The 56512-nt window shown below is 66.5% G+C and carries 53 protein-coding genes (2 of these 53 running past the window's edge); 32 read left to right on the top strand and 21 right to left on the bottom strand.

All coding sequences use genetic code 11. The features are described 5' to 3' along the window. The 3 genes from thiL to mdoH all read left to right on the top strand — a co-directional run. A protein-coding gene (thiL, locus tag ABLE91_RS16145) for a thiamine-phosphate kinase (RefSeq protein WP_348932267.1) crosses the window boundary here: on the top strand, window positions 1-436 show its final stretch. 560 nt of this gene lie to the left of the window's left edge; the window shows 436 of its 996 coding nt (coding positions 561-996); the start codon falls outside the window, past its left edge; the stop codon is at window positions 434-436. Between the two features lie 209 nt (window positions 437-645). Then, a complete protein-coding gene (locus tag ABLE91_RS16140; RefSeq protein WP_348932265.1) occupies window positions 646-2196 on the top strand; it encodes an OpgD/OpgG family glucan biosynthesis protein in 1551 nt (516 codons plus the stop codon). Further along, entirely contained in the window at window positions 2184-4328 is a 2145-nt protein-coding gene (mdoH, locus tag ABLE91_RS16135; RefSeq protein ID WP_348932263.1) for a glucans biosynthesis glucosyltransferase MdoH, read from the top strand. The genes ABLE91_RS16140 and mdoH overlap by 13 nt, the downstream gene beginning before the upstream one ends. Window positions 4329-4569: 241 nt before the next feature. Here mdoH and ABLE91_RS16130 read toward each other — a convergent pair whose 3' ends face one another. The 6 genes from ABLE91_RS16130 to ABLE91_RS16105 form a co-directional block, all read right to left on the bottom strand. Next, the gene (locus ABLE91_RS16130; protein ID WP_348932262.1) at window positions 4570-5118 is read right to left on the bottom strand and encodes a hypothetical protein; all 549 of its coding nucleotides are present in this window, start codon (window positions 5116-5118) and stop codon (window positions 4570-4572) included. A 325-nt stretch (window positions 5119-5443) separates the two neighbouring features. Next, the gene (locus ABLE91_RS16125; RefSeq protein ID WP_348932260.1) at window positions 5444-5752 is read right to left on the bottom strand and encodes an SCP2 sterol-binding domain-containing protein; all 309 of its coding nucleotides are present in this window, start codon (window positions 5750-5752) and stop codon (window positions 5444-5446) included. Between the two features lie 29 nt (window positions 5753-5781). Continuing rightward, a complete protein-coding gene (locus ABLE91_RS16120; RefSeq protein WP_348932258.1) occupies window positions 5782-7572 on the bottom strand; it encodes an acyl-CoA dehydrogenase C-terminal domain-containing protein in 1791 nt (596 codons plus the stop codon). A gap of 173 nt (window positions 7573-7745) precedes the next feature. Further along, on the bottom strand, window positions 7746-10064 hold the full coding sequence (locus ABLE91_RS16115) for a 3-hydroxyacyl-CoA dehydrogenase/enoyl-CoA hydratase family protein (protein WP_348932257.1): 2319 nt from the start codon (window positions 10062-10064) through the stop codon (window positions 7746-7748). 8 nt (window positions 10065-10072) lie between these two features. Then, window positions 10073-11209 (bottom strand): thiolase family protein, encoded by a 1137-nt coding sequence (locus ABLE91_RS16110; protein WP_348932255.1) that lies wholly within the window; start codon window positions 11207-11209, stop codon window positions 10073-10075. A 99-nt stretch (window positions 11210-11308) separates the two neighbouring features. Beyond that, the gene (locus ABLE91_RS16105; RefSeq protein ID WP_348932252.1) at window positions 11309-11740 is read right to left on the bottom strand and encodes a MerR family transcriptional regulator; all 432 of its coding nucleotides are present in this window, start codon (window positions 11738-11740) and stop codon (window positions 11309-11311) included. A 476-nt stretch (window positions 11741-12216) separates the two neighbouring features. Here ABLE91_RS16105 and ABLE91_RS16100 point away from each other — a divergent pair, with 476 nt between their 5' ends. The 4 genes from ABLE91_RS16100 to ABLE91_RS16085 all read left to right on the top strand — a co-directional run bounded on the left by ABLE91_RS16100 (window position 12217) and on the right by ABLE91_RS16085 (window position 18326). Continuing rightward, on the top strand, window positions 12217-13503 hold the full coding sequence (locus tag ABLE91_RS16100; RefSeq protein WP_348932251.1) for an OmpP1/FadL family transporter: 1287 nt from the start codon (window positions 12217-12219) through the stop codon (window positions 13501-13503). A gap of 102 nt (window positions 13504-13605) precedes the next feature. Beyond that, window positions 13606-15261, top strand: coding sequence for a long-chain-fatty-acid--CoA ligase (locus ABLE91_RS16095; RefSeq protein WP_348932249.1), 1656 nt, complete (start codon window positions 13606-13608; stop codon window positions 15259-15261). Between the two features lie 462 nt (window positions 15262-15723). Continuing rightward, window positions 15724-17094 (top strand): glutamate--cysteine ligase, encoded by a 1371-nt coding sequence (locus tag ABLE91_RS16090; RefSeq protein WP_348932247.1) that lies wholly within the window; start codon window positions 15724-15726, stop codon window positions 17092-17094. Window positions 17095-17402: 308 nt separating this feature from the next. Then, window positions 17403-18326, top strand: a complete 924-nt coding sequence (locus ABLE91_RS16085; protein ID WP_348932245.1) for a DMT family transporter — start codon at window positions 17403-17405, stop codon at window positions 18324-18326. Here the strand turns inward: ABLE91_RS16085 and ABLE91_RS16080 are convergent, their stop codons facing one another. After that, a complete protein-coding gene (locus tag ABLE91_RS16080; protein WP_348932244.1) occupies window positions 18327-19208 on the bottom strand; it encodes a LysR substrate-binding domain-containing protein in 882 nt (293 codons plus the stop codon). Between the two features lie 165 nt (window positions 19209-19373). On the opposite strand from ABLE91_RS16080, the gene ABLE91_RS16075 reads away from it, so the two are divergent. After that, window positions 19374-19679, top strand: coding sequence for a DUF1127 domain-containing protein (locus ABLE91_RS16075; protein ID WP_348932242.1), 306 nt, complete (start codon window positions 19374-19376; stop codon window positions 19677-19679). 112 nt (window positions 19680-19791) lie between these two features. Here the strand turns inward: ABLE91_RS16075 and ABLE91_RS16070 are convergent, their stop codons facing one another. From ABLE91_RS16070 to ABLE91_RS16060, 3 genes are all read right to left on the bottom strand, one after another. Beyond that, window positions 19792-20730, bottom strand: coding sequence for a DUF937 domain-containing protein (locus tag ABLE91_RS16070; protein ID WP_348932240.1), 939 nt, complete (start codon window positions 20728-20730; stop codon window positions 19792-19794). Between the two features lie 241 nt (window positions 20731-20971). Continuing rightward, window positions 20972-22810, bottom strand: coding sequence for a monovalent cation:proton antiporter-2 (CPA2) family protein (locus tag ABLE91_RS16065; protein WP_348932237.1), 1839 nt, complete (start codon window positions 22808-22810; stop codon window positions 20972-20974). 110 nt (window positions 22811-22920) lie between these two features. Then, complete coding sequence (locus ABLE91_RS16060; protein WP_510181958.1) at window positions 22921-23463, bottom strand: invasion associated locus B family protein; 543 nt, start codon at window positions 23461-23463, stop codon at window positions 22921-22923. Window positions 23464-23885: 422 nt separating this feature from the next. On the opposite strand from ABLE91_RS16060, the gene coxB reads away from it, so the two are divergent. From coxB to ABLE91_RS16015, 9 genes are all read left to right on the top strand, one after another. Further along, a complete protein-coding gene (coxB, locus tag ABLE91_RS16055; RefSeq protein WP_348932234.1) occupies window positions 23886-24758 on the top strand; it encodes a cytochrome c oxidase subunit II in 873 nt (290 codons plus the stop codon). A 96-nt stretch (window positions 24759-24854) separates the two neighbouring features. Further along, the gene (ctaD, locus tag ABLE91_RS16050) at window positions 24855-26480 is read left to right on the top strand and encodes a cytochrome c oxidase subunit I (protein ID WP_348932231.1); all 1626 of its coding nucleotides are present in this window, start codon (window positions 24855-24857) and stop codon (window positions 26478-26480) included. A gap of 188 nt (window positions 26481-26668) precedes the next feature. Further along, a complete protein-coding gene (gene cyoE, locus ABLE91_RS16045) occupies window positions 26669-27583 on the top strand; it encodes a heme o synthase (RefSeq protein ID WP_348932990.1) in 915 nt (304 codons plus the stop codon). A gap of 3 nt (window positions 27584-27586) precedes the next feature. Further along, window positions 27587-27772, top strand: a complete 186-nt coding sequence (locus ABLE91_RS16040) for a cytochrome c oxidase system small membrane protein (RefSeq protein WP_348932230.1) — start codon at window positions 27587-27589, stop codon at window positions 27770-27772. Window positions 27773-27804: 32 nt separating this feature from the next. Then, window positions 27805-28413 carry a cytochrome c oxidase assembly protein gene (locus ABLE91_RS16035; RefSeq protein WP_510181968.1) on the top strand — a complete coding sequence of 203 codons (609 nt, stop codon included), beginning with the start codon at window positions 27805-27807 and terminating at the stop codon, window positions 28411-28413. Window positions 28414-28518: 105 nt separating this feature from the next. Then, window positions 28519-29355, top strand: a complete 837-nt coding sequence (locus ABLE91_RS16030) for a cytochrome c oxidase subunit 3 (protein ID WP_348932227.1) — start codon at window positions 28519-28521, stop codon at window positions 29353-29355. Between the two features lie 69 nt (window positions 29356-29424). Further along, window positions 29425-29814, top strand: coding sequence for a DUF983 domain-containing protein (locus ABLE91_RS16025; protein WP_348932225.1), 390 nt, complete (start codon window positions 29425-29427; stop codon window positions 29812-29814). Further along, entirely contained in the window at window positions 29811-30581 is a 771-nt protein-coding gene (locus ABLE91_RS16020) for an SURF1 family protein (protein WP_348932223.1), read from the top strand. Before ABLE91_RS16025 ends, ABLE91_RS16020 begins: the two co-directional genes overlap by 4 nt. A 28-nt stretch (window positions 30582-30609) precedes the next feature. Continuing rightward, complete coding sequence (locus tag ABLE91_RS16015; protein WP_348932222.1) at window positions 30610-31854, top strand: NAD(P)/FAD-dependent oxidoreductase; 1245 nt, start codon at window positions 30610-30612, stop codon at window positions 31852-31854. A 225-nt stretch (window positions 31855-32079) separates the two neighbouring features. Here ABLE91_RS16015 and ABLE91_RS16010 read toward each other — a convergent pair whose 3' ends face one another. Continuing rightward, window positions 32080-32592, bottom strand: a complete 513-nt coding sequence (locus ABLE91_RS16010; protein ID WP_348932220.1) for a hypothetical protein — start codon at window positions 32590-32592, stop codon at window positions 32080-32082. Window positions 32593-32604: 12 nt separating this feature from the next. Then, window positions 32605-33603: a P1 family peptidase gene (locus ABLE91_RS16005; RefSeq protein ID WP_348932219.1), complete on the bottom strand. Its 999-nt coding sequence runs from the start codon at window positions 33601-33603 to the stop codon at window positions 32605-32607. Window positions 33604-33746: 143 nt separating this feature from the next. Here ABLE91_RS16005 and ABLE91_RS16000 point away from each other — a divergent pair, with 143 nt between their 5' ends. Further along, a complete protein-coding gene (locus ABLE91_RS16000; RefSeq protein WP_348932217.1) occupies window positions 33747-34478 on the top strand; it encodes a cytochrome c biogenesis CcdA family protein in 732 nt (243 codons plus the stop codon). Window positions 34479-34627: 149 nt separating this feature from the next. Here the strand turns inward: ABLE91_RS16000 and ABLE91_RS15995 are convergent, their stop codons facing one another. From ABLE91_RS15995 to ABLE91_RS15965, 7 genes are all read right to left on the bottom strand, one after another. Then, the gene (locus tag ABLE91_RS15995; protein ID WP_348932216.1) at window positions 34628-35248 is read right to left on the bottom strand and encodes a glutathione S-transferase family protein; all 621 of its coding nucleotides are present in this window, start codon (window positions 35246-35248) and stop codon (window positions 34628-34630) included. A gap of 66 nt (window positions 35249-35314) precedes the next feature. Continuing rightward, window positions 35315-36421 carry a branched-chain amino acid ABC transporter substrate-binding protein gene (locus tag ABLE91_RS15990; protein ID WP_348932214.1) on the bottom strand — a complete coding sequence of 369 codons (1107 nt, stop codon included), beginning with the start codon at window positions 36419-36421 and terminating at the stop codon, window positions 35315-35317. 110 nt (window positions 36422-36531) lie between these two features. Beyond that, window positions 36532-36993 (bottom strand): DUF6867 family protein, encoded by a 462-nt coding sequence (locus ABLE91_RS15985; protein WP_348932987.1) that lies wholly within the window; start codon window positions 36991-36993, stop codon window positions 36532-36534. 2 nt (window positions 36994-36995) lie between these two features. After that, window positions 36996-37706, bottom strand: coding sequence for an ABC transporter ATP-binding protein (locus ABLE91_RS15980; protein WP_510181957.1), 711 nt, complete (start codon window positions 37704-37706; stop codon window positions 36996-36998). Window positions 37707-37714: 8 nt separating this feature from the next. Beyond that, window positions 37715-38626, bottom strand: coding sequence for an ABC transporter ATP-binding protein (locus tag ABLE91_RS15975; protein ID WP_348932210.1), 912 nt, complete (start codon window positions 38624-38626; stop codon window positions 37715-37717). Beyond that, complete coding sequence (gene livM, locus ABLE91_RS15970) at window positions 38623-40053, bottom strand: high-affinity branched-chain amino acid ABC transporter permease LivM (protein WP_348932208.1); 1431 nt, start codon at window positions 40051-40053, stop codon at window positions 38623-38625. The genes ABLE91_RS15975 and livM overlap by 4 nt, the downstream gene beginning before the upstream one ends. Beyond that, window positions 40053-40970 carry an ABC transporter permease subunit gene (locus tag ABLE91_RS15965; RefSeq protein WP_348932206.1) on the bottom strand — a complete coding sequence of 306 codons (918 nt, stop codon included), beginning with the start codon at window positions 40968-40970 and terminating at the stop codon, window positions 40053-40055. Before ABLE91_RS15965 ends, livM begins: the two co-directional genes overlap by 1 nt. Window positions 40971-41165: 195 nt before the next feature. Here ABLE91_RS15965 and ABLE91_RS15960 point away from each other — a divergent pair, with 195 nt between their 5' ends. From ABLE91_RS15960 to ABLE91_RS15945, 4 genes are all read left to right on the top strand, one after another. Continuing rightward, a complete protein-coding gene (locus tag ABLE91_RS15960; protein WP_348932203.1) occupies window positions 41166-41621 on the top strand; it encodes an SRPBCC family protein in 456 nt (151 codons plus the stop codon). Window positions 41622-41954: 333 nt separating this feature from the next. Continuing rightward, a complete protein-coding gene (locus ABLE91_RS15955) occupies window positions 41955-42449 on the top strand; it encodes a (2Fe-2S)-binding protein (RefSeq protein WP_348932202.1) in 495 nt (164 codons plus the stop codon). Window positions 42450-42500: 51 nt separating this feature from the next. Beyond that, a complete protein-coding gene (locus ABLE91_RS15950; RefSeq protein WP_348932200.1) occupies window positions 42501-44876 on the top strand; it encodes a xanthine dehydrogenase family protein molybdopterin-binding subunit in 2376 nt (791 codons plus the stop codon). 13 nt (window positions 44877-44889) lie between these two features. Then, window positions 44890-45690, top strand: a complete 801-nt coding sequence (locus tag ABLE91_RS15945) for an FAD binding domain-containing protein (RefSeq protein ID WP_348932198.1) — start codon at window positions 44890-44892, stop codon at window positions 45688-45690. 294 nt (window positions 45691-45984) lie between these two features. Here ABLE91_RS15945 and ABLE91_RS15940 read toward each other — a convergent pair whose 3' ends face one another. Continuing rightward, entirely contained in the window at window positions 45985-46467 is a 483-nt protein-coding gene (locus tag ABLE91_RS15940) for an Lrp/AsnC family transcriptional regulator (RefSeq protein WP_348932197.1), read from the bottom strand. Between the two features lie 240 nt (window positions 46468-46707). Here ABLE91_RS15940 and trxB point away from each other — a divergent pair, with 240 nt between their 5' ends. The 4 genes from trxB to ABLE91_RS15920 all read left to right on the top strand — a co-directional run bounded on the left by trxB (window position 46708) and on the right by ABLE91_RS15920 (window position 50008). Then, window positions 46708-47667, top strand: a complete 960-nt coding sequence (gene trxB / locus ABLE91_RS15935; protein WP_348932195.1) for a thioredoxin-disulfide reductase — start codon at window positions 46708-46710, stop codon at window positions 47665-47667. 84 nt (window positions 47668-47751) lie between these two features. After that, window positions 47752-48642, top strand: a complete 891-nt coding sequence (locus ABLE91_RS15930; RefSeq protein ID WP_132033909.1) for a LysR family transcriptional regulator — start codon at window positions 47752-47754, stop codon at window positions 48640-48642. Window positions 48643-48994: 352 nt separating this feature from the next. After that, window positions 48995-49285 (top strand): hypothetical protein, encoded by a 291-nt coding sequence (locus tag ABLE91_RS15925; RefSeq protein WP_348932194.1) that lies wholly within the window; start codon window positions 48995-48997, stop codon window positions 49283-49285. Window positions 49286-49324: 39 nt separating this feature from the next. Further along, on the top strand, window positions 49325-50008 hold the full coding sequence (locus tag ABLE91_RS15920) for a M15 family metallopeptidase (protein WP_348932193.1): 684 nt from the start codon (window positions 49325-49327) through the stop codon (window positions 50006-50008). Window positions 50009-50026: 18 nt separating this feature from the next. Here the strand turns inward: ABLE91_RS15920 and ydiK are convergent, their stop codons facing one another. Then, window positions 50027-51100 (bottom strand): AI-2E family transporter YdiK, encoded by a 1074-nt coding sequence (gene ydiK / locus ABLE91_RS15915; protein WP_348932192.1) that lies wholly within the window; start codon window positions 51098-51100, stop codon window positions 50027-50029. Between the two features lie 344 nt (window positions 51101-51444). Between ydiK and ABLE91_RS15910 the strand changes: the two genes are divergently transcribed. The 6 genes from ABLE91_RS15910 to ABLE91_RS15885 form a co-directional block, all read left to right on the top strand. Then, a complete protein-coding gene (locus ABLE91_RS15910) occupies window positions 51445-52305 on the top strand; it encodes a DUF2189 domain-containing protein (RefSeq protein WP_348932190.1) in 861 nt (286 codons plus the stop codon). A gap of 77 nt (window positions 52306-52382) precedes the next feature. Next, window positions 52383-53174: a cytochrome c oxidase subunit II gene (locus ABLE91_RS15905; RefSeq protein ID WP_348932189.1), complete on the top strand. Its 792-nt coding sequence runs from the start codon at window positions 52383-52385 to the stop codon at window positions 53172-53174. 65 nt (window positions 53175-53239) lie between these two features. Further along, a complete protein-coding gene (locus ABLE91_RS15900; RefSeq protein WP_348932188.1) occupies window positions 53240-55033 on the top strand; it encodes a cytochrome c oxidase subunit I in 1794 nt (597 codons plus the stop codon). Then, window positions 55030-55734 carry a cytochrome c oxidase subunit 3 gene (locus ABLE91_RS15895; RefSeq protein ID WP_348932186.1) on the top strand — a complete coding sequence of 235 codons (705 nt, stop codon included), beginning with the start codon at window positions 55030-55032 and terminating at the stop codon, window positions 55732-55734. Before ABLE91_RS15900 ends, ABLE91_RS15895 begins: the two co-directional genes overlap by 4 nt. A gap of 10 nt (window positions 55735-55744) precedes the next feature. Next, window positions 55745-56467 (top strand): heme-copper oxidase subunit III family protein, encoded by a 723-nt coding sequence (locus tag ABLE91_RS15890; protein WP_348932185.1) that lies wholly within the window; start codon window positions 55745-55747, stop codon window positions 56465-56467. A 5-nt stretch (window positions 56468-56472) separates the two neighbouring features. Then, window positions 56473-56512, top strand: the start of a protein-coding gene (locus ABLE91_RS15885; protein ID WP_348932183.1) for a cytochrome C oxidase subunit IV family protein. Its footprint extends 317 nt past the window's final position; 40 of the gene's 357 nt are visible here — the first part of the coding sequence; it begins with the start codon at window positions 56473-56475; the stop codon falls past the right edge of the window.

Raw genomic sequence — 56512 nt, 5'->3', positions numbered from 1 at the left:
GGCGTTGCAGCGCGAGCATCTGGCGGATCGCTATCTCAATCCCCAGCCGCGCCTCGCCCTCGCCCCGGTGCTGCGCGCTTATGCCAGCGCCGCCATGGATGTCTCGGACGGGCTCGTGGGCGACATCGCAAAGATGCTGGATGCTTCCGGCTGCGGCGGCTGGATCAAGGCGGATGATGTGCCCCTGTCCCATGCGGCCGCCGCGGCGGCCGTGGCGGAGCCCGGCTTGCTGGCCGTCGCGCTCACCGGCGGCGACGATTATGAGATCGCCTGCACCGTGCCTCTGGAAAAGGTGCCGTCCTTCCTGACGGACGCTGCGGTGGCCGGCATTCCCGCGAGGGTGATCGGCGAGACGCGTCCGGGGACCGGCCTGGATGTGCTGGATGCCTCGGGCGGCACCCTCGATTTCGGCTCCGGCAGCTACAGCCATTTTTGAGCCGCCGCGGCGGCCTCGCCGGATGTGATCCGGGGATTTTCCCGCACAGCGAGAGATGCCCGGGTGAGACCAGGGCCTGCGGCGTTCGGAGCATCTCTCCGCGGGGAACCGATCCGCCACCCCACCGTTAAGCTGTGGCGCTGCGTCAGGCCCGTCGGTTGATGTATCCAATGGGCGGCGCGCCCATTCCTCCAGTGCGAGAGAGATGCATGCGCCGTCGTGAGTTCGTCCAGGCTGCCGCTTTCCTGCCCGCGCTTGGCTTTCCCTTCCTGAGCCAGTTCGTGGAGGCGGCACAGGCACAGGAGAAGTCCGCCCCGCCTGTGGCGCCGGCGACGGCGTTTGATTCCTTCACCGTGCGGCAGATGGCGCGGGAGCGGGCGCAGAAACCCTACAAGGCGCCCGACCAGAAGCTTCCCTCCCAGCTCGACAAGCTGAGCTACGACGATTACCGCAACATCCGCTTCAACTCGGAAAAAGCCGTCTGGCGCGGCGAGAAGCTGCCGTTCGAATTGCAGCTTCTCCATCGCGGCTTCCTGTTCCGCGACAAGGTGGACGTCTCCCTCGTCTCGGACGGGCAGGCGCGCCTGCTCGCCTATTCCCCCGACATGTTCCGCTTCGAGCATGGGGTCGCCGCGCCGGACCCGAAAGATACCGGCCTCGGCTTCTCCGGCTTCCGCCTCCACGCCCCCATGAACAGGCCGGACTATTACGACGAGGTCGCCGCCTTCCAGGGCGCGAGCTACTTCCGGGCGGTGGCGAAGGGGCAGGTCTACGGCTCCTCGGCGCGGGGCTTGTCCGTCAAGACCGGCGACCCGGCGGGCGAGGAATTTCCGCTCTTCGTCGCTTACTGGATCGAGAAGCCGGGCCCCGGCGTCGATTCCATCGTGCTGCACGCGCTGCTGGACAGCCAGAGCGCAGCGGCCGCGTTCCGCTTCACCGTCCGCCCCGGCGAGAGCACCGACATGGCGGTGGAGATGTCGCTCTATCCCCGCGTCGACATGGAGCAGGCCGGCATCGGCACGCTCACCTCCATGTTCTTCTTCGGCCCCAACGACCGTGACGGCGTGGACGATTTCCGCCCCATGGTGTGCGACGCGGACGCGCTCTCCATCGTCAACGGGCGCGGCGAGCGGCTGTGGCGGCCGCTGCAGAACCCGCGGCACCTGGAATTCTCGGTGTTCGTGGATACCAACACCCGCGGCTTCGGCCTGATGCAGCGCCAGCGCTCCTTCTTCGACTACCAGGATCTGGAGGCGCGCTACGAGAAGCGCCCGAGCATCTGGGTGGAGCCCATCGGCGATTGGGGGCAGGGGGCGGTGCACCTCATCGAGATCCCCACCCGTGAGGAGATCCACGACAATATCGTCGCCTTCTGGCGCCCGAAGGACCCGCTGCGGAAAGGCGGGGAATATTCCTACACCTACCGCCTCCACTGGGCCTGGGACCAGCCGGACGGCCAGAAGCTCGCCCGCTTCGGCACCACCCGTTCCGGCAGTGCCGGCCAGAGCCGCCTGTTCGTGGTGGATGTGGTGGGCGATGCGCTGAAGAACGGCGATGCCGCAAAGCTCAGGGCCGAGGTCTCCACCAGCGCCGGCGCAGTGCGCGACGTGGTGCTCCAGCCCAATCCCGAAATCCAGGGCGCGCGCCTCTCCTTCGTGCTCGACCCGCCGCAGGGCGAGGCGCCGGCCGAGATGCGCGCGCAGGTGATGCGCGACGATCAGGTGGTCTCGGAGGTTTGGGTCTATCGATGGAAGCCGTAGCCCGCACCCAGTCCCGCGCCGCCATCGCCCCCGCGCTGCCGGCGGAAGCCCCGCTCGCCATGCCGGTTCAGTCGCTGAGTTCGGCGCCCGAAGGGAGAGGCCGGCCCGCCACCTCGCCGCGCGGCGTCCTTGGCCGGCGCCTGTTCGTCGTCGGCGGGGCGGGGCTGATGGCCGTGGCGGCGGCGCGGGAGATGTATCTCGTGCTTTCGGTGGGCGGGCTGTCCTGGCCGGAAGGCGTGGTGCTGGTCCTGTTCGTCATGCTCTCGGCCTGGATCGCGTTTTCCTTCACCAGCGCGGTGGGCGGCGCCTTCTCCTTGCTGCGCCATGGGGGCGGACCTTTGGGCATCGACCCGGCCGACCCGCTCCCCACCTTGTCGAGCCGCACCGCACTCCTCATGCCCACCTATAACGAGCCGCCGGAGCGGGTTCTGGCGGGCCTCCAGGCCATCATCGAATCCCTTGAGACCACCGGGCGCATTGGCGATTTCGACGTCTTCATCCTCTCCGACACCACGGATGCCGACATCTGGGTGCGGGAGGAGGCGGGCTACCTCGCCTTGCGCGAGCGGGTCGGCGGTGAGGGCCGCATCTTCTACCGGCGGCGGGCGAAGAATATCGACCGCAAGGCGGGCAATATCGGCGAATGGGTGACGCGCTTCGGCGGCGCCTATGACAGCATGCTTGTGCTGGACGCGGACAGCCTCATGACCGGCGACAGCATCGTGCGCCTCGCCGCCGCCATGGAGCGCCACCCCGGCGTGGGGCTGATCCAGACCCTGCCGGCCATCATCGGCGGGCGCACTTTGTTTGCCCGCGTCCAGCAGTTCGCAGGACGGCTCTATGGCCCGCTTCTGGCCCATGGGCTCGCCTGGTGGCACGGTTCGGAAGGCAATTATTGGGGCCACAACGCCATCATCCGCACCCGCGCCTTCACGGAGCAGGCGGGCCTGCCGCATCTGAAGGGCCGCTCGCCCTTCGGCGGGCACATCCTGAGCCACGATTTCATCGAGGCCGCTCTCATCCGGCGCGGCGGCTGGGCGGTCCACATGGTTCCCTGGCTGGAGGGCAGCTACGAGGAAGGCCCGCCCTCGCTCACCGACCTTGCGGTGCGCGACCGGCGCTGGTGCCAGGGCAACCTCCAGCATGCGGCGGTGCTGCCGGCCAAGGGGCTCACTTTCGTGAGCCGCCTGCACCTGCTCACAGGCATCGGCTGCTACATCACCGCGCCGCTTTGGTTGGCCATGCTGTTCGTGGGCCTGCTCATCTCCGTGCAGGGGCGCTATGTGCCGCCGGACTATTTCCCGGAGGGCTTCGCGCTGTTCCCGAGCTGGCCGGCGCAGGACCCGGTGCGCGCCGCCTGGGTGTTCGCCGCCACCATGGGCGTGCTGCTGGCGCCGAAATTGATCTCCTATGTGCTCATGCTGTTCGACGGGCGGCGCCGGCGGGGTTTTGGCGCGGTGGCGGCCTTCTTCAGCATGCTGGTGGAGACGCTGATCTCCGGCCTGCTCGCGCCGGTGATGATGCTGGTCCAGTCGGGCGGCGTGGTGGGCATTCTTGCAGGGCGCGATGCCGGCTGGCAGCCGCAACGCCGCGACGATGGCTCGGTTCCGTTCATGGATCTTGTCAGCCGCTATGGCGGTCAGACGCTGCTGGGGGTCTTCCTCGGCGTCGTGGCCTATCTCATCGCGGCGCCGCTCTTCTGGTGGATGAGCCCGGTCATCCTCGGGCTTGTCCTCTCCGTGCCTCTGGCCGCGCTGACGGCGACGCGGAGTTGGGGCGCCGCCTTCCGCAAGGTCGGCCTGCTGGTCATTCCCGAGGAGCGGCACCCGCCCGAGGTGATGGTGCGTGCGGGTGAGCTGGTCCGGGAACTGGCCGGGGCGGCGCCCGCGCCTTCCGACGCCGTCGCGCGCCTCGCTTGCGAGCCGGGCCTTTTGGCCGCCCATCGCGCCTTCCTGCCGCTCGATGGGAACCGGCCACATGGGGATCACAGCCCCGAGCGGCTGGTGGCCCGCGCCAAGATCGAGGACGCGGCGGATCTTCAGAGCGCGCTGAAGGGGCTCACCCTGAAGGAGAAGGCCGCCGCGCTGGGGGATGCCGAGGCCTTGGAAAGGCTGATGAAGCTGGCGGGGTAGGTCACTGGTTTTCCAGTGAGGACGTCAGCGCTTCTTTAAGTGCCGTCATGCCCGGGTTTGTCCCGGGCATCCACGTCTCTCCTTTAAGTCCGCACCCGGCGGAACCCCGTGGATGGCCGGGACAAGCCCGGCCATGACATTTGCTCTTTAGGGGTGAGGGGGGACAGGCATTCTCCAAAGAAAAACCCCGCCCGGCAGAACCGGACGGGGCTTTTAGCGTCACAAGATGATGGTTGGACGATCACCAGCCCGGACGGCAGTGCAGGCCGCCATAGGGACCGCGCCAGCAATAGCCGCCGCCCCAGCCCCAACGCGGGCCCCAGCCCGGGCCGTACCACCAGTCGATGAACAGGCTGGCATTGGTGCCGCTCTGCGGCTTGTCGTTGCTGAGCACCTTGTAGTTGTAGACGAGCGTGTCGCCGGTCAGGACCGGGTTGGTCAGCTCGACCACCGCCGTCACGGGCTTGCCGTCAACCGTCACCGCGAGGGTGGCGTTCGGCGGATCGCGCTCGAAGTCGCCCTTGCCCTCGGTCCAGAACTTCACGAAGCCCGGGGTCGGGGCATCGCCGGTCATGCGCTCGGGGCGGTCCGAGAACATCAGGGTCTGAGGAGCAATGCCCTTCAGCGTGATGGTCTTGTCGTCCACGGTCACAGAATCGGCCACCTGAACGAACAGCCAGTTCGCCGGCTTCATTTCCTCGGCGTTCGCCGGCTTCGCCGGCGCCTGGGCATTGGCGACGCCGACAGCGCCGACCAAGGCGATGAGCGCGCCGTAAATCACTGATTTCATGGCTCTCTCTCCATGCGGGGGTCTCGTTCCTTACCGCGGCCTGAACATATCACCGACTTTGCCTATTTCCACCCCGGAACGGCAATTCAAACCAATTAGAACTCATTAAATTTAGGAAATATAGGTAGCCTTATAGAAAGCGATGGAGGTGCCGGGAAAGGAAGACTTCCTGATCTTAGTCGTCAAGCTTAACTGGAATACGAAATATTCGCCCGCTGAAGTAAAGTGAGCATCGGGCCAATTTGTAACGCAAAACCGGAACGCCGCCGCGCGCATACTTTCTCGCGCGGCGGAAGATGTGAGAGGCCGTGTGCGCGCAGCATGGTCACTCGTCGAGAAGGCCCGCCAGCTTCAGGGCGACACCTTGAGACCCTTCGACGCGCAGACGCCCGGTGGAGAAGGCGAGCATGGGGCCGATGCGTCCGGTGATGAGCTTGTCCAGCGTGTCCGTGGACAGCTTCAGCACCGCCTCGGCCTCGCCGTCGCTGGCGGAGATGTCGGCCTTCGGGCCGGTGGCGTCGAGCAGGATCGACTCGCTCGTGTCCGTGAGGTCGAAGCGCACGCGATGGCCGAGGGCCGAGAGCGCGTCCGCGCGCTCGGTCATGGCGTCGATGAGGGAGGAAAGATCGGCCACGCGGGCTCCTTTCAGGGGATGGGGAGGGATCAGAACATCGCTTCGTCGAGGGCCATCATCGCCGACTTGCCGGCCTTGATGGAGCCCCACAGCGCCGCGACCTCGGGCAGCAGCTTGTCCATGTAGAAGCGGGCGGTGACGATCTTGGCCTCGTAGAAGGCCGCGTCCGCGCCGGCCTCGCCGCGCTTCTCCACCGCCACCTTGGCCATGCGCGCCCACATATAGCCGAGCGCCACGAGGCCGAAGAGGCGGAGATACTCGGTGGCGGCGGCGCCCGCCTCGTCGGGGTCCCTCAGGCCCTTCTCGGCGATGAAGCCGGTGGCGAGCTGGAGTGCGCCGAACGCCTTGCCGAGCGGCCCCACCAAAGGCCCGATCTCCTCGTGGTCGAGATGGGCGTCGATGAATTCCAGCACGGGATGGAAGAAGGCCCGGAGGTAGCGCCCCGTATGGGCCGGCAGCTTGCGGCCCACGAGGTCGAGGGCCTGCACGCCGTTGGTGCCTTCATAGATCATGGCGATGCGCGCATCGCGCACATACTGCTCCATGCCGTGGTCGCGGATATAGCCGTGGCCGCCATAGACTTGCATGCCGAGCGAGGCGTTCGTGAAGCCGAGATCGGTGAACAGCGCCTTCACGATGGGGGTCATGAGGGCGGTGAAGTCCTCCGCCTTCTGGCGCTCCTCCTCATTCTCGGACCGCTCCATGAGGTCGAGATTGCGGGCCACCCAGCCGGCCAGCGCCCGGCAGCCTTCATTGTAGGCGCGCATGGTCATGAGGGTGCGCCGCACGTCCGGGTGGACGATGATGGGATCGGCGGGCAGCTCGGGATGCTTGGCGCCGGTGAGCGCACGGCCCTGGAGGCGTTCCTTGGCGTAGGCGACGGCGCTCTGATAGGCGGCCTCGCCCACGCCGAGACCCTGGGTGCCCACGGACAGGCGCTCGGAATTCATCATGGAGAACATGGCGCGCATGCCCTTATGGGGCTCGCCGACAAGCCACCCCTTCGCACCGTCGAACGACATCTGGCACGTGGAGGAGCCGTGGATGCCCATCTTGTGCTCGATGCCGGTGCACATGACGCCGTTGCGCATGCCCGGCGTGCCATCCTCCTTGGGCAGGAATTTCGGCACCAGGAACAGACTGATGCCCTTGATGCCCTTGGGCGCGTCGGGAAGGCGCGCCAGCACCAGGTGGATGATGTTCTCGGTGAGGTCCTGCTCGCCGGCGGAGATGAAGATCTTGTTGCCGGTGATGGCGTAGGAGCCGTCGCCATCGGGCTCGGCCTTGGTGCGCAGGAGGCCGAGATCGGTGCCGCAATGGGGCTCGGTGAGGCACATGGTGCCGGACCAGGTGCCCTCCACCATCTTCGGCAGGAAGCGTTCCTTCAGCTCCTGCGAGGCGTGGTGGGTGAGGGCCACGTAAGCACCGTGGGTGAGGCCGGGATAAAGGCCGAAGCCGAGATTGGCCGAGCACATCATCTCTTCGATGAGCTTGGTCACGCTCGCCGGCAGGCCCTGGCCGCCCCATTCCGGGTCGCAGGCGATGCCGTTCCAGCCGCCGTCCACATAGGTCTGGTAGGCGTCCTTGAAGCCCTTGGGCGTGCGCACCACGCCGTTCTCATAGGTGCAGCCTTCAAGATCGCCGGACTGGTTGATGGGGGCGAGCACTTCCGTGACCAGCTTGCCGGCTTCTTCCAGCACGGCGTCGATGAGGTCGGGCGTGACCTCTTCCAGGCCCTTCATCTCTTTCAGGGCGTCCGAGCCGTGCAGCTCGTGCAGCACGAACCGCATGTCGCGCAGCGGGGGCTGATAGACCTGCATGGTGGTGTCTCCCGTGTTCTTTTTCCGTTTGTGCAGCGATCTCCCTCCCCCCTTGCGGGGGAGGGTTGGGGAGGGGGGTATGGCGCCGCCAGGGCTGCTCGCGTCGGAGCAAAGTGGAGAGACACCCCCCTCCCTAGCCCTCCCCCGCAAGGGGGGAGGGGACTTTTCTCGGACTAATTCCTCAACGGCCGGCCGGTCTCCAGCGTGTGCTCGATGCGGGCCAGCGTCCCGTTGGTCTTGATGAGGCGCATGAAGCTTTCCAGCTCCAGCGCCAGCACCTGCGTCTCGCTCACCGGCGCGATATGGTCGGCTTTGCCGCCGGAGAGCACAGTGGCCAGCGCATCCGCCACGACGAGGTCGTGCTTGGTCGCGATGCCCCGGCGGTGGAAGCCCTCCGCCGCCATCACGAAGGCGACCTTCCCAGAGGGGCCGGGCAAGGTCAGCTCCAGCGGCACCGGCGGCTTGTAGTCCTCCGCCATCTTCAGCGCGCGGGCCTTGGCATCGGCCAAGAGGCGGTCGCGGTTCATGGTGATGCCGTCGCTCTCGCGCAGGAACAGAAGCTCCTTCGCCTCGGCGGCGGACTTGGAGACGGTGGCGACGCTCACCGTCTCGAACACCTTGGTGGGCGCCGGCATGGGGCCCTTGGGCAGGGACTTGTCCGCCTGCCAGCGGCCCAGCATCTCGGTGCAGCCGCCCCAGCCCGGGACGAGGCCGACGCCGCATTCCACGAGGCCGATATAGCTCTCCGCATGGGCCTGCACGGCGCTGGAATGCAGCAGCATCTCGCACCCGCCGCCGAGCGCCATGCCGGCCGGGGCCGAGACCACGGGGAAGGGGGCGTATTTCAGGTCCTGGTAGGTCTTCTGGCCGGAGGACACCAGCTTCTCCACTTCGCCGAAGGCGGCGATGTTGCAGGCGAAGAGGGCAAGACCCAGATTCGCGCCCACGGAGAAGTTGGAGCCCTCATTATAGATGACGAGGGCCTTGTGCTTGTCCTTCACCAGCTTGATGGCCCGGCCGAGCAAGGTGATGATGCCCTCGTCCAGCGAATTGCCCTTGCTGGTGAATTCCAGGCACAGCACGCCGTCGCCGATATCCCACAGCGCCGCCGAGCCGTTCTTCATTACCGGCTCGGTCTTCAGCTTGATGTCGGCCAGCAGCAGCACGCCCTCGGGCCGGACGATGTCGTGATAGGCGCCGTCCGTGCCGAGATATTGCCGCGTGCCGTTCTCCACCCGGTAGAAGGGCATCGTCTCGGCCTTTGCCAGCAGGTCCGGGATGGCCTCGCCGTCTGCCTTCAGGCGGGCGATGAGGTTGGCCGCGCCGATCCTGTCGATCAGCTCGAACGGGCCCCATTTCCAATTGTAGCCGAGCCGCATGGCCTCATCGACGGCGACGATGTCGTCCGCCGCCTCGGGCACGAGGCGCGCGGCATAAGCCAGCGTGCGGCCCATGACGCCCCAGGCATAGCGGCCCATCTCGCTCTGGTCCGCCAGGAGGGTGGAGACATCCTTGCCCGCCTCTTCGGGAAGCGATGCCTTCTCTTCCTTGCGGTACTGGCCGGTGGCGAGGTCGATGGCCTCCTTCACCTTGCCGCCGCCCTCGCGGTTCAGCCGGTAGAAGCCGCCCTTGCCCTTGCGGCCCGTGAGGCCGGTGCTGATCATTGTCTCGATCAGCGGCACGTCCTTCAGCAACGCATGGAACGGGTCGGAGGCGGGCAGAGCCCGCTTCAGGCTACCCTGGACGTGGGGCATGAGGTCGAGGCCGACCAGATCGAGGAGGCCGAACACGCCGGTCTTGGGGAAGCCGAAGGGCCGGCCCATGACCACGTCCGCTTCTTCCACCGTGAGGCCCAGATCGAACGCCTGCGTCACCGCCGCCTGCATCCAATAGGTGCCGAGGCGATTGGCGATGAAACCGGGCGTGTCCTTGCAGGTCACCACCGTCTTGCCGAGCTTCACGTCCGCGAAGCGCGAGACCCGGGCGACGGTTTCGGGATTCGTCTCCGGCCCCGACACCACCTCAAGCAGACGCATGTAGCGCGGCGGGTTGAAGAAATGGGTGATGAGGAAGTCGTGCCGGAAACCGTCCGACAAGCCCTTGGTCAGGTCCGCCAGGGGAATGGTGGAGGTGTTGGAGGAGACCGGCGTGCCGGGGCGGCGGGCGCTGTCGATCTTGGTATAGAGCGCCTGCTTGATGTCGAGGCGCTCCACCACGGCCTCGATGATCCAGTCGCATTCGGCGAGCTTTGCGAGGTCGTCCTCGATATTGCCGGGCGTGACCCGCTTCGCATTGCTCTTGGACATGAAGGCGGCGGGCTCCGCCTTCAAAAGCTTCTCGATGGCACCCTTGGCGATGGCGCTGCGGTCGCTCGCGCCCTCCGGCACGATGTCCAGCAGCAGCGCTTCGACGCCCGCATTGGCCACATGCGCCGCGATGCCGGCGCCCATGACGCCGGCGCCGATGACGGCGACCTTCTTGATTTCCGTCATGGTGCGCCTCACACCCGCTCGAGGACGGTGGCGATGCCCTGGCCGCCGCCGATGCACTGGGTGGCGAGTGCATAACGCCCGCCCTCGCGCTTCAGCAGCGAAGCGGCCTTGCCGACGATGCGCGCGCCGGTGGCGCCGAGCGGATGGCCGATGGCGATGGCGCCGCCATCGATGTTCAGCGTCTCGTTGGCGATGCCAAGCTCATGGGCGCAGGCGAGCGCCTGGGAGGCGAACGCTTCGTTCAGCTCCACCACGCTCACGTCGCCGATCTTGATGTCCGAGCGGGCGAGCGCCTTCTTCGTCGCCGCCACGGGGCCGATGCCCATGATCTCCGGCGCGCAGCCTGCCACCGCCACGCCGCGCAGGCGGGCGAGGGGCTCAAGGCCGTTCTTCTCCGCATAGGCCTCGGTGCAGACCAGCACGGCGGAGGCGCCGTCGGTCAAAGGCGAGGAGGTGCCGGCGGTCACCGAGCCGTTCTGGTCGAAGGCGGGCTTCAAATTGGCGAGGTCGTCGGCGGTGGTCTCGGCGCGGATGCAGCCGTCCTTGTCGATGGTCTTGCCGTTCGCCTTGATGGGAACGATCTCGGCGTCGAAGCGGCCTTCCGCCTGGGCCTTCGCCGCCTTCTTCTGGCTGGCGAGGGCGAAGGCGTCCTGGTCGGCGCGGGTGATCTGCCACTTGCGGGCGACATTCTCCGCCGTGTCGCCCATGCCCATATAGGCGGCATGGTTCTTGGCGTAGAGGTCGGGGTTCGGCATGGGGTTGAAGCCGGTCATGGGCACGCGGCTCATGCTCTCCACGCCCGCGCACACGAACACTTCACCCGCGCCGAGCTGGATCTGGCCGGCGGCCATGTGGATGGCCTGCATGGAGGAGCCGCAGAAGCGGTTGACCGTAACCCCCGCCACCGACTGGGGCAGGTCCGCGATCATGCCGATGAGGCGCGCCACGTTGAAGCCCTGCTCGGCCTCTGGGAAGGCGCAGCCGACGATCAGGTCCTCGATGTCCTCCGGCTTCACGCCGGTGCGCGCGATCAGCTCGCGCACCACCTGGGCTGCGAGGTCGTCGGGACGGACACGCGCCAGTTCACCGCGCTTGGCGGGGGCGAAAGGCGAGCGGGCATATCCCGCAATGACCACGTTCTGCATGGGCTCTCCTGCCATTTTGCTTGTTGTCGTTGGGCTTTTTGCCCGCTGTGTCGATCTTGCGCCGTTTCCTGCTGCGAAATGACGACGGTAGGATGATGGTCAGCCGGCGACCTTCTTGGTCGATCCCTTGTTCTCCAGGGCGGCCACCGTCTGGGCCTCGATCTCCTTCAGCTCGATGATCGATTCCTCGAGCGCGACACGCTGCTCCTCAAGCATGGCGAGGCGCGCGCGGACCTTGCCGACGAGCAGGCGGATCTGCTCCGTCTGGGAGGGATCGATATCGTAGAGGTCGAGATATTCCTTGATCTCGCGCAGGCTGAATCCCAGCCTTTTTCCACGCAGGATCAGGACCATGCGGGCGCGGTCGCGCTTGGTGTAGATGCGGATGTTGCCGGCGCGGCGTGGCGCGATGAGGCCCTTGTCTTCATAAAAGCGGATGGTGCGCGCAGTGACCGAAAGGTCGCGGGCCAGTTCCGTGACGGTGAAGAAGGTGTCCGTGAGCGCGCCGGGGACGCTTCGCTTGGCAGCCACGATGGTGACCTCACCTATACGTCATCTATCGGCACCAAAGATACATCCTTTGACGGGCGGCGCAAGCGGGCATGCGGGGCGACTCACCCAACCCGTTTCGAAAGTATTGCTGCGCCGCAAAAAATGGACGTGAAGTCTTCGACGTCAGTGCGGCGGTATGATTCGGCGGCCGACAGGTGAAGTCCGGCGACGCAAAACGCCCGGGCTATGCTTAATTCCGGCTTGAGCCTTTATTTGCCTGCGCCGCGCCGTGGCTTGGCAGCCACACTCCTTGTTCAACCATCAATCCACAGGGGAATGCCCGTTGACCGAGCGGGGAGATCGGGCATGCTGACGTATAGGAGATGGGATGTACCTTTAAGAGCGTCGTCAGGACGCCACGGAAAATCCGGTTTCTAGAGGAAACGCCAATCATAGGGGCTGATATGATCCAGGCCGGCAGACCGTCCCGCGTTACGCGGTTCCTTGTGCCTTCCATGCTTCTCGCCACCGCGGCGGTGCCCATGACCCTCGTGGAGGCATGGGCCGGCGGCTTCGGGCTGCGCGAGCAGAGCGCCTATTACCAGGGCTCGTCTTTTGCCGGTAACGCGGCCGGCGGCGCAGGCCTTGCCTCCATGTACTGGAACCCGGCGGCTCTCAGCTTCGTGCCGGGCATGCAGGTGGAAGGCAACGTCACCTATATCGCGCCTCACGCCTCCATCGACGTGCTCTCCGCCCGCAGCCCGCTCGGCACCAATCTCGGCGCCCTGGGCGTCGACAACATCGTCGACAGCGGCGTCCTGCCCACGGGCTATGCCAGCTATGCCTGGGACCGGATCGCGGTCGGGCTTTCCCTCAATTCGCCTTACGGCCTCGTCACCGACGCGACCTGCAACTGGTCCGGCCGCTATTACGGCTGCTACAATCGCATCTTCGACCTCAATCTCGGCGCCCAGATCGCTTACCGGGTCACGGACTGGCTCACCATCGGCGGCGGCGTGAACGCCAACTATATCGATGCGAAGCTGACGAATGCGCAGCTCCTGGGTGGCGCGCCCACCTTCCCGCAAGGCAATGCGGTGGTCGACGGGAGCGACATCGGCTACGGCTTCTCGCTCGGCGCGCTGCTGAACCTCTGGCCCGGTACCACGGTCGGCGTCGGCTATCGCTCCGCCACCAGCCAGACGCTCGAAGGCCTCACCAACCTCACCACCGTAGCCGGCGTTCCGGTGGCGACGCTCGGCACCTCGGCGGGGCTGACGCTGCCCGACCAGATCACGGCCTCCTTCCGCTCTCAGATCAATCCGCAATGGGCGGTGATGGGCTCGGTGGAATGGACCAACTGGTCCCAGGTCCAGGAACTCGTCATCCAGCCCTTCGGGGCAGCCCCGTCCGTGCTCAATCTGCAATGGCAGGACGGCTGGTTCTTCTCCGGCGGCGTGGAGTATCAGTGGACGTCTCAGCTCGCGGTGCGTGCGGGTCTTGCCTATGAGATGACCCCCGTCACGGACGCCTACCGCTCGCCGCGCCTGCCCGACACCGACCGCATCTGGGCGTCCGCCGGCCTCACCTATGCCTGGACGCCGAACCTCTCCATCGACCTCGCCTACACGCACATCTTCGGCCAGAACGGCACCATCACGCAGTTCCCGACCGAACTCGGCAACGCAACCCGCGGCTCGCTCGTCGCCGACGTGAGCGATGCCTATGTGGATATCATCTCGGTCGGCGTAAGATACCGCTTCGACGCGCCCCTTCCGAAAACCGTCCTCGTGACGAAGTAGGCGGCGCGCGGACGCGGTGGTTGCCTGATACAAGGCGGTCGCCGCGGCCGGAGGAAGATGGCCCGGTCAACGGGCTACATTTGCCGGAGCGGGAGGCCGAACATGCTCGCCGTGGACGAAACGGGCATCCAGACAGGGTCCGTGCAGGACTTGCTCGACGGGAGCGTCCGCAAGCATGGCACCCAGGTGTCCATGAACTTTATGGGCCGCAAGTGGTCCTATGCGGAGCTCGGCACTCTGGTGGATGCCGCCGCGGCGGGCCTCCAGCGCCTCGGCGTCGGCAAGGGCACCATGGTCGGGCTCTGTCTGCCCAATATGCCCTATTCGGTGATTCTCTACTTCGCCATCCTGAAGGCTGGCGGCACCGTGGTGAATTACAGCCCGCTCTATGTGGAGCGCGAGCTGGAGAACCAGATCAAGAATTCCGGAACCACCATCATGGTGGTGCCCGATCTGAAGCTGATCCATTCGCGCGTCGCCGCCATCGCTGACGCGGCGGGCCTGAAGAAGATCATCGTCTGCTCCATGCGCGGCGTGCTTCCCTTCTTGATGGGTCTCGGCTTCCAGCTCTTCAAGCGCAAGGAAATCGCCGTCTTCGACCGCAATGACGGACGCCACCTGACCTTTGACGACCTCACGCACGAGGGAGGCCGCCCGCGCCCGGTGGAGGTGGACCCCGACGTGGACATCGCGGTGCTGCAATATACCGGCGGCACCACCGGCATCCCCAAGGGCGCACAGCTCACCCACGCCAACATCACCGCCAATGCGGCCCAGGTGCGCGACCATGTCTGCAATCTGAGGGAAGGGCAGGAGAAGATCCTCGGGGTGCTGCCCCTGTTCCACGTCTTCGCCATGACGAACGTGATGAACATCCCGATCTCGCTCGGCTGCGAGATCGTGCTGGTGCCGCGCTTCAACCTGAAGGACCTGATCACCACCATCGCCAAGGAGAAGCCGACGGTCTTCCCCGGCGTGCCCACCATCTTCTCCGCCATCGCGAATTTCCCCGGCATCACGCGCGAGCAGCTTTCCTCTCTGAGGCTCGGCGTTTCCGGCGGCGCGCCGCTGCCGGCCGAGGTGCGCGAGCGGTTCGAGACGCTCACCGGCTGCCGGCTGATCGAGGGCTACGGCCTCAGCGAGACCTCGCCCGTGCTCACCGCCAATCCGCCCACGGGGGTCATCAAGGACGGCTCCGTCGGCCTGCCGGTGCCCGGCACGGTGATCGAGATCCGCGACCTTGCGGACCCGAGCCGCATCCTCGGCGTGGGCGAGAAGGGCGAGGTGTGCGCGCGCGGCCCGCAGGTGATGAGCGGCTATTGGCATGCCCCCGAGGCGACCGAGGCTGCCTTCATTGATGGTGCCTTCCGCACCGGGGACGTGGGCTATCTCGATGCCGACGGCTATCTCTTCCTCGTGGATCGCATCAAGGACGTGATCCTGTGCGGCGGCTACAACGTCTATCCACGCATGATCGAGGAAGCGCTCTATCTCCATCCCGCGGTGGCGGAGGCGGTGGCCATCGGCATTCCCGACCCCTATCGCGGCCAGGCCCCCAAGGCGTTCGTGACCCTACGGGCAGGGCACAGCGCGACGCCCGACGAACTCCTCGCCTTCCTGCGCACGCAGCTCTCCAAGGTGGAGGTGCCCAAGCAGGTGGAGATTCGCGAAAGCCTGCCGAAGACCCTGGTGGGCAAGCTCTCCAAGAAGGAGCTGGTGGAAGAAGAGAAGAAGAAGGCGGCCGCCAAGGCGGCGTGAGGAGGCTGGGGTCGCGGTTGTCCTGGACAAGTGAGAGCGCAGCTCGAACGCCGATCCGGGACCCAGCGCAAAAGATCGTCGAAGGCGCTTCACCCCATCTCCGACGCCGCGCGGCGGAGATGCTCTTTACGCTGGTCGCGGGGTGCCAGCTTCGCCGTGGCTTTGCGCTGGGTCCCGGATCTGCGCTCCGGCTCCGCCGTCGCTTGTCCAGGACAACCATCCTCAGCCTTCGCTATGCTGCGGCCGAGCTGCTCTAAGCCTGTCCCAACGTCAGATATGGAGCGGTTTGCGGCGGCCGCGCGGGCGTGTATGTTCCCGCGCCTTGTTCTTGAGCATGCGCGCGCCGGAGCTGCACCTTTCGCGCAGCCGCTTGCTTTCACGTAACTCATCGGCGCCGGTGCGCCGTCGAACGACTGGATATGAGCGGCGGTGCGCCGCCCGCTCGCAGGGGAAGACGCGCGCATGGCCCGCGACACGCTGGACGCAACGCCCATCCGCTCGCGCGACGAACTCGTCGCCTGGCTGGAAGAGGGCAACAAGCCCGAGAGTGCCTTCCGCATCGGCACCGAGCACGAGAAGATCCCGTTCACCCTCGGCCGCCACGAGCCCGTGTCCTATGAAGGGCCGAAGGGCATCCGCGCGGTGCTGGAGGGCATGAAGACGGCCACCGGCTGGGATCCGATCCTGGAAGGGGAGACCCTGATCGGTCTCGTCGACCCCCATGGCGGCGGGGCCATCTCGCTGGAGCCGGGCGGCCAGTTCGAGCTTTCCGGCGCGCCGCTCGCCTCGGTCCACGAGACCTGCTCGGAGATCAACACCCACCTTTCCCATCTGCGGGAGGTGGCGGACCCGCTGAGCCTGGGTTTCCTGGGTATCGGCATGAGCCCGAAATGGTCGCGGGCCGAGACGCCGGTGATGCCCAAGGGGCGCTACCGCATCATGGCGAACTATATGCCGAAGGTCGGCACCCTCGGCCTCGACATGATGTTCCGCACCTGCACGGTGCAGGTGAATCTCGATTTCTCTTCGGAATCCGACATGGTGCGCAAGCTGCGGGCGAGCCTTGCCTTGCAGCCGGTGGCGACCGCCCTGTTCGCCAATTCGCCTTTCACCGAAGGCAAGCCCAACGGCTTCCTCTCCTTCCGCTCGGAAATCTGGCGCCACACGGACGCGGACCGCTCCGGCATGCTGGCCTTCGCCTTCGAAGAGGGCATGGGCTTCGAGCGCTATGTGGACTATGCGCTTGATGTGCCGATGTATTTCGTCAAGCGCGGCGATGCTTATATTGACGTGGCCGGCTCCTCCTTCCGTGATTTGCTCGCCGGCCGCCATCCGGCGCTGCCGGGCGAGACAGCGACGCTGTCGGACTGGGTGAACCACCTTTCCACCATCTTCCCGGAAGTGCGCCTCAAGCGCTTCCTGGAGATGCGCGGCGCCGATGCTGGCCCTTGGGCGGAACTCTGCGCGCTGCCGGCCTTCTGGGTCGGGCTCCTCTATGATTCAGTGAGCCTTCAGGCAGCGCTCGACCTCGTGAAGGACTGGACCGCCGAGCAGCGCCAGAATCTGCGCGACGACGTGCCGAGGGTCGCCCTCGGCGCCGAGATCGCCGGCCGGCCGCTGCTGGAGGTGGCGAAGGAAGTGGTCGCTCTCTCCCGTGCCGGCCTCGTCCGTCGGCGCAAGCTGGACAGCCAGGGCCGCGACGAGACGCGCTTCCTCGCCCCGCTGGAAGAGGTGCTCGCCTCCGGCCGCACCCCGGCGGAAGTGCTTCTGGACCGCTATGCCGGCCCCTGGCACGGCTCGGTGGAGCCGGCGTTCAAGGAACTGGCGTATTAGGGCATTGTTGTCCTGGACAAGCGAAAGCAAAGCTTGAGCGCAGATCCGGGACCCAGCGCAAAGGACCGCCGAAGGCGCTTCACCCCATCTGCGACGCCGCGCGGCGGAGATGCCTTCACGCTGGTCGCGGGTTGACGGCTTCGCCGGACTTTTGCGCTGGGTCCCGGATCTGCGCTCAGCCTGCGGCTTCACTTGTACAGGACAAGGAAAGCCGCCATGCCGCCCGCGCATGGCGGCCATGTCCTCAACGCCGCTTACCCCGCGCGTCCGGGTGGGCGACACATGGGTCTCCCGCGAGATTCCCATCCATGTCCCCTCCGCCTGCCTCTCCAAGCGCCAGCCTCGGCCCGGCGGATCTGGGGCTTTACGCCGCCACGGTCCTGATCTTCTCTTCGGGCTGGCTGCCGCTGCGGTTTCAGCTCGGCATCGTGGACCCGGAAATCTCACTGGTCTGGCGCTTCCTCGCCGCCACGGCCTTCATGTTCGTGGTGGTTCTGGCTACCGGCAAGCGACTCTCCTTTCCCAAAAGGGATCATCTGCTGTTCGCGGTCCTGGGGGCGACCCTGTTCTCGCTGAACTTCCTCGCCTTCTATTATGCCGGCTTCCACCTCGCCTCCGGTCTCCTGTCGGTCTTGTTCTCGCTGGTGGCGGTGGCCATCCCCTTGCTGTCGGCGCTGGCCACCCGCACCTGGCCGCGGCCGCGCATCCTCATGGGGGCGTTGCTCGGGGTCGCCGGTGTCGCTTTGGTGTTCGGGCCAGTGCTTAGGGAGACGGGCCTTGGCTCCGGCATGCATCTCGGCCTCATGGCGGGGATGGCGGGAATGCTCCTCTTCTCCCTCGGCAGCTTGATGTCCGCCACCGTCGGCCGGCGCGGCCTGCCACAGGCCTCCGCCAACGCCTACTCAATGGCCTACGGCTTCCTGCTGCTGCTCGCCATCGCGCTGGTGAAGGGCGCGCCGTTCCAGGTGGAATGGACGCCGCGCTATCTGGGCGCGCTCGCCTTTCTCATCGCCTTTCCTACCCTGGCCGGCTATGCGGTCTATCTCCAGCTCATCAAGCGCATCGGGGCGAGCCGGGCGGGCTATGGCGCGGTCCTGATGCCCATCGTGGCGCTGTTCATCTCCTCCATGGTGGAGGATTTCCACTGGACCTGGGCGGCGGGCCTGGGAATCGCGCTGGTGCTGGTGGGCAATGTGATCGTTCTGGGCGCGCCGCGTCAGGCGGCGGCCTGATCACTCCGCCGCGTCCGCCTCGGTGACATTGTCGAGGCCCTGGATGATGTGCTGGGCTAGTGCGTCGGCGAGCAAAGACGGCTCGTGGCGGTTGCGCAGAAGGCCGATATCGCACGGGGGCAAAGGCGGGTAGCCGTCTGCCGGCCCCAGCACCCGCATGCCCGGCCGCAGCGCGGATTCGGGGAAGACCGACACCGCAAGGCCCGACAGGACGGCGGCGGAGACCGCGCCGGCATTGGGGCTGGTGTAAAGCACGCGATGGGCGCGGCCGAGGCCGGTGAGCCTAGTGATGGCGGCATCGCGCCAGAGGCAGGTGGGGCGTCCGAGGGCGAGCGGCACCGGCGTTTCCAGATGGGCCGAATGGCGCGCCGAAGTGACCCAGAGCAGGCGCTCGCGGCGGATGATCTGCGCGGCGCGGGCCGAATTCTCCGTATAGGTGATGATGGCGAGGTCGAGCGTGCCGTTCTTGATGCGCTCGGAGAGATCAATGCTCGGCTCGCAGATGACGGTGAGCTCGACGGAAGGGTGGGTGCGGGAGAATCGCGCCATGATCTCCGGCAGATAGCGGTCCGCATAATCGTCCGGCACGCCGAGGCAAACATGGCCGGACAGGGTCGTGTCCGCGAAGCTCGCCACCGCTTCCAGGTTCAGCTTCACGATGCGCCGAGCATAGTCCAGCAGCCGCTCGCCATCCTCGGTGAGCTTCGAGGCGCGCCCATCACGGGAAAAGATGGGCCGGCCGACCCGCTCCTCCAGACGCTTCATCTGCATGGAAACCGCCGACTGCGTCTTGTGAACCACCTCGGCGGCGCGGGTGAAGCTGCCCGTTTCCGCGATGGCCACAAAAGTCCGGAGCTGGTCGCCGTCGAGCAGAATGGTCATGGACGCACCCGATATATCAATGTTGATGATATTTCAGATTAAGAACATTCGCTAGTTTGATTCATCCAGCGGGTGCAAAACGCTCGTGACGCAGCGCGAGGAAATCGGGTGGATGGCCCGGTATCGGGGAGAGAAGCATCGCTGCGCGACGTGATGGAGAGCACAATGAGCGTCTATGGCGAGACCCGCACGACCAGCACCGCCCCTGTCGGCACCGCGCTGGCCCATTTCCTGCTCCAGGCCGCCGGCCTGGCAGTGAAAGCTGCGCGCGCCATCGAGCGCCGCCGCGCCCTCAATCAGCTCGGGCAGATGGAAGACCATATGCTGCGGGACATCGGCCTCACGCGCAGCGATGTGCGCGATGCCGCCTCCGAGCCCTTGTGGCGGGATGCCACCCAGGTACTCGTGACCCGCTCGGTGGAGCGGCGCGTGGCGGCACGGCTCAGGGCGCGCCCCGGCCGCATGGGTTGAGAGGATGATTCGCCGTCGCCGGCCAGTCCGGCGGGGCTGAAAAGTTGGGCGGTCCAGCCCCTCGAGACCGCCCACTGGGCCCGTGCCGACCGCAATCGGCGCGGGCCTTTTTTCATTTCCGGGGACGGCCCGGCCCGCTCTTGCCCTGCTGATGGCCCGAACTGCGATCCAGCATCTGGCTCCAGAAATCGGCCATGGGGAAGAAGGCGGCGAACTGGTCGAACGGCGCCGAATCGCGCCGGCCGCCGGCACCCGGCGGGAAGCCGGTGGCGAAGAGCTGGGCGAAATAATCCTGGAACGGCCACTGCCCCAAGGCCGGCGGGGCCGGCGGGGGAGGGGGCGGCGGCGGTAGGGCGGCCGGCGGCGCCTTCGGCATGGCGGCGCCCATGGCCGCCATGGTAGCGGAAATCATGTCCTGCCAGGGATTCGCGCCGGGTCTCATGCCGGCGCCGCCCCATGGGGACTGCACCATCATCTGGGCGAAGGCATCCACCCAGGGATTGCCGGTGGAGTGGGCGCCGCCGGGCGAGGCCATCATCATGGCGAGCCCGTCGATCCACGGATTGCCGCTGGGGACGGGCTGCCCGTTCGCCCGCGCGATCATGGCGGCGAGCATCTGGTTCATGGCGCCGGAGGCCGCGAGCGACTTGGTGAGGCCGCCCACCAGCAGGGCCGCGAAATCGGGCATCATCTGCTTGACCATGGCGATGCCGAGGCCTGTTGAGGCAGCAGCCTGATTCACCACGGCGCGGCTGACTTCGGGCGATCCAAACACCGCGTCGAGGGCATTGGAGCCGGGCTCGCGGAGCGCGGCAGGGGTGGCGGGGCCATGGTCATAGATCGCGCCATAGGGGCCGCGCATCATCAGCACCATGAGATTCGCAAGGCCCTCGGGCGACTGCATGGACCGCTGAAGGCCCATGGCGAACGCGGGCATCAGGGCTTCGGCGGCCGACTGGGCCTGCTGAACCGAAAGTCCGTAGAGCCGGGCGAGGTTGTCCAGCCCCTCCCCACCCTGCGCTGCACGCAACAACTGCACAAAAGGATCCATCGGGCCGCCTCCTGCCCGAAGTCTATGCCATCGTCCTGTCGAAATCACCGAAAGAAGGACCTGACGGTAAAAACATCCGGTGCGACAAGGTGCGGGAAGCGCTCCGGTGCGATCTCTCTCCCGCTTGCGGGGGAGGGAGCTTTTCAAGCAAGGCAACGCCTGAAAGCTTGGAGAGGCCGGCCTTCCCCCTCCCTAACAAGCGGGAGAGGAAATCTTGCACCAGTCCCCCAAGAGGGTGACCCTACCCCGAGAATTCGGTCTCGTGGCGCAGCACGTCCTGGGCTTCCGGATTGAGCGGCTTGGCCGGCTTTTCCGGTTCGGTGAGCGGTTCCGGCTCCAGCCTGCCGTTCGGCATGAGGTCGATGCCCGCATAGAGCCCTTCCTCCACCTGCCTTTGGAGCCGGGCCTTGTCGCGGGCGCGCACGTCGGCGACCAGCTCGGCCACGGCTTCCCGCTCCAGGCCCAGTGCTTCGAGGGTGCGCCCGCCGAAGGAGAATGCCGATTCGAGGGTCTCGCGCATCTCGAAGTCCACGCCCTTGCGCAGAAGGTCCATGGAATGAGCGCGGTCATAGCTGCGCACGTGCAGGTGCACGTGGGGCATGCTGGCCTGGACGATGTCGACGATTCGGTCCGCCGCCTCCCGGTCGTCCACGCACACGGCAATGACCTCCGCCTGCTCCGCGCCCGCGGCGCGCAGGACGTCCAGGCGGGTGCCGTCGCCATAATAGATATGGACGCCGAACCGGCCCGCGCTCTGGATCATCTCCACATCGTTGTCGATGATGGTGACGCCCACGCCTTCCGCCAGAAGGCATTGCGACACGATCTGCCCGAAGCGGCCGAAGCCGATGATGAGGACGCGCCCCTCGGCGTCGGAGAAATCGTCCGGCTCGGGCTCCGGCTCGCTCTTTCGGAAGCGGGGGAGGAGGTGGGTGATTCCCGCAAACACCAGCGGGCCGATCATCATGGTGATGGCGGCGGTGGCGGTGAGGAACTCTGTCTGCTCCTTGGAAAGGATGCCGTTCGCCAGAGCGAGCGGGAACAGCACGAAGGCGAACTCGCCCGCCGGCATCAGCACCGCACCAGCCCGCAGCGCGTCGGCCTTGGTGTTGTGGTCGGTGCGGTAGAGGGCGAACACCACGCCGAACTTGATTCCCGTGATCATCAAGGCGGCGGCGATCAGCGGCACGATGTGCGGCAGCAGCACGGCGAGATCCAGCGACATGCCGATGCCCATGAAGAAGAAGGACAGAAGCAGGCCGCGGAACGCGTCGATATTGGCCTCCAGCTCATGCCGGAACGTGCTTTCCGAGAGGAGCAGGCCGGCGATGAAGGCGCCGAGCGCCATGGAGAGGCCCACCGCCGCCATGAGCCCGGCCGCCCCCAGCACCACCAGCAGCGCCGCCGCCGTCATGGCTTCCCGCGCGCCCGAACGGGCGAGGAGGCGGAACAGCGGGTTCAGGAGGTAGCGGCCCGCCAGCACGATGCCGGCGACGGCGACGACCGCGGCGCCGGTCTGGAACGCGGCCGCCATGGGCTCGCTCGCCGCATGCGAATCGCTCGGCGCCAGGAGCGGCACCAGAGCGAGCAGCGGGACGATGGCGATGTCCTGGAACAGCAGGATGGAGAAGGCGCGCTGGCCGTAGCCGGAGGAGAGATCCCCCCGTTCAGTGAGCAATTGCAGGGCGATGGAGGTGGCGGACATGGCAAGCGCCATGCCGGCGATCACCGCCCCCGCAAGGCCCAGCCCCAGGCTCCAGCCCACAACGGCGATGACGAGCCCCGTGACCAGGAGCTGCGCCGTGCCCAGGCCGAAAATATACCGGCCCATGGACAGAAGGCGGGACGGCTGAAGCTCCATGCCGATGAGGAACAGCAGCAGGACCACGCCCAGTTCGGCGATGGCGATGACCACGCTGGGGTCGGCCACGTTGAAGCCCACGGGGCCGATGGCGATTCCCGCCGCCAGATAGCCGACCACCGGCGACAGCCCCAACCGCTTGGCGATCGGCACGGAAATGACCGCCGCCGCAAGGAAGGCAAGGCCGGCGATAAAGAGTGTGTGGTCGTCTCCGTGCATCCCGCTCCGTCTCCGCCACGCTTGCGCTCAAGTCTCCGGCGCCTTTTGCGCAGGGAGCATGGCCAAACCAAGCCCGCCTTATGGCAGGTCCGTGGACCGTCGCAGCAAGGCTATTTAAGCGCGTCGAAGCCCGGCCCGAAACCGTTGAGGCTCATCGGAATGCCGATGCCTTCTTCCGGCGTCTGGAAGATGATGAAAGTGGCCTGCTTGCCGGTCCGCAGGCGGCCGATGAGCGTGTCGTCCATCACCACCTCGGCGACGCAGCCATTGGGCAGGCAGCGCACGAAGCCGGCGCGGCCCACATCCACATCGTCGATCTTCAGGCCGAGGCCGGAGGGAATGAGCACGCCGAGCGGCGCGAGCACGCGCAAAAGGCGGCTTTTCTGGTCGGCGGTCTTCAGGATGATGACGGTGAGGCCCACATTGGGGCGGTCCTCGGCCTGCACGCTCTGGAGCAGCACGCACTGTTCAGCCTGCGCACCCGGAGGGGTGTCGCAGCGAATCTGCCAATCGTTGAACACCTGCTTCACCACACCCTGAGCGGCGGCGGGCGTCCCGGCGAGCGCGGCGAGGAGGAGAGCGGCAGCGAAGGCCAGCATGCCGGGCGCCAGGCCCGACCGTGAAGCGTTTGCGACCGACAACTTGAACCCCATGGATTCCGGCTCCGAAAAACTGGCGGCGACGCCGCTTGTGACGCGGGCGGGACGGATCGTTCAGGCCCAGCCTCCCCGCTTAAAAGGCTGACCGCCCATGTCAAGGATGGGGCCGAGGTTTTGGCGATAAAACGTTGTTTTCTGGCCTTCCGCACGGCAACGTCATAAATTCTCGCCCCCACGGCGGGGCGCCCGCACGGACGCCGCGGAAGGCGCGGCACGGCGTCGCGAGAGGGTGGTGCCGGGCCGACCTTCTGTCGCATCGTGCGCCTCCGGGACGCAATTGCGGGGCGGTACGATTTGTGTTTGATGTAACTTCAAGAAGGGCGTCCTCCACTCCAGAGGGCGCGTCCGGTCTTGGCCGGATGGGGTCGAACACAGTGTCCGGCAGCGGCGCCGCCGCTCAGGGAGAGAAAACCATCATGAGGTCGTTCGTTCGCACCGCCGCTCTCGCCGTGGCCGCGCTGGCCGCCGCGATCCTGTCGAGCGCGGCTGCGTGGGCCAGCATGGGTCAGCCCTCCGACTGGCAGATCAATCTCCAGGACGCCGCCACGCCGGTGATGGAGAGCATCCACTCCTTCAACATTTTCGTGCTCGTCATCATCACGGCCATCGTGCTGTTCGTGATGGTGCTGCTCGCCATCATCATGGTCCGGTTCAACGAGAAGGCGAACCCGGTCCCCTCGAAGACCTCCCACAATACCCTCATCGAGGTGATCTGGACGGTCGTGCCGGTGATGATCCTGGTGGCGATCGCCATCCCGTCCTTCCGGCTGCTGCACCTTGAGCTGCACCTTCCCGAGCCGGACATGACGCTGAAGGTGACCGGCCACCAGTGGTACTGGTCCTACGAATATCCGGATAATGGCGGCTTCGGCTTCGATTCCCTCATGATCCCGGAGAAGGACCTGAAGCCCGGCCAGCCGCGCCTGCTCGCGGTGGACAACGAGGTGGTGGTGCCGATCAACAAGACGGTGCGCGTCCAGGTGACCGCCGGCGACGTGATCCACTCCTTCGCCGTGCCCTCCTTCGGCATCAAGATCGACGCCCTTCCGGGCCGCCTGAACGAGACCTGGTTCAAGGCCACGAAGGAAGGCATCTATTACGGCCAGTGCTCCGAACTGTGCGGCCGTGACCATGCCTTCATGCCCATCGCCGTGCGGGTGGTGAGCCAGGCTGACTTCGACGCCTGGATCGCCCAGGCCAAGCAGAAATTCTCCGCCGCGCCCGCCGCGACGCAGACTGCGGAGGCGGTGCCCGCCTCCTCCTCGCTCCGGTTCGCCGAGGCGCAGTGACGATTTTCGTACGCCCGGCGGTTTGACCGGGCGCCCGCCCACCGGCGGGCGATCAAGGAACGAGACGGCGACGTCTTGATACTGAGGACGGTACCCATGGCCACCGACGCGCACGCGGCGCACGCCGAAGACCACCATGCTGCTGTGCCCCACGGCGATCCGACCGGGTGGCGGCGTTGGGTCTTCTCGACCAACAACAAAGACATCGGCATCATGTACCTGGTCTTCGCGATCGTCGCGGGGATCGTGGGCGGCGCCCTGTCCATCGGCATCCGCCTGGAGCTCATGGAGCCGGGGCTCCAGTACTTCAAGAATCCGCAGACCTTCAACGTGTTCACCACGGGCCACGGCCTCATCATGATCTTCTTCATGGTGATGCCCGCGCTGATCGGCGGCTTCGGCAACTATTTCGTGCCGCTGATGATCGGCGCGCCGGACACGGCCTTCCCGCGCATCAACAACATCGCCTTCTGGCTGATGCCGCCGGCCTTCGGCCTCGCCATCATCTCGCTGTTCGTGGAAGGCGCGGCCGGCTCCAACGGCTTCGGCGGCGGCTGGACTATTTATCCCCCGCTCTCGTCCAAGCTCGGCCATCCCGGCCCGTCCATGGACTTCCTGATCTTCGCGCTGCACATCGCCGGTGCGTCCTCGATCCTCGGCGCCATCAACCTCATCACCACCATCCTGAACATGCGCGCCCCGGGCATGACGCTGCACAAGATGCCGCTGTTCGCCTGGTCGCAGCTGATCACCGCCTTCCTGCTGCTTCTGTCGCTGCCGGTGCTCGCGGGCGCCATCACCATGCTGCTGACGGACCGCAACTTCGGTACCACCTTCTTCGACCCGGCCGGCGGCGGCGACCCGATCCTGTTCCAGCACCTGTTCTGGTTCTTCGGTCACCCCGAGGTGTACATCCTCATCCTGCCGGGCTTCGGCCTCGTGTCCCACATCGTGTCCACCTTCTCCCGCAAGCCCATCTTCGGCTATCTCGGCATGGCCTACGCCATGGTCGCTATCGGTGTGGTGGGCTTCGTGGTGTGGGCGCACCACATGTACACGGTGGGCCTCTCCGCCGCGACGCAGTCCTACTTCGTCGCCGCCACCATGATCATCGCGGTGCCCACGGGCGTGAAGATCTTCTCCTGGATCGCCACCATGTGGGGCGGCTCGGTGCAGTTCCGCACCCCCATGCTGTGGGCCATCGGCTTCATCTTCCTGTTCACCGTCGGCGGCGTGACCGGCGTCGTGCTCTCCAATGCGGGCATCGACCGCTCGCTGCACGACACCTATTACGTGGTGGCGCACTTCCACTACGTGCTCTCGCTGGGCGCCGTGTTCGCCATCTTTGCCGGCTGGTACTACTGGTTCCCGAAGATGAGCGGCTACATGATCCCGGAATTCTGGGGCAAGCTGCACTTCTGGGTCACGTTCATCGGCGTGAACATGGTGTTCTTCCCGCAGCACTTCCTCGGCCTCGCCGGCATGCCGCGCCGCTATGTGGACTATCCGGACGCGTTCGCGCACTGGAACTTCATCTCCTCCATCGGCTCCTACATCTCGGGCGTGGCGGTGCTGATCTTCATCACCGGCGTGGTCATCGCCTTCCGCCGCAAGGAAGTGGCCGGGGACAATCCCTGGGGTCCCGGCGCCACCACCCTGGAATGGACGCTGAGCTCGCCTCCGCCCTTCCATCACTTCGAGGTGCTGCCGCGCATCAAGTGATCATCCTCTGATCACGTAAGGTCAGCCCGGCGCGGAACTTCCGCGCCGGACTTGTTAGGGCAGGGCGGGCAAGCGCTGCGAAGCGGCGTGGTGTAGAATGGGCCGCAGCCCGCACAGGCGGACGCGGCTGGAGTGGGTGCGAAATGCCCCCTCGGGACAGGCAAGATATGAGCGACATCAGCGTGAGCATGGAGAAGCCGGGTCACGCCCCGGAGATCGCCGGGGGCATGGCTTCCCCCAGCGACTACATCGCCCTGCTCAAGCCGCGGGTCATGTCGCTGGTGGTGTTCACGGCCCTGGTGGGCCTCGTGCGCGCCCCGGACCATGTGCACCCGGTGATCGCCTTCACCGCCATCCTGTGCATCGCGGTGGGCGCCGGCGCGGCCGGCGCGCTGAACATGTGGTGGGACGCCGACATCGACGCCATCATGTCGCGCACCCGCAAGCGGCCCATCCCCGCCGGCCGCGTGACGCCCAAGGAGGCGCTCGCCTTCGGCATGACGCTCGCCTGCTTCTCGGTGGGCGTGCTCGGCCTCCTGGTGAACGCGCTCTCGGCTGCGCTCTTGGCCTTCACCATCTTCTTCTACGTGGTGATCTACACCATGTGGCTGAAGCGCTCGACGTCCCAGAACATCGTCATCGGCGGGCTTGCGGGCGCTCTTCCGCCCATGGTGGCCTGGGCGGCCGCCTCCGGCTCGGTGAGCCTGGAAAGCGTGCTTCTGGTGGCCATCATCTTCTTCTGGACCCCGCCGCACTTCTGGGCGCTCGCCCTCTACCGGGCCGACGATTACGCCCGCGCCGGGGTGCCCATGCTGCCGGTGACGGCCGGGCCCGACGAGACCCGCCGGCAGATCCTCCTCTACACCCTGTTCCTGGCGCCTTTGGCCTTCGTGCCGGTGCTGCTGGGCTATGCCGGCATCGCCTATGCCATCGTCTCCGCCGTCACCGGCGCGGGCATGATCTGGCTCGCGGTTGCGGTCTACCGGCAGCGCACCGGGGATGAGGCCGTGCGCGCGGCACGGCGCCTGTTCGGCTTCTCGATCCTCTATCTCTTCCTGCTCTTCGCCACGCTGCTGGTGGAAGCCGTGATTCCGGGGATCTGAGGCGTGGCTGATCAAAAGAACCCGCCCGAGCCCCCCAAGAGCGACGGCGTCGTCCTGAGCGACGAGCAGAAGCGGCGGCGGCGGGCGCGCTCCATCGCCATCGCCTCCGTGCTCGGCTTCCTGGTGCTGCTCTTCTACGTGGTGACCATCGTGAAGCTCGGGCCGAACGTGCTCAACCGGCCATTGTGAGACGTGACGTTGCGAGGCAGGACATGGACGAGATGAAGCCAGAGGGGGAGCAGAAGCCGCCGGCGCGGAAGGCTCCGCCCCACAAGCTTGTCGCCGCCGCCTGCGTCCTGTTCGTCGCCACCATGGTGGGCGCCGCTTACGCGGCCGTGCCGCTCTATGCCATGTTCTGCAGCCTTACCGGCTTTGGCGGCATCACCCGCGTGGGCACCGAGGCGCCGACCGAGACGCTGGAGCGCACCATCAATATACGCTTCGACGCCAATGTGGCGCCGGGCCTGCCCTGGATCTTCAAGCCTGAGCAGACGGCGGTGGACGTGAAGGTGGGCGAGACCAAGATGGTCTATTACTTCGCCCAGAATCAGTTCAACACGCCCACCTACGCCAACGCCACCTACAACGTGACGCCGGCGCAGGCAGGGTTCTATTTCGTGAAGATGCAGTGCTTCTGCTTCGACGAGCAGACGCTGAAGGGCGGCGAGAAGGCGGACATGCCCGTCGTGTTCTTCATCGATCCCGCCATCGAAAAGGACGAGGACCTGAAGGGTCTGAAGACCATCACTTTGTCCTACACCTTCTTCCCCGCCAAGCCGCCGGCGCCCAAGGCGGCGGCTGCGGAGAAGGCTGGCGGCAAGGGCGGGTGAGCGGCGAAGTTTTGAAGGGTTACAGGGCGGGACATTCCGCCGCCATTGCGGTGCGGCGCGCGCCCCGCTAGGACATACTGGAGCTGGAAGGGGAGGCCGTCTGCAATGGCCGAGGCACACGTCAAGCAGCACGACTATCACATGGTGGAGCCGAGCCCGTGGCCCATCGTGGGTTCGGTCGCGGCCTTCATCACGACCGTCGGCGCGGTGGTGTGGATGCACGGCGGCACCGCCATACCCTGGGTCATCGGCTTCATCGGCATTCTCTACACCATGTTCGGCTGGTGGCGGGACATGGTGCGGGAGGGCTTCAAGGGCTTCCACACCCCGGTGGTGATGATCGCCTTCCGCTATGGGATGATCCTGTTCATCGCCTCCGAGGTGATGTTCTTCGTCGCCTGGTTCTGGGCCTTCTTCGATGCCGCCTTGTTCGTGAACGAGGGCATCAACTATGCGCGCCTGGACTTCACCGGCGGCGTCTGGCCCCCCCACGGCATCGAGGCGCTGGACCCCTGGCACCTGCCGCTGCTCAACACGCTGATCCTGCTTACCTCCGGCACCACGGTCACCTGGGCGCACCATGCGCTGCTGGAGAATGACCGCCAGGGCCTGAAGTGGGGCCTCGTCTGCACCGTGCTGCTGGGCATCCTGTTCAGCGCCTGCCAGGCGTACGAGTATTCCCACGTCCATTTCGGCTTCTCGGGCAACATCTACGGCGCGACCTTCTTCATGGCGACCGGCTTCCACGGCTTCCATGTGCTGGTCGGCACCATCTTCCTCGCGGTCTGCCTGTTCCGCGCCATGGCGGGTCACTTCACCCCCGAGAAGCATTTCGGCTTCGAGGCGGCCGCCTGGTACTGGCACTTCGTGGACGTGGTGTGGCTGTTCCTGTTCACCTTCGTCTATGTCTGGGCCTCGAGCGGCGCGGCCGGCCACGGCTGATGGCATTCGATCTTCAGATCGGCACGGGGCGGCGAAGGCCGCCCCGTTTGCGTTGAGGAAGGCCGCTTCATGCCCTTGAGCCCTTATTACGCTCCGGTCTCGCCCCTCTCGGCGGGCCTGTCATGCCGCTGCCCGCGCTGCGGCAAGGGCAAACTGTTCAAGGGCTTTCTCGACATCGCGCCGCGGTGCGAGGCCTGCGGGCTGGACTACACCTTCATCGATGCCGGCGACGGGCCGGCGGTGTTCGTCATCCTGTTCGGCGGATTCGTGGTGGTGGCGCTGGCCTTCTTCGTGGAGGCCACGTGGCAGCCGCCCCTCTGGGTGCATGCCCTGCTCTGGATCCCCGCCATCCTCGTGGTCACGCTCGGCCTGCTGCGGCCGTTCAAGGGCGTGCTGGTGGCCATGCAGTACCGGAACAAGGCGGCCGAAGGGAAACTGGAGCGGCGCTCGGGCGAATGAACACGCGCGGGCTCGTCCTTCCCTCCCTTTTCGCGCTCGGGGCATTGATCGTCCTCGTGGGCCTCGGCACCTGGCAGATGGAGCGGCTCTCCTGGAAGACAGCGCTGGTCGCGCAGGTGGAGGCCCGCACGGCCGAGCGCCCGATGCCGGCGCCGAGCCCTTCCTTGTGGCCCGCGCTCAACCGCGAGGATGACGAATACCAGCCGGTGACCGCCACCGGGCGCTTCGATCACGGCCGCGAGACCCTCATCTACACCGTGCTGTCCGACCCCAAGGGGCCGTTCAAGGGACCCGGCTTCTGGGTGGTGACGCCGCTCATGCTGCCAAGCGGCGCGGCCATTCTGGTCAATCGCGGCTTCGTGCCGGAGGACCGGCGCGACCCGGCCACGCGCAAGGACGGCCAGGTGGCGGGCGACGTGACGGTGACCGGCCTCCTGCGCCTCGCGGAGGATGCGAGCTGGTTCGTGCCGGCCAATGATCCCACCCGCAATGCCTGGTATCGCCGTGACCCGGAGGAGATCGGCCGCGCGCGGGGCCTCAAGGAGGTGGCGCCGTTCGTCATCGACGCCAATGGCGCGCCCAATCCGGGCGGCCTGCCCCAGGCCGGCGAGACCCGCCTCAGCTTCCCGAACCGGCATTTGGAATATGCGCTCACCTGGTACGGCCTCGCGGCGACGTTGATCGGCGTCTACATCGCCTTCGTCATCACCCGCCTCAGGGGCGGGCGCGATCCAAAGCCCGATGGCGCGACGCCCGAAGACAGCTAGGATGGCCACTTCCTAACGGAGGCATGGCATGGCGCAGGCGGACGTTCTCGTGCTCGGTGCCGGCATGGTGGGGGTCTCCACCGCGCTCCATCTCCGGCGGCGCGGCCTCTCTGTGGTGCTGATGGACCGGCGCGGGCCCGGCGAGGAGACGTCCTTCGGCAATGCCGGCGTCATTGAGGGCAGCGCGCTCTTTCCGGTGTCCTTCCCGCGCGACGTGGGCGTTCTCGTCCGCCATGCCCTGAAGCTGGCGCCCCAGAGCAATTATCGCCTTGGCGCGCTGCCCGGCCTCGTGCCCTGGCTGCTCGCCTACTTCCAGGCGTCCGGCGATGCGGGCCTTGCCGCCAGCGCGCGGGACCTGCGCCCCCTCATGGCCCGCGCCCGCGCGGAGCACCGCATCTTCGCCGATGCGGCGGGGGCGGACGGCCTCCTGAACCCCACGGGGTGGGTGAAGATCTATCGCTCCGAGGCGGACTACGCCTCCGCCGAGCCGGAGCGGCTCTTGGCGCGTGAGCTCAACGTGGCGTGCGAGGAGTTGGACCCCCAGGGCGTCCTGAAGCTGGAGCCGCATCTGCGGCCGGATTTCGTGCGCGGTTCCTTCTGGCCCGAATGCGACAATTGCAGCGATCCCGGTGGCCTGGTGAAGGCCTATGCGGACCTGTTCGTGCGGGAGGGCGGCATTCTGCTGAAGGGCGACGCCCGCAGCCTCAAGCGCACCGGGGGACGCTGGCGGGTGGATAGCGACGCGGGGCCGGTGAGCGGCGAGCGCGCCGTCCTGTGCCTCGGCCCCTGGAGCATGGATTTGTTCGGCCGATTCGGCCTCAAGCTGCCGTTCGCGGTGAAGCGCGGCTATCACGTCCATCTCGCCCCCGAGCCGGGCGTCACGCTCTCACGCGCGGTCGTGGACCGGGCGGGCGGCTTCTGCCTGCAATGGACGAAATACGGGGTGCGGGCCACCACGGGCATCGAGTTCGCCGGTCGGGACGACCCGCCGGACCGGCGGCAGGCGGATCTCGTCGTGCCGCTCGCCCGCCGCCTTCTCCCGCTGGGCGCGGTGCGCGAGAGCGAACCCTGGCTCGGCCGCCGCCCGGCCTTCCCGGATTCGAAGCCGGTGGTGGGCGCAGCGCCGAGGCAGCCGGGCCTGTTCCTCAATTTCGGCCACAGCCATTGGGGCTTCACCCTCGGCCCCGTCACCGGCCTGCTGCTGGCGCAGATGATGACGGGCGAGGCGCCGTTCACCGACCCGGCGCCCTATGCGGCAGGGCGGTTCGGTTAGGTGCCGGCGCCTTATCCTCAATCGGCAGTTGCAATAGTTCATGGATGCCGGCGGCCGTGCCCCCTCTCCCCGCGGGGGAGAGGGCTGGGGTGAGGGGGAGCCACCCTCTCAAATCCTGAAACGCCGGAACCCCCTCACCCGGCTGCTGCGCAGCCGACCTCTCCCCCTCGGGGAGAGGTGGAAACCCAATCCATCCGAGTGATTGGACGAATATTTCGGCAGAGCTTATCTGGTGAAATAAGCCTTCGGCTGCTCGCCGCTGCGCATATAGGCCCAGAAGGCCGCGACCCCGACGCCCTGCGCCAGAAGGCCCGGCATCAGGGCGGCAAGGCCCTCGACCGACAGGCCGTCGGGCGAGATGGCATCGCGGATGGCGAACTGGCAGAAGGCCGTGACCACCAGCCAGACCGCAAAGATGCCCGGGGCGACCAAGAGCGTCACTTTGCGCCGCATCACGGTGAGCACCACGAAGCTCACGGCCCAGATGAACAGCACAAGCTGGGGCACGAGGCCGAAGCGCAGCACCCGCGTCTGCACCGTGTCGCCGGACAGTGCATCGACGATGGCGGAGAAGGCCGCGTGCGGTCCCATCTGGGAGATCAGCGTGAAGGGCCCCGCCAGATGCACCGCCGTGATGCCGCAGGCGCACCAGAAGATGATGGCGAGCAGGCCCCGCAGCCCGGAATCGGCAGGGTCGCGGCGCCGGCGGGCGGGCAAAACGGGGGGCAAAGCGGGCATGGTCTGAAATCCTCAGGTGAAAAGGTCGCGCCAGGCGGGCTGCGCGTTCGGGACGGGAAGGGTTGTTGCGGCGTGGACCGCCCGCGCCACCGCCCGCGCCATCACATGGGCGGCGGCCGCGCCGAGCAGGGCTTCGGCCCTGAAGCCGCCCTCCAGCGGCGCGCGGCCGGTGGAGAGGGCGAACACGCAGTCGCCGTCGAGCGGGGTGTGGATCGGGAAAAGGGAGAGGGCGAGGCCGTCCTGCGCCATCACGGCCAGCCGCCGCGCCCGCGCGCCGGTGAGGATGGCATCGGTGGCGATGATCCCGATGGTGGTGCTGGTGCGGGGTGCCGCCCCCTTCATCTGTGGCGCGAAGGCTTCCTCCGGCCAGACGGGCGGCAGCCCAAGCCCGCCGAACTCGCCGTTCCGTTCGTAGGGCGCGGCGCGGAAATGGGGGCCGGCGCCGATCAGCGGCGAGCCCACCGCATTCACCGCCACCAGCGCCCCCACCACATGGCCGGAGGCGGTGACCATGGAGGCGGAGCCGAGCCCGCCTTTCACGCCGGCGCATTGGGCGCCGATGCCCGCGCCTACGGTGCCGAGCGGGAAGGGGCCATCATTGGCGGCGGCAGCGGCCGCATGGCCGAAGGCGCGATAAGGCGGTGCCTCGCCCCAGTCCTTGTCGCCCCCGTTCAGGAGATCGAACAGGATGGCGGCGGGGACGATGGGGACGCGCGCCCCCCCCACTGCAAAGCCGTGGCCCTGGGCGGCGAGCCAGCTCATCACGCCGCCCGCCGCATCGAGCCCGAAGGCGGAGCCGCCGGACAGCACCACCGCATTCACGAGGTCGACGCTTGCGGCGGGGTCGAGAAGATCGGTCTCCCGCGTGCCGGGTCCGCCGCCGCGTACATCCACCGCACCGACGGCCGGCGGATCGCACAGGACCACGCTCGTGCCCGAGCCGAGCTTGAGGTCGCCCGCATGGCCGACGCTGATGCCCGGCACGTCCGTGATGAGATTGTGGCGCACCATGATGTCCGCGCGTTGTTCCGAGCGCCTGTGTGCACGATGGAGAGCCCTGCGATCAATGGCCTCGTCCGCCCCGTCTTCACATAAGGGGGAGGGCGGGGCTGCCGGGCTTGCCGCGCGGCGCCGCTCAGGCCATGAAGCCGGCAATGGCCGACGTCACCCTTCCCGCCGCCTTCCTGGCCGGCCTCGCGAGCTTCCTGTCACCCTGCGTCCTGCCGCTGGTGCCGCCTTATCTGTGCTTCATCGGCGGCACCACGCTGGAGGACCTGTCCAATGCGCGCCCACTGGAGCGGGTGGCGGCGCGCACCTTTGCCGGCGCGCTCCTGTTTGTGGCCGGCTTCACCGTGGTGTTCGTGTCGCTGGGGGCAGGGGCCTCGGCCATCGGCGAGGTGCTGCGTGCCCATCTCGAGGCGCTGTCCATCATCGCCGGCATCGCCATCATCGTGATGGGGCTGAACTTTCTCGGCGTATTCCGCATCAACCTCTTGTCGCGCACGGCGCGCAAGGAAGTGGCGCCGCCCACGGGCATCTGGGGCGCCTTCGTCATGGGCCTCGCCTTCGCGTTCGGTTGGACGCCGTGCCTGGGGCCGGTTTTGGGCGCCATCCTGGCGGTGGCCGGATCGGAGGCGACGGTGACCAAGGGGGCGCTGCTGCTGGCGGTCTATTCGGCCGGGCTCGGCGTGCCGTTCCTCCTGGCGGCGCTGGCGGTGCGGCCGTTCCTGAACGGACTGCGGCACGCGCGGCGCTTCCTGCCTTTGATGGAGAAGGTGATGGGCGGGCTCCTGGTGCTCACCGGCATCGCCTTCATGTCCGGCTGGATCGCCAACGCCTCCTACTGGCTGCTGGAGACCTTCCCGGCGCTGTCGACCATCGGGTGAAGCCTGCGCCTTTTCACCCTCCCCCCTTGCGGGGGAGGGATGGGGAGGGGGGTATGTTTCCGCTTGTCCCGGCGATGTTGGTCTCGGTGGAGGCGGTTTCACCCCCCTCCCTGGCCCTCCCCCGCAAGGGGGGAGGGGATAGAAACACCTCACGTCAGCGGCAGGGCCACCGCCTTCTGGAAGGCCGGGCGCTTGCTGATGCGGTCGTACCAGGCGGAGAGATGCGGCAGGTTCGGGCGCTCGATGGACATCTCGAACCAGCCATAGGCGAAGCAGCCCAGCGGGATGTCCCCCATCCGGAACGTGTCGCCGGAGAGGTACGGGTGGTCGGCCAGCGCCCGGTCGACGCGCGAGAACAGGGTGCCGCAGGCGGCCTTGCCGTGCTCGACGGCAGCATTGTCCCGGTTCTGGGGGGCGATGCGCACCATGTTCCAGAACACGTCACGGAACGGGCCGGCGAGGCTGGAGGTGGGCCAGTCCATCCATTTGTCGCCCATGGCGCGCTCCGCCGGGTCGTCGGCCCACAGGGTGCCCGCCCCATGCTTGGCGGCGAGGTAGCGCACGATGGCGTTGGATTCCCACACCACCACGTCGCCGTCCTTGATGAGGGGCACGAGACCGTTGGGGTTCATGGCACGGTAGGCGTCGTCATTGACCAGGCCGAAGGCGCCGCCGGCGTCGGTGCGCTCGTAGGGAATCCCGAGCTCCTCCACCGCCCACATCACCTTTTTCACATTCACCGAATTGGTGCGTCCCCAAATCTTGAGCATGTTGTTGTCCCTCCAAATACAAAGCCCGCGCCGAGGCGCGGGCTTCATAACACGTCGGCGCGGCGCTCAGATCTCGTTGTAGGCGCCGTCCTTCCAGACATAGACCACATAGTCCTTCTTGGTGATGTCGCCCTTCTTGTCGAAGGAGAGCGGCCCAAGAACCGTCTGGAAGGTGGCGCCCGAGTGCATGTACTCGGCCAGCTTCTTCGGGTCGGTGGACTTGGTGGCTTCCATGGCCTGCTTCATCACCTGAACGGCGGCGTAGGAATAAAGGACGTAGCCTTCGGGATCGACGCCCTTGGCCTTGAACTTCTCCACCACGTCCTTGGCGGCGGGGTTGCGGCGCGGGTCGGGGCCGAAGGTCATGAGCGTGCCGGCGGCGCCGGGGCCGGCAATGGTCCAGAACTCCTTGTCGGTGATGCCGTCGCCGGAGAACAGGATGCTCTGGAGGCCCTGGTCGCGCATCTGGCGCACGATGAGGCCGGCTTCAGGGTGCAGGCCGCCATAATAGACGAGGTCGACGCCCGCCGCCTTCAGCTTGGAGACGAGGGCGGAATAGTCCTTGTCGCCGGGATTGATGCCCTCGTAGATGACTTCCTTCACGCCGCCCTGGTTCATGGCCTTCTGGGTCTCGTCCGCAAGGCCCTTCCCGTAGGGGGTCTTGTCATGGACGATGGCGACCTTCTTGCCCTTGAAGTTCTTGGCGATGTAGTCGCCCGCCACCGCGCCCTGCTGGTCGTCGCGACCGCAGGTGCGGAACGTGTTCCACATCTTGCGCTCGGTGAAGGTGGGGTTGGTGGAGGCGGGGCTGATCTGGAGGACGCCGGCTTCCTCATAGTCGATGGAGGTCGGGATCGAGACGCCGGAGTTGAAGTGCCCGACCACGTATTTCACGCCGTCGGAGATGAACTTGTTGGCCGCCGCCTTGCCCTGCTCGGGCTTGGAGGCATCGTCGCCCACGAACAGCTCGACCTTCTGGCCGTTAATGCCGCCGGCGGCATTGATGTCCGCGACCGCCTGTTCCGCGCCGGTCTTGAGCTGCGCGCCGAAAGCCGCATTGTTGCCCGTCATGGGGCCGCCCACGCCCATCTTCAGGGTGGCCTGGGCGTTCGCCCCCGCCGTCAAGGCAAGGCTGGCGCTCAGCGCAAGGCCCGCCAGTAAGAGCTTTTTCATCCGGTTCTCCTCTGTCTGCCCGGGCGGGTCTGTTCTGTCCGCCCTACCCGGTGAAGGTGTGTCCTGGCCACATTCTGCCTGTTTTCAGGACCCTGTCGATGGCCGCCGCATCAATGCGGCGTGCCTTCCCCAGCATCGCCGCGGCTGCGCCAGGAGAGCGGGCCGGCCGGCTCGAACAGCCAGTCGTAGCGCTGCGTCATCTGCTGCTTGCGCACGGAGCGGAATCCGAGGCTCGCGATGGAAAAAAGTAGAACGAGTTCAAGCAGATAATAGTCGTAGGCACCGAGGGTGCCGTGGAACAGGGCGAAGTGGCAGAAGCGCACCGCCGCGGTGAGTAGCGCGGAATAGACCAGCACCTGCCAATAGGAGCTCCAGCCCTTCGCCACGGCGCGCCCGGTGAGCCAGGCGGCGCCGCCGCCGAGGAACAGGGTGACCAGCATGAAATCGCCGGTGGAGACCTCCACCACCGATTTCGGATGGACGATGAACAGCACCAGGATGGCGAGGAGCGCCAGCGCCGGGAACACCACCAGGGGCGCGGACATGCGGCCGGGATTGGACGGGGCGGCCATGGTCACGCGCCCCCTTCCAGATAGGCGGACTTCACCTCGGAGCTTTCCAGAAGCGCGCGCCCGGTGCCGGCCATGGTGATGGCGCCATTCACCAGCACGTAGCCGCGATGGGCGAGCTTCAGCGCGTGATAGGCGTTCTGCTCCACCAGGAACACGGTCAGTCCCTCGGTGGCGTTGAGGTCGCGGATCACGTCGAAGATCTGGCGCACCACCAGGGGGGCGAGGCCGAGGGAGGGCTCGTCCAGCAGCAGGAGGCGCGGCCGGCTCATGAGGGCACGGGCGATGGCCAGCATCTGCTGCTCGCCGCCGGAAAGGGTGCCGCCGCGCTGGTGCAGGCGCTCCTTCAGGCGCGGGAACAGGTCGAACATGCGCTCCAGGTCTTCGGCGAAATGGGCGTAGCCGTCCATGGCAGCGCCCATCTGCAGATTCTCGAACACGCTCATGCGCGGGAAGATGCGCCGGCCCTCGGGGGACTGGGCGATCTTGAGGCGCATGATGTCGTGGGTCGGCATCTGCGTGATGTCCTGCCCCTCGAAGGAGATCCGCCCCTCGCTGGCGCGCGGCGCGCCGCAGATGGTCATCATCAGCGTGGACTTGCCGGCCCCGTTGGCGCCGATGAGGGTGACGATCTCGCCTTCGTTCACGTCGAGGTCGACGCCGTGCAAAGCGATGATCTTGCCGTACTGGGTCTTCACGCCTTCGACGCGGAGCATGGGTTGGCTCATACGCCGACCTCCGCTTCAACCGCCATCACCGCTTCCTCGTCCACGCCCAGATAGGCGGCGATGACGCGCGGGTCGGTGCGCACCTCCTCCGGCGTGCCGTCGGCGATCTTGCGGCCGTATTCCAGCACGATGACGTGGTCGGAAATACCCATCACCACCGACATGTCGTGCTCGATGAGGAGGACCGACGTGGAGAAGTCCTTGCGGATGGAGAGAAGCAATTCGTTGAGCGCATGGGATTCGCGGGGATTGAGCCCGGCGGCCGGCTCGTCCAGGCAGAGCAGCACCGGCTGGGCGCACATGGCGCGGGCGATCTCCAGCCGCCGCTGGTCGCCATAGGGCAGGTCGCCTGCGGGATCATCGGCGCGGTCGATGAGGTGGATGCGCTCCAGCCACGACACCGCCCGCTCCACCGCCGCCTTCTCGCGGCGCCGCCAGCTCGGCAGGTTGAATAGAGCAGAAGGGGAGAGGAGCCCGGTCTCGGTGAGGCCCATATGCTGGGCCACCAGGAGGTTTTCCAGCACGGTCATGCCCGAGAACAGGCGGATGTTCTGGAAGGTGCGGGCGACCTTGGCCGCGGAGGCCACCTTGTGGTCCGGCAGGCGCTCCAGAAGGAACAGGCCGCCGGCGGCCGTGCGCGCGGAGGCGCGGCCCACGCGGGTCAGGTCGTCCAGCTCCGCGTGGGTCGGCGCGCCGCCATGGGAGAGCGCGAGGCGCCCCACGGTCGGCTTGTAGAAGCCGGTGATGCAGTTGAAGACCGTGGTCTTGCCCGCGCCATTGGGGCCGATGACCGCCGTCACCTCCCCGCGCCCGACATGGAAGGAAACGTCGCCCACGGCGACGAGGCCGCCGAAACGCATGCTCAGCCGGTCGACGGCAAGGATAGGATCACGTTCCCAGGACCTCATCCATGGCCCTCCCGGACCAGGTCTCCGGACACCTTCTTTCGCTCCTTCAGGAATATGGTGGCGAGCCGGCCGGATACGAGGCCCCGCGGCCGCCACGCCATCACCGCCACCATGGCGAAGCCGAAGATGAGCATGCGGTAGAGGCTCGGGTCGAAATCCGGGCCGAGCAGCCAGGGCTGCTTCAGGAAGGTGAGGTTGCGCAGCATCTCCATGCCGCCGATGAGCAATACCGCCGATGCCGCGACCCCAATCTGCGAGCCCATGCCGCCCAACACCACGATGGCGAGGATGACCGCCGATTCCATGAAGGTGAAGGATTCGGGCGAGACGAAGCGGATGCGCACCGCGAAGAAGGCGCCCGCGAAGCCGCCGAACATGGCGCCGATGGCGAAGGCGGTGAGCTTGGTCAGTGTCGTGTTGATGCCAAGCGAGCGGCAGGCGATCTCGTCCTCGCGCAATGCCTCCCAGGCGCGCCCCACCGGCATGCGGCGCAGGCGGATGGTGACGAGCGCCGTGATCCCGGCGAGGGCGAGGATGACGAAATAGAGGAAGATGTTGCGGTGCATGGTGTCGAAGGTGAGCCCGAACAGGCTCGCAAAGCCGCCATCCCCGCTGGTGAAGGGCACGCCGAAGAAGGTGATGGCCGGGATGGAGGAGATGCCCGCGCCGCCATTCGTCAGGTCCACCCAGTTGATGAGGACGAGGCGGATGATCTCGCCGAACGCGAGGGTGACGATGGCGAGATAGTCGCCCCTGAGCCGCAGCACGGGAAAGCCGAGGATCACGCCCCAGAGCCCCGCGATCAGCCCGGAGACCGGCAGGCAGACCCAGAAGCTCCACATCCTCCAGAAATCCGCGCCGAGGGTCCCGGCCAGGAAGTCGGAGATGGGCACGGAGGTGGAGAGGAGGGCGAAGGTGTAGGCGCCCATGGCGTAGAAGGCGACATAACCGAGGTCGAGGAGCCCGGCGAGGCCGACCACGATGTTGAGGCCCCAGCCGAGCATCACATAAGTGAGGATGTAGATGCCGAGGTCGATCCAGTAGCGGCTCGGCGCGAGCCCCCCGCTGCCGAGCACGGCGATTACCGGATAGAGGATGAGAACGGCGAAGAAGGCCGGCTTGAGCACGGAGCCCGCCGCCTCCGTGAGGCCAGCGACTGCCGGGGAGGCCGGCCCGCGCTTCTTCACCCGGCCGGGACGCCAGATGGTGAGGTGCAGCACCAGCCGCAGCACGCCGACGATGAGTGCGAACATGGCCACAAGGCCGAAGCGATAGGTGAGGATCAACGGCCCGGCGGAGGTTTCCGTCGCCCGCATGCCCACCAGCGGCACCAGCAGCAGCGCTGTGATGGCGGCGCTGATCACCGCATCCTTCAGGGCCGGCGCGAGCGAACCGGCCGGCGAAGCCGCCCCGGGGGCCGGAGCCATCACACCTTCTCCACTTCGGGCCGGCCCAAGAGGCCCTGCGGCATGAAGACGAGGGTGATGGCGAGGATGGAGAAGGCCGCCACGTCCTTGTATTCGATGGAGAAATAGGCGGACCAGAAGGTCTCGATGAGGCCGATGAGCAGCCCGCCCAGCACGGCGCCGGGCAGCGAGCCGATCCCGCCCAGGACCGCCGCCGTGAACGCCTTCACGCCCGGCACAAAGCCGTCGGCGAAATTCACCACGCCGTAATAGGTGAGGTACATGACGCCGGCCACCGCCGCGAGCGCCGCGCCGATGACGAAGGTGAGCGAGATGGTGCGGTCCACGTCCACGCCCAGGAGCGCGGCCATCTTCCGGTCCTGCTCACAGGCGCGCTGGGCACGGCCGAGCGGGGTCTTCTGCACCAGCCACCAGAAGGCGAAGAGCAGCACGGCGGTGACCACCATGATGAGGATCTGCTTATAGGCAAGCGTCACCTGATAGCTGCCGCTGTCCCAGACCACGAGCACGTCCGGCAGGATGGGCGGGAGCGCCTTGTTGCGCGGGCCCTGGGCCACCTGCACGAAATTGGAGAGCAGGATGGACATGCCGATGGCGGAGATCATGGGCGCGAGGCGGAACGAGCCGCGCAAGGGCCTGTAGGCCACCCGCTCGATGGCCCAGCTTACGAGGCCGGTGAACGCCATGGCCACCACCAGCACAATGGCGAGCACTAGGAAGATGGAGGTGATGCCCAGCACGGTGGTGAGCAGCAGGAAGAAGATGAAGGCGGTGAAGGTGCCCACCATGAACACGTCGCCGTGGGCGAAGTTCACCATGCCGATGATGCCGAACACCATCGTATAGCCGATGGCGATGAGGCCGTAGATGGAGCCGAGAGTCAGGCCGTTGATAAGCTGCTGGAGGAAAATATCCATGCGGCCTGAAACCCCTCTGTCTGGTAGCGCCTATTGCTTGACCGTGCCTCATGAATGGGCGACGCCTATGATCGAGTCATAGCGCGGGCCGGCACGGGTGACAAATGGATGTCACTGCTGCTTTGGACGAAGGCGCGGGGTTTCACGCACCTCCGTCATGGCGCAGGATGCCGCGCGATTTTGAGGAGAACAGGCATGGCCCTGGAGATGACCGGTTCGTACGAGTTGCCCGTGCCCCGCGAGAAGGTGTGGGCGGCGCTCAACGATCCCGAAATGCTGAAGCGCTGCATTCCCGGCTGCGAGGAACTGGAGCTTGTGGGGGAGAATGAGCTGAAGGCCGTGGTGGTGACGAAGGTCGGCCCCGTGAAGGCGAAGTTCAAGGGCAAGGTCACCCTTCAGGATCTCGAGCCGCCCGCCAGCTATCGCATCGTGGGTGAAGGCGATGGCGGCATTGCCGGCTTTGCCAAGGGCGGCGCGAAGGTGGACCTCGCCGAGACCGAGACCGGCACCACGCTGACCTACACGGCCGAGGCCCAGATCGGCGGCAAGCTCGCCCAGCTCGGCCAGCGCCTCGTCGCGGGGACCGCGAAGAAGACCGCGGACGAGTTCTTCCAGAATTTTGCCAATGCGATGACCGAGACGGCGGGCTGAGTCTCCTCACCATGCCGGCCATGCCCGGGCCATGACGGGCACGAGAGGCCTCTCCTTCGGCGTCATCCCCGGACTTGATCCGGGGATCTCTTGGAAATTCTGGCGCGATCGTTCCGACGGAGATGCCCGGGTCGAGCCCGGGCATGACGGCCCTCGTGAATTGTGCGGGTATCCGACACACCTCCTCAGGCGAAAGACGCACACGCCTGTGCCTTGACCGGGCCTCGACAGCGGCGCCACACTGGAACCGATAAAATGAAAATCAGGCGGCTGGCCCCGAGTGGCGCCAAGCCGTCGGTTTCGCGTGCCCCGTCGCCCGAAGGGAGGTCGCGTATGACGCAGATTTCAATGACCGTGAACGGCAAATCCGTTTCCGCCGATGTCGAGCCGAGAACGCTGCTGGTCCAGTTTCTCCGCGAAAAACTGCTCCTCACCGGCACCCATGTGGGCTGCGACACCAGCCAGTGCGGCGCCTGCGTCGTCCATGTGGATGGCGAAGCGGTGAAGTCCTGCACCATGCTCGCGGTGCAGGCAGACGGCGCTTCCGTGCTCACCATCGAGGGGCTCGCGCAGGGTGGCCGGCTCCACCCCATGCAGGAAGCCTTCCGCGAGCATCACGGGCTGCAATGCGGCTTCTGCACGCCCGGCATGATCATGACGGCGGTGGACCTTGCCGCCCGTCTGGGGCCGGAGCTCGACGAGAAGACCATCCGCGAGAATCTCGACGGAAATCTCTGCCGCTGTACCGGCTATCATAACATCGTGAAGGCGGTCGCCGCCGGCGCCCATGCCATGGGCGCGCAGCCCGTCAAGGCGGCGGCGGAATAGCTCCGCCGCATCTCCCGACAAAAAGACTTCTCGTCCTTCAGGGAGGACACGATGACCGCCAGCAACGTCACCCCCATCGGCGCCGCCGTCCGGCGCAAGGAAGACCACCGCTTCATCACCGGCAAGGGCCGCTACACCGACGACCTCTCCCGCCCCGGACAGGCCCAGGCCTATTTCCTGCGCTCGCCTTATGCCCACGCGAAGATCCGGTCCATCGACACCGGGGCGGCCGAGGCCATGCCCGGCGTGGTGGCGGTGCTCACGGGCAAGGATCTCGCAGAGGACGGCATTGGCGGCCTCATCTGCGGCTGGATGATCCATTCCAAGGACGGCTCGCCCATGAAGGCGGGCGCCCATCCCGCGCTGGCCTTGGATACGGTGCGCTATGTGGGTGACCACGTGGCGGTGGTGATCGCCGAGACCCTGAACCAGGCGAAGGACGCAGCTGCTGCGATGGAGGTGGACTACGAGGTGCTGCCCGCCGTCTCCGACCTCGCCCAGGCGCAGGCTCAAGGTGCGGCGCAGCTCCACGAGGTGGCGCCGCGCAATACGGTGTTCGAGTGGGAGCTGGGCGACAAGGCGGCCACAGAGGCGGCCTTCACCCGCGCCGCGCACGTGACGCAGATCGACATCGTCAACAACCGCCTCGCGCCGAATCCCATGGAGCCGCGCGCGGCCATCGGCGACTACGATGCGGGCGATGACAGCTTCACCCTCTGGACCACCAGCCAGAACCCGCACGTGGCCCGGCTCGTCCTGTCCGCTTTCGTCGGCCTCGCGCCGGAGCACAAGCTCCGGGTGATCGCGCCTGACGTGGGCGGCGGCTTCGGCTCCAAGATCTTCATCTATGCGGAGGAGACGGTCTGCGCGTGGGCCTCCAAGCGCGTGGGGCGGCCGGTGAAATGGACCTGCGAGCGGGGCGAAGCCTTCCTCTGCGATGCCCATGGCCGCGACCACATCACCCACGGCCAGCTTGCCTTGGACAAGGACGGGAAGATCCTCGGTTTCCGGGTGAAGACGGCGGCCAATATGGGGGCCTATCTCTCCACCTTTGCCTCATGCGTGCCGACTTATCTCTATGCGACCCTGCTGTCGGGCCAGTACGACATCCCGGCCATCTATTGCGAGGTGGATGCGGTCTACACCAACACTTCCCCCGTGGATGCCTATCGCGGCGCCGGGCGGCCGGAAGCCACCTTCCTGGTGGAGCGTATCGTCGACAAGGCGGCGCGGGAAATGGGCATCGACCCCGCCGAGATGCGCCGGCGCAATTTAATCGGCGCCTTCCCGCACCAGACGCCCGTCATCATGAATTACGATGCCGGCGATTACGGCGCCTCCCTCGATAAGGCGCTGGAGATCGCCGACTATAAGGGCTTCCCCGCCCGCAAGGCGGAGGCCGAGCGGCGCGGCAAGCTGCGGGGCATCGGCCTTTCCGCCTATATCGAAGCCTGCGGCATCGCCCCGTCCGCGGCGGTGGGCTCGCTGGGCGCGGGCGTCGGCCTCTGGGAGAGCGCCGAGGTGCGGGTGAACCCTACCGGAAACGTGGAGGTGCTCACCGGCTCCCACAGCCACGGTCAGGGCCACGAGACCACCTTCGCCCAGCTCGTCTCCGCCCGGCTCGGCATCCCTATCGAGCAGGTCAATGTGATCCATGGCGACACCGATAAGGTGCAGTTCGGCATGGGCACTTATGGCTCGCGCTCTGGGGCGGTGGGCATGTCCGCCATCGTGAAGGCGCTGGACAAGGTGGAGGCCAAGGCGAAGAAGATCGCCGCCCACGTGCTGGAGGCCAGCGAAGGCGATATCGAGTTCAAGGACGGCCGCTTCACGGTCGCCGGCACCGACCGGGGCCTCGCCTTCGCGGAAGTGGCGCTCAACGCCTATGTCGCCCACAAATTCCCGACCTCGGAGATCGAGCCGGGGCTGAAGGAGGGGGCGTTCTACGACCCCACCAACTTCACCTTTCCCGCCGGCTGCCACATTTGCGAGCTGGAAGTGGACCCGGAGACCGGCGTCACCGAGATCGTCAACTGGACGGCGGTGGACGATTTCGGCACCGTCATCAATCCCATGATCGTGGAGGGGCAGGTGCATGGCGGCATCGCCCAAGGGGTCGGGCAGGCGCTCATGGAGCACGTCGCCTACGACACTGACGGCCAGCTCGTGACCGGCTCCTACATGGACTACCAGATGCCGCGCGCAGAGGACCTGCCGGCCTTCAAGGTGGGCATGACCGAGACGCGCAGCCCCTCCAACCCACTGGGCATGAAGGGCTGCGGAGAGGCGGGGGCCATCGCTTCGCCGCCGGCGGTCATCAACGCGCTCACCGATGCGCTGGGCACGCAGGACATTTCCATGCCGGCGACGCCGGCCAAGGTCTGGGCCATCGCACAGGCGCGTCTCGCGCGCCGCGCCGCGGAATAAGGGGAGACATCCCATGTATGCCTTCGATTATCAGCGTCCTTCCGCCATCGACGAGGCGGTCTCGCTCCTGCGCTCCCTGGAGGAGCCCAAGCTCCTGGCCGGCGGCCAGACGCTTCTGCCCACGCTGAAGCAGCGCCTCGCCCAGCCGGGCACTTTGGTGGACCTCTCCCGCATTCCAGGCCTTGCCGCCATCGAGCGGGCGGGGGAGGGGGTGAAGATCGGCGCCATGGCGCGGCACGCAAGCGTCGCGACCTCGGAGGTGGTTCGCGCCCTGATTCCCGCTTTGGCGGATCTCGCCGCCATGATCGGCGATCCGGCGGTGCGGAACCGGGGCACCATTGGCGGGTCGCTCGCCAATAACGACCCCACGGCCGATTATCCGGCCGCCGCCCTCGCGCTAGGCGCGACCATCGTCACCAATGCCCGGCGCATCGCGGCCGAGGATTTCTTCACCGGCCTGTTCGAGACGGCTTTGGGTGAGGACGAGGTGATCCTGGGCGTGGAATTTCCCAAGCCCGAGCGCGCCGCCTATCGCAAGTTCCGCAACCCCGCCTCGCGCTATGCCATGGCCGGCGTGTTTGTCGCCCGGACGGTGGGCGGCGTTCGTGTGGCGGTGACGGGCGTCGGGCAGGAAGGTGTCTTCCGCTGGAGCGCGGCGGAGGCGGCGCTGGCCTCCTCCTTCACGCCGGCTGCGCTCGACGGCGTGGCCCTTGATGAGGGCAACCTCATGAGCGACCTGCATAGCAATGCGGCCTACCGGGCGCAGCTCGCCAAGGTGATGGCGAAGCGGGCGGTGGAAGCGGCGGCGGGGTAGGGTCTCGGCTCTCACCATCGTCATGCCCGGGCTTGTCCCGGGCATTTCCAAGGATTGGGGCGCCGATGCTCGTCCTGGACAAGAGAACGCGTAGCGCGAACGCCGATCCGGGACCCAGCGCAAAGCTTCGGCGAAGCCGGCAACCCGCGATCAGCGCCCTTGCGCCATCGCCGCGTGGCGGCGCCGGCGGGGTGAAGCGCCTTCGGCGGTCTTTTGCGCTGGGTCCCGGATCTACGCTCCGGCTGCGCCGTCGCTTGTCCAGGACAAGAGAAAGCGGCTTGGAACCGCCACCCCTCACGCCTCCGGCGTCGGCCCTTCCAGCGGCACCACGGGGGCGTTCTTCGCCTGTTTCAGCGTCAGCGCCGTGCGCACGTTGCGCACGTTCGGCGTGGCGGTGATTTCCAGCACGAAGGTCTGGAAGGTCCGCAGGTCCGGCGCCACGCACAGCATCAGATAGTCCACATCGCCCGAGAGCATCCACGCGCTGCGTACCAGCGGCCAGCGGTCGATGCGCTCCTGGAAGGCGGAAAGGTCCGCTTCCGCCTGGCTGATGAGATGCACCATGGCAAAACCCATGAGGTCGTAGCCAAGCCGCTTCTCATCCAGCAGCGCCCGGTAGCCCTGGATGAAGCCCTGCTCCTCCAGGTTCCGCACCCGCCGCAGGCAGGGCGGTGCCGAGATGCCGACGCGGCGGGAGAGCTCCACATTGGTCATCCGCCCGTCGCGCTGGAGCTCGGTGAGGATTTTCCAGTCCACGGCGTCGAGATGAACGGGCAAGGGAATCTCCGAAAGGCGCGCGAGCGCACCTTAGTGGAGCGTGTGGACGGCGCAACGAAATATTATTTCGCACAGGATTGGGGATTGCCGCACCGGAAGCCGTTCCGAGGCCCGCGCTGCCTTGTGACACGGGGCGCCAGTCCCTACATTGGCGCATGGCTCGCTACGGTAGGCGTATGAATTCTGCTTCCGTCCCATGCGCGCCGAGGCGCCGGATGCGCCATCTGTCTTGAGGGTTCCATGACTGCCCACCATGCCAAGGTCGTCATCATCGGGTCGGGTCCGGCCGGATATACGGCCGCCATCTATGCGGCTCGCGCCATGCTTGAGCCGGTGTTGTTCGAGGGCATCCAGCCCGGCGGCCAGCTCACCATCACCACCGATGTCGAGAATTATCCCGGCTTTGCCGACGTCATCCAGGGACCCTGGCTGATGGAGCAGATGCGCGCCCAGGCCGCCCATGTGGGCACGCGCATCATCACCGACCATGTGTCGAGCCTTGATGCTTCGCACCGGCCGTTCCGGCTGGTGACCGACAGCGGCGAGGTCTATCTCGCCGACACCGTGATTCTGGCGACCGGCGCACAGGCGCGCTGGCTCGAACTGCCCTCCGAGGAGGTCTATCGCGGCTTCGGCGTCTCCGCCTGCGCCACCTGCGATGGCTTCTTCTATCGCGGCAAGCAGGTCGTGGTGGCGGGTGGCGGCAATACCGCCGTCGAGGAGGCCCTCTTCCTCACCAATTTCGCCTCCAAGGTCACCCTGGTGCATCGCCGCGACAAGCTGCGCGCGGAACGCATCCTGCAGGACCGCCTCTTCGCCCATCCCAAGGTGAATGTGGTGTGGAACGCGGAAGTGGCCGAGGTGGTGGGCGCCGATGAACCGACACGCGTCACCGGGGTGAAGCTGCGCGACGTGCGCACCGGCATCGAGACCCTGATTCCGGCCGATGGCTTCTTCGTCGCCATCGGCCACGCTCCGGCCACCTCCCTGGTGGAAGGACAAGTGCGGCTGAAGCCCAACGGCTATGTCTGGACCGAGCCGGATTCCACGGCGACCTCGGTCGCGGGCCTGTTCGCGGCCGGCGATGTCGCGGACGATATCTACCGCCAGGCGGTCACTGCCGCCGGGCGCGGCTGCATGGCCGCCTTGGAGGCCGAGCGCTTCCTGGCGCTCAACGAGACGTCCGTGGCGGCGGAGTGATTTGCAGGGCCGGGATGTCCGGCTCCGGTTCAACGAGAACAAACGGGAGCGCCACGCGGCGCGTCCCTTCCGGGGGCGGGCAGAATGGATTGGGATAAACTTAAGGTTTTCCACGTCGCGGCAGAGGCAGGGTCCTTCACCCATGCCGGTGAAACGCTGGGCCTCTCCCAGTCCGCCGTGAGCCGGCAGGTCTCGGCGCTGGAGCAGGAGCTGAAGGTTCCCCTGTTCCACCGCCATGCGCGCGGCCTCATCCTCACCGAGCAGGGCGAGCTGCTCTATCGCACCGCCCATGAGGTGTTCCTGAAGCTGGAATCGGCGCGCGCCCAGCTCACCGACAGCCGCGAGAAGCCCAATGGCGAACTGCGGGTGACCACCACAATGGGCCTCGGCACCCATTGGCTGACCGCGCGGGTGGGCGAGTTCGTGGAGCTTTATCCCGACATCCGCATCCAGCTCATCCTCACGGACGAGGAGCTGGACCTTGCCATGCGCGAGGCGGACGTTGCCATCCGCATGCGCCAGCCGGTGCAGCCGGATCTAGTGCAGCGCAAGCTCTTCACCGTGCATTTCCACGCTTACGCCTCGGCTGACTACATCAAGCGCCATGGCCATCCCCGGACGCTGGACGAGTTGGACAAGCACCGCATCCTGCTCTTGGGCGGGCCGATCCCGAGCTATTTCCAGGGCCTGAACTGGCTGGAGCATGCGGGCCGCGACGGCGGCGCCCCGCGCGTGCCGGCGTTCGAAGTGAACAGCGTGCTCGGCCTCCGGCGCGCGGTGGAGCGGGGTGTCGGCATCGGCACGCTGCCCGACTATCTCACCGACGACGCCACCTCGCTGGTGCAGCTTTTCACCGACCGCGAAACGCCTCAGCTGGAGGCATATTTCACCTATGCCCAGGAAATGCGCTCGGTGGCCCGAATTCAGGTGTTCCGAGACTTCCTGATCTCCAAGGCTCAACGCTGGAATTACTGAAATATGACGATTTCCGAGCAATTCCGCGCGGTTGCGCGGAGGAGCTAAGCGTCAGGCACATGCCTGACATGCGGTCACCTTGCATTGCATTCTGCCCAAAGAGGGGGCATCTTCTCCTTGCACTGCTTGCACCTTGTGCGGTGCAGCAGCTGTTCCCCTCTGGAAGGTTCGCCGCTCTGCGGCGATACTTGCCGGGCCTCGCAAGAGGTCCGGCATTTTTCTTTTGTGCGGCACCTCCACCGTAGCCGATGACTTCGGCGGGGCCGCTGTTTTCGCGGCGCAGCAAACTGTGCTTGGGAACAAGGCAGTAGTTCCGGCGTTCCCTTGGATTGCAGATCCGGGGAAATTGACCATGGCCCGCAGCGTGTCGCGTCTCGTGCAGCAGAGGACTGCCGGTCCATTCCCAGGCACCGACCCGACCCGACCTCCGGAGCCGCCCGTGCTGCCGCCGGATCCTGTCGAAGACCCCGATGACGTGCCGGACCCCGGCCCGGATCTTCCCCCGCCGCCCGAAGGCGACCCCTCCCGCGAACCGCGGCGCGATCCCTATCCCGACCCCGAGCCCGTTGACGATCCCGTACCCGGCCGGCACGATCCCCTGCAGGTCTCCGCCGCTTTCCGGTCGGACCTTTGGATGGGCTGACGGCGCGCCGCGCCGGCGAATCGTTTCGGGGGGATCTGGATGGACCGTCAGACCGCGGGTGCGGCCTTTGCCGTGGGGCTGGCGAGCCTTTCCCCGACGCCTACTCTCAGCGAGATTCCCTCGGCCTTCGTGGACGTGGCGCAGGTGGTGCCCGATGCGCAGTTCGACGTGCGCTATTTCACCACCGACAATTTCGTAGGCGCGCGCGTCGACGGCTATGAGGCGCACCGCTGCTTCCTCACCTTGCCGGCCGCGCAGGCCCTGCGGGCGGTGGCGGAGGAAGCCGCCAGGAATGCGCTGCGCCTGCTCATATTCGATTGCTACCGGCCGGCGCGCGCGGTGGCGCATTTCGCGCGCTGGGCGGCGGACCTCTCCGACGAGAAGACGAAGCTGGCCTATTATCCGGACGTGGAGAAACGGGACCTCTTCGCGGAAGGCTATATCGCCGAGCACTCCGGCCATTCCCGCGGCTCCACGCTCGATCTCACGCTGGTGAACGCCGCGAGCGGACGGCAGCTGGACATGGGGACGCCGTTCGACCTGTTCGGCCCACGCTCCTGGCCCTCTGCGCCGGACGTCACCCCGGAACAGCGCGCCAACCGCCGGATGCTCGCCGGGCTGATGGAGCGAAACGGCTTCAAGGGATTCGACAAGGAGTGGTGGCACTTCACCTTGAAGAACGAGCCGTTCCCGGACACCTATTTCGATTTTCCGATCCGCTGAGGAGACTGCCGGCGCCCATCACTGCGTCGCGGGAGGGATTGGCTCGTCTCCCTCCGCCATCCAGGCATTCACCAGCGTGTAGGCGATGGCCAACACGGTGGGCCCGAGGAAGATGCCGAGGATGCCGAACGCGATGAGGCCGCCGATGACGCCGGCGAGGATCAGAAGCAGCGGCAGATCCGCGCCCGCGCGTATCAGGATCGGGCGCAGGACGTTGTCCATGGTGACCGCGACGATGGTGAAGCCCAGCAGCACCGTGGCCGAGACGTTCTCCCCCGCATAATACAGCCATCCCACCGCCGGGATCAGCACCAGGGTGGGGCCGATCTGAATAAGGCACATGACGAACATGAGCGCGGTGAGAACGGGCGCGAAGGGGACGCCGACGACGGCGAGGCCGATACCGCCCACCATGCCCTGCGCGAGCGCGGTCACCACCACGCCGAGGGCGACCCCGCGGATGGCCTGGGCGGCAAGGCGGACCGCCATCTCCCCCCGCTCGCCGCCGAGACGGCGCCCGAAGCGCAACGAGGCGGCCGAGGCCTGCTCGCCCGCGGCATACATGCCGGCGGCGATGGCGGTGGTGAGCAGGAACTGCACGAACATCCAGCCGATATTGCCGGCGGTGGAGGCGAGCCCCTGGGTGAAAGTCCCGATATAGGGCGTGAGCTTCGGCGTCAGGTCCATGATGCCGGCCGCGGTGAACTGACCCCACATGTCGACGATGCTCTCTCCGACCAGCGGGATCTCCCCCATCCAGGACGGCGGGGGCGGAATGCGCAGGGAAAGGGCGGCGCGCGCCAGTTCGGTGATCGCTTCGGTGTTGGCGATGATGGTGTTGATGGCAAGCCAGAACGGCACGATCAGCACAAGAAGCAGCATCGTCGTCATCGCCAGGACGGCGATGGTGCGGCGGTTGCCGGTGTGGCGCTGGACCCAGATCATCAGCGGCCATGTCGCCACCACCAGGGTCGCGGCCCAGATGATCGCCGGCAGGAAAGGCTGGAGGATCCAGAAGCTCGCGGCGATAAGGCCGGCGATGAACAGCACGGAAAGCGTGGCCCGGGCGAGATCTGGATGAGGAGCGGCCATATCAAATCCAGAGGAACGTTATTGCTCGCTTGGGACCTCGAGCATGTGCCCGGAGTGGACCGCCGGAAACATCGCTGCCGGCACGAGCAACACTATGCCTGCAGTTCACCGACATTCATATTTCTCGCCTCCCGCCGTCAAGCACAAGGCGGATGTGCCGCGCCCGACGGCCTAGGGCTCCGCGCCGCGTCACTTGCGGAAGGGAGAAGTCAGCTGACAATAGGCGGCAATCGGCGTATAGCTTAAGCACAGTAAAAGTCGCGGCACGCTCGTGACTGGATCATATCGGGGGGCCGGTTCCTGCGGCTGCTACTTCTCGGACAAAGCGTTCGGGAGGACCCGACATGACGATCCGAAACCCGGTGGAATGGAGTGCCGATCAGGTCAAGCTGGCGATTCACGCCGTGCGATCGGCCAACCATGAACTGCTGCATGTGGAGCAGGGTGCGAACGTGGCGCGCCCGCTGGTCCGGCGCATCACGGTGGCGGATCTGAAAGACGTCGTGGCCAAGGGCTTCGCCGATTTCGCAGCCTACCGCACGGACGTCCTCTTCATTTGCCTGATCTATCCCCTGGCAGGGTTGCTCCTGGCGCGGTTCGCGCTGGGCCAGGGCATGCTGCCGCTGCTGTTCCCGCTGGTGTCGGGCTTTGCGCTGATCGGCCCGTTCGCTGCCGCGGGCCTATATGAGATGAGCCGCAGGCGCGAGCAGGGCGCGGCCGTCACCTGGTTCGACGCCTTCGGCGTCTTCCAGTCTCCTGCGCTGGGCCGGATCCTGGAGCTGGGCCTGCTGCTCACCGCCATCTTCGTGGTCTGGCTGGTGGTGGCGATGGCCATCTATGTGGCGACCTTCGGCCTGACCATGCCGACTTCATACGCCACATTCGCGCAGGAGGTCTTCACGACGCGCGCGGGATGGACGCTGATCCTTGTCGGGGTCGGCGCCGGGTTCCTGTTCGCGCTGCTGGTCCTTGCCATCAGCGCCATATCGTTTCCGCTGCTGATCGATCGCCCGGTTGGCGTGTCGACCGCCATCCGGACCTCCATCCGCGCCTTCGTGGTCAATCCGGTTCCCATGCTGGCCTGGGGCCTGATCGTGGCCGGTAGCCTCGTGCTCGGGGCCATCCCGGCGCTGGTGGGGCTCATCGTGGTCATGCCGGTGCTCGGCCACGCCACATGGCATCTCTATCGCAGGCTGGTGTTCTGAAGGCCAGCCTAAGACCTGTTTCCACTATTAGGACATCGCCACGCAACGGGAACACCTGAAAGGCAAGGATCAAGGCAATGTATGTCGTCGTGATTCTCGTTCTCGTGGCGGCAGGATCGGTTCTGTTTCACCTCCTCAGTCCGTGGTGGTGGACGCCGATCGCGTCCAACTGGAAATATATCGACGACACCATCATCATCACCTTCTGGATTTCCGGCGTCGTCTTCGTCGCCATCCTGTTCTTTATGGCCTATTGCGTCCTGCGCTTCCGCCACCGGGAGGGGCAGAAGGCCATGTACGAGCCGGAGAACAAGCGGCTCGAATGGGCGCTCACCATCGTCACCGGCCTCGGGGTCGCGGCCATGCTGGCACCGGGCCTGTTCGTGTGGCGGCAGTTCGTCACCGTTCCTGACGATGCCGCCACCATCGAGGTGGTCGGCCAGCAATGGCAATGGGCCTTCCGCCTGCCGGGCAAGGACGGGAAGCTCGGCGCAGTCTCGGTCGAGAGCATCGGCGGCGACAATACGCTCGGGCTGAGCCGCACCGATCCCAACGGGCGGGACGACGTGGTGATCGAAGGGGCGGAACTGCACCTGCCGGTGGGAAAACCGGTGAAGATCCTGCTGCGCTCCATCGACGTCTTGCACGATTTCTACGTGCCGGAGTTCCGGGCCAAGATGGACATGGTGCCGGGCTCCATCACCTATATCTGGCTCACGCCCACCCGCACCGGAACCTTCGAGATCCTCTGTGCCGAACTCTGCGGCGTCGGGCACCCCTTCATGCGCGGTGCGGTGATCGTCGATGAGGAAACGGACTACCACGCCTGGCTTGAGGCGCAGCAGACGCGCGTGATGGCGCAGCAATGACGCCGGAAAAATAATCCGGCGCGCACGGGCTCGCGGGCCCGAGGAAGGGAGCAGGGAGGTTTGTGATGGTCGATCTTCCGTTCGGCGCCACCCCCGGTGCGGTCCCGCGGGCCGAAGTCGAGGATGTGGAACTCTACCATCCGAAAAGCTGGCTGACGAAGTATGTCTTCGCACAGGACGCCAAGGTTATCGCCATCCAGTATTCCATGACGGCATTGTCCATCGGGCTCTTCGCGCTGGCACTGTCCTGGCTGATGCGGCTGCAGCTCGCGTTTCCCGGCCTCATCCCCTTCGTCGATGCCAATGCTTATTACCAGTTCATCACCATGCACGGCATGATGATGGTGGTCTATGTGCTCACCGCTTTGTTCCTGGGCGGCTTCGGCAACTACCTGATCCCGCTGATGGTCGGCGCGCGGGACATGGTGTTCCCCTATGTGAACATGCTCAGCTTCTGGGTGTATTTCCTCGCCGTCCTGGTCCTGTTCGCGAGCTTCTTCGCCCCCGGTGGTCCCACCGGCGCCGGCTGGACTCTCTATCCGCCCCAGGCGGTGCTCTCCGGCACGCCTGGGCAGGAATGGGGCATCGTGCTGATGCTCGCCTCCCTGATGATCTTCATCATCGGCTTCACCATGGGCGGGCTGAACTATGTGGTGACGGTGCTCCAAGGGCGCACCCGCGGGATGACGCTCATGCGCATGCCGCTCACCGTGTGGGGCATCTTCACCGCCAGCGTGATGGCGCTGTTCGCCTTTCCCGCTTTGTTCGTGGGCGCGGTGATGATGCTGTTCGACCGGCTGCTCGGCACCAGCTTCTTCATGCCGGCCATCGTGGAGATGGGCACCCATCTCAAATATGGCGGCGGCAGCCCGCTTCTGTTCCAGCATCTGTTCTGGTTCTTCGGGCATCCCGAAGTCTACATCGTCGCTCTGCCGGCCTTCGGCATCGTCTCCGACCTCATCAGCACCCATGCGCGGCGGAACATCTTCGGCTATCGCATGATGGTGTGGGCGATCCTGGCCATCGGCGCCCTCTCGTTCGTGGTGTGGGCGCACCACATGTATGTGAGCGGCATGAACCCCTATTTCGGGTTCTTCTTCGCCACCACCACGCTCATCATCGCCATTCCCACCGCCATCAAGGTCTATAACTGGATCCTGACCCTCTGGCGCGGCGACATCCATCTCACCGTGCCCATGCTGTTCGCCCTCGCCTTCATCGTCACCTTCGTGAATGGCGGGCTCACCGGCCTCTTCCTCGGCAATGTGGTGGTGGACGTTCCCTTGTCCGACACCATGTTCGTGGTCGCCCATTTCCACATGGTGATGGGGATTGCGCCCGTCCTCGTCATCTTCGGGGCGATCTATCACTGGTATCCCAAGATCACCGGCCGGATGCTGAACGTGACGCTGGGCCAGATCCACTTCTGGGTCACCTTCCTCGGCGCCTACGCCATCTTCTTCCCCATGCATTATCTCGGCCTGCTGGGCATGCCGCGGCGCTATTACGAGATGGGCGAGAGCGTCATCTATCCGCCCTCCGCCCATACGCTCAACATGTTCATTACCGTGACCGCGCTCGTGGTGGGGGCGACGCAATTCACCTTCGTGTTCAACCTCATCTGGAGCCTGTTCAAGGGCCGGGAGGCCGGCGGCAATCCCTGGCGCGCCACGACGCTCGAATGGCAGACGCCAGAAACCCCGCCGCCCCACGGCAATTGGGGCAAGGACCTGCCGGTGGTCTATCGCTGGGCCTATGATTACAGCGTGCCGGGCTACCCTGAGGACTTCATCCCGCAGAACCAGCCGCCGCTCCGCCTTGCGGCCGCAGGGCCGGCCCCCTCGGGAGGCGGGCCATGACCATCGTCCTCGTCTTCCTTGGCCTCGCCGGCGCCTTCGGGGCGTGGTGGCTGTGGCGGCAGGGGCTGGCGTCCAAGCCCTGGCTCGAACAGGGCGTGATCGGGGATGCCGCCGGCATGGACGCGCCGTCTCCGCTGGCGGCAAAGGTTGGCCTCGGCTTCTTCCTGGTGGTCGCGGGTTCGCTCTTCACCCTGTCCATCAGCGCCTATTCCATGCGCCTCCAGGGGGCGGACTGGTGGCCGCTGCCGGTGCCGGCGCTGCTCTGGCTCAATACCGGCCTGCTCATCGCCTCCAGCTTTGCGCTCGAATGGGCGAAGGCGTTCGCGCGGCGGGCGGACATCCGGCAGGTCCGGGCCGGCCTTTTTGCCGGAGGTATCTTCGCGGCCGCCTTCCTCGCCGGACAGCTCCTGGCGTGGCGGGAGCTGTATGCCGACGGCTATTTTCTCGCCTCCAATCCCGCGAACTCGTTCTTCTATCTGATGACCGGACTGCACGGCCTGCACGTGTTGGGCGGCCTCGTCGCCCTCGGGCGGACCATCACTCACGCGCAGCGGACCCTTGATGCCCGCAAGGTGCGGCTCGGCGTCGAGCTTTGCGCCATCTACTGGCACTTCCTGCTTCTGGTGTGGCTCGTCCTGTTCGCGCTGCTCACCGGATGGGCCGGGGACGTCTTTGAAATATGCCGTCAGGCGCTCACCTGAGGAGAAGCGGATGGTTGAATCAACACTGCCCCGCGCATCAGCCCAGCCCCTCGGGCCGACCGGCCTGCGCAGCATCGCGGCGGACCTGTCGTCCGATCAGCGGGCGTTCAAGAACGTCTCGTGGGGCAAGGCCATGATGTGGATCTTCCTCCTGAGCGACACCTTCGTCTTCAGCTGCTTCCTGATCTCCTACATGACGGCGCGCATCTCCACGACCGTGCCCTGGCCGAACCCCAGCGAGGTCTTCTCCCTGGAGATTGCGGGCACGGAGTTTCCGCTTCTGCTGATCGCCATCATGACCTTCATCCTGATCTCCAGCAGCGGCACCATGGCCATGGCCGTGAACTTCGGCTACCGCCGCGACCGCGCGAAGACCGCCGTCCTCATGCTGGTGACCGCCGTTCTCGGGGCCACCTTCGTGGGCATGCAGGCATTCGAGTGGACCAAGCTGATCTCGGAGGGCGTGCGGCCCTGGGAGAATCCGTGGGGTGCCGCCCAGTTCGGGTCCACCTTCTTCATGATCACGGGCTTCCACGGCACCCACGTGACTTTCGGCGTGATCTTCCTCCTGATCATCGCGCGCAAGGTCTGGCGAGGGGACTTCGACACGGAAAGACGCGGCTTCTTCACCAGCCGGAAGGGCCGGTACGAGGCGGTCGAGATCATGGGCCTCTACTGGCACTTCGTGGATCTGGTCTGGGTGTTCATCTTCGCGCTCTTCTACCTCTGGTGACGGCCATGACACAGACGGCGACGACACAGACGGCGGCACACGGGC

Source organism: Aquabacter albus (assembly GCF_040049275.1).
Taxonomy (GTDB): Bacteria; Pseudomonadota; Alphaproteobacteria; order Rhizobiales; family Xanthobacteraceae; genus Aquabacter.
This window is presented reverse-complemented; position numbering and strand designations above follow the sequence as displayed.

Bases quoted from the DNA above. Each gene is read 5' to 3' on its own strand.
- ABLE91_RS16140 (WP_348932265.1), top strand. From the start codon at position 646: ATGCGCCGTCGTGAGTTCGTCCAGGCTGCCGCTTTCCTGCCCGCGCTT.
- mdoH (WP_348932263.1), top strand. From the start codon at position 2,184: ATGGAAGCCGTAGCCCGCACCCAGTCCCGCGCCGCCATCGCCCCCGCG.
- ABLE91_RS16130 (WP_348932262.1), bottom strand. From the start codon at position 5,118: ATGAAATCAGTGATTTACGGCGCGCTCATCGCCTTGGTCGGCGCTGTC.
- ABLE91_RS16120 (WP_348932258.1), bottom strand. From the start codon at position 7,572: ATGCAGGTCTATCAGCCCCCGCTGCGCGACATGCGGTTCGTGCTGCAC.
- ABLE91_RS16115 (WP_348932257.1), bottom strand. From the start codon at position 10,064: ATGACGGAAATCAAGAAGGTCGCCGTCATCGGCGCCGGCGTCATGGGC.
- ABLE91_RS16110 (WP_348932255.1), bottom strand. From the start codon at position 11,209: ATGCAGAACGTGGTCATTGCGGGATATGCCCGCTCGCCTTTCGCCCCC.
- ABLE91_RS16100 (WP_348932251.1), top strand. From the start codon at position 12,217: ATGCTTCTCGCCACCGCGGCGGTGCCCATGACCCTCGTGGAGGCATGG.
- ABLE91_RS16095 (WP_348932249.1), top strand. From the start codon at position 13,606: ATGCTCGCCGTGGACGAAACGGGCATCCAGACAGGGTCCGTGCAGGAC.
- ABLE91_RS16090 (WP_348932247.1), top strand. From the start codon at position 15,724: ATGGCCCGCGACACGCTGGACGCAACGCCCATCCGCTCGCGCGACGAA.
- ABLE91_RS16085 (WP_348932245.1), top strand. From the start codon at position 17,403: ATGTCCCCTCCGCCTGCCTCTCCAAGCGCCAGCCTCGGCCCGGCGGAT.
- ABLE91_RS16080 (WP_348932244.1), bottom strand. From the start codon at position 19,208: ATGACCATTCTGCTCGACGGCGACCAGCTCCGGACTTTTGTGGCCATC.
- ABLE91_RS16075 (WP_348932242.1), top strand. From the start codon at position 19,374: ATGAGCGTCTATGGCGAGACCCGCACGACCAGCACCGCCCCTGTCGGC.
- ABLE91_RS16070 (WP_348932240.1), bottom strand. From the start codon at position 20,730: ATGGATCCTTTTGTGCAGTTGTTGCGTGCAGCGCAGGGTGGGGAGGGG.
- ABLE91_RS16065 (WP_348932237.1), bottom strand. From the start codon at position 22,810: ATGCACGGAGACGACCACACACTCTTTATCGCCGGCCTTGCCTTCCTT.
- ABLE91_RS16060 (WP_510181958.1), bottom strand. From the start codon at position 23,463: ATGGGGTTCAAGTTGTCGGTCGCAAACGCTTCACGGTCGGGCCTGGCG.
- coxB (WP_348932234.1), top strand. From the start codon at position 23,886: ATGAGGTCGTTCGTTCGCACCGCCGCTCTCGCCGTGGCCGCGCTGGCC.
- ctaD (WP_348932231.1), top strand. From the start codon at position 24,855: ATGGCCACCGACGCGCACGCGGCGCACGCCGAAGACCACCATGCTGCT.
- cyoE (WP_348932990.1), top strand. From the start codon at position 26,669: ATGGAGAAGCCGGGTCACGCCCCGGAGATCGCCGGGGGCATGGCTTCC.
- ABLE91_RS16035 (WP_510181968.1), top strand. From the start codon at position 27,805: ATGAAGCCAGAGGGGGAGCAGAAGCCGCCGGCGCGGAAGGCTCCGCCC.
- ABLE91_RS16030 (WP_348932227.1), top strand. From the start codon at position 28,519: ATGGCCGAGGCACACGTCAAGCAGCACGACTATCACATGGTGGAGCCG.
- ABLE91_RS16025 (WP_348932225.1), top strand. From the start codon at position 29,425: ATGCCCTTGAGCCCTTATTACGCTCCGGTCTCGCCCCTCTCGGCGGGC.
- ABLE91_RS16020 (WP_348932223.1), top strand. From the start codon at position 29,811: ATGAACACGCGCGGGCTCGTCCTTCCCTCCCTTTTCGCGCTCGGGGCA.
- ABLE91_RS16015 (WP_348932222.1), top strand. From the start codon at position 30,610: ATGGCGCAGGCGGACGTTCTCGTGCTCGGTGCCGGCATGGTGGGGGTC.
- ABLE91_RS16010 (WP_348932220.1), bottom strand. From the start codon at position 32,592: ATGCCCGCTTTGCCCCCCGTTTTGCCCGCCCGCCGGCGCCGCGACCCT.
- ABLE91_RS16005 (WP_348932219.1), bottom strand. From the start codon at position 33,603: ATGGTGCGCCACAATCTCATCACGGACGTGCCGGGCATCAGCGTCGGC.
- ABLE91_RS16000 (WP_348932217.1), top strand. From the start codon at position 33,747: ATGGCCGACGTCACCCTTCCCGCCGCCTTCCTGGCCGGCCTCGCGAGC.
- ABLE91_RS15995 (WP_348932216.1), bottom strand. From the start codon at position 35,248: ATGCTCAAGATTTGGGGACGCACCAATTCGGTGAATGTGAAAAAGGTG.
- ABLE91_RS15990 (WP_348932214.1), bottom strand. From the start codon at position 36,421: ATGAAAAAGCTCTTACTGGCGGGCCTTGCGCTGAGCGCCAGCCTTGCC.
- ABLE91_RS15985 (WP_348932987.1), bottom strand. From the start codon at position 36,993: ATGGCCGCCCCGTCCAATCCCGGCCGCATGTCCGCGCCCCTGGTGGTG.
- ABLE91_RS15980 (WP_510181957.1), bottom strand. From the start codon at position 37,706: ATGCTCCGCGTCGAAGGCGTGAAGACCCAGTACGGCAAGATCATCGCT.
- ABLE91_RS15975 (WP_348932210.1), bottom strand. From the start codon at position 38,626: ATGAGGTCCTGGGAACGTGATCCTATCCTTGCCGTCGACCGGCTGAGC.
- livM (WP_348932208.1), bottom strand. From the start codon at position 40,053: ATGGCTCCGGCCCCCGGGGCGGCTTCGCCGGCCGGTTCGCTCGCGCCG.
- ABLE91_RS15965 (WP_348932206.1), bottom strand. From the start codon at position 40,970: ATGGATATTTTCCTCCAGCAGCTTATCAACGGCCTGACTCTCGGCTCC.
- ABLE91_RS15960 (WP_348932203.1), top strand. From the start codon at position 41,166: ATGGCCCTGGAGATGACCGGTTCGTACGAGTTGCCCGTGCCCCGCGAG.
- ABLE91_RS15955 (WP_348932202.1), top strand. From the start codon at position 41,955: ATGACGCAGATTTCAATGACCGTGAACGGCAAATCCGTTTCCGCCGAT.
- ABLE91_RS15950 (WP_348932200.1), top strand. From the start codon at position 42,501: ATGACCGCCAGCAACGTCACCCCCATCGGCGCCGCCGTCCGGCGCAAG.
- ABLE91_RS15945 (WP_348932198.1), top strand. From the start codon at position 44,890: ATGTATGCCTTCGATTATCAGCGTCCTTCCGCCATCGACGAGGCGGTC.
- trxB (WP_348932195.1), top strand. From the start codon at position 46,708: ATGACTGCCCACCATGCCAAGGTCGTCATCATCGGGTCGGGTCCGGCC.
- ABLE91_RS15930 (WP_132033909.1), top strand. From the start codon at position 47,752: ATGGATTGGGATAAACTTAAGGTTTTCCACGTCGCGGCAGAGGCAGGG.
- ABLE91_RS15925 (WP_348932194.1), top strand. From the start codon at position 48,995: ATGGCCCGCAGCGTGTCGCGTCTCGTGCAGCAGAGGACTGCCGGTCCA.
- ABLE91_RS15920 (WP_348932193.1), top strand. From the start codon at position 49,325: ATGGACCGTCAGACCGCGGGTGCGGCCTTTGCCGTGGGGCTGGCGAGC.
- ydiK (WP_348932192.1), bottom strand. From the start codon at position 51,100: ATGGCCGCTCCTCATCCAGATCTCGCCCGGGCCACGCTTTCCGTGCTG.
- ABLE91_RS15910 (WP_348932190.1), top strand. From the start codon at position 51,445: ATGACGATCCGAAACCCGGTGGAATGGAGTGCCGATCAGGTCAAGCTG.
- ABLE91_RS15905 (WP_348932189.1), top strand. From the start codon at position 52,383: ATGTATGTCGTCGTGATTCTCGTTCTCGTGGCGGCAGGATCGGTTCTG.
- ABLE91_RS15900 (WP_348932188.1), top strand. From the start codon at position 53,240: ATGGTCGATCTTCCGTTCGGCGCCACCCCCGGTGCGGTCCCGCGGGCC.
- ABLE91_RS15895 (WP_348932186.1), top strand. From the start codon at position 55,030: ATGACCATCGTCCTCGTCTTCCTTGGCCTCGCCGGCGCCTTCGGGGCG.
- ABLE91_RS15890 (WP_348932185.1), top strand. From the start codon at position 55,745: ATGGTTGAATCAACACTGCCCCGCGCATCAGCCCAGCCCCTCGGGCCG.